This window comes from Streptomyces sp. KLMMK, from assembly GCF_036961605.1.
Taxonomy (GTDB): Bacteria; Actinomycetota; Actinomycetes; order Streptomycetales; family Streptomycetaceae; genus Streptomyces; species Streptomyces telluris.
Genome location: NZ_JBAMDC010000013.1, coordinates 1 through 57,671, shown reverse-complemented (window position 1 = coordinate 57,671; position 57,671 = coordinate 1). Strand labels below are relative to the sequence as shown.

The following is a 57,671-nucleotide window of genomic DNA, read 5'->3' as shown; positions in this document are numbered from 1 at the left end:
CCACATCTACGTGGGCATGCCGACCGGCCCGCACACGCAGGGCGCGGCGTACGCGGTGCCCTGGCAGAACGTCGTCTCGCACGACGCTTCCGGCACCGACCAGCCGGTGACGGTGTACCAGCCGGGCAAGGACGGCATCCCGTCCGGCGGCAAGGCGTTCGGAGCGACGATCCGGTAGGCGACGCCTCGGACCACGCAAAGCAGTGGGTCCCGTCCTCCACAGGGAGGGCGGGACCCCTATCCGCATGTTGGCCAGCCTCCGCCTCTACTTCTCGGCCGTGCCGCGCTCCTCGCGGATGGACTCCTGACAGATGTCCGCGTTGGTGCGCGAGTCCTTGAGCAGGTCGTCGCAGAAGGCAGCGACATCGTTGCCGATGAGTTTCAGGACTCCCTTGCCGGCCGCCACGCCCTCCTCGAAGAAATCGACGATCCCTGAGAGCAGCTGCCCATCAGGCAAGTCGACCGGTCCGACCTTGAAGAGGTACCTCTGTATCTCCTTGTAGACGATCTGGTAGTCGGGCGGCAGCGCCTGGACCCGCGCCATGTGCGCCCGCCACTGCTTCTTGCCCCGGATGATGTCCTGGACGCCCACGTCAGCCTCCTAGCCGGCCCAGTTTCTTTGCAACGTTCCTGTTCAACTGCTCGCGCCACCGGTCGCGATAGCTCCGGGCACCTTCGCCGCCGGTCAGCGCCACGCAGAAGCCATCGATGTCGTCGCCGAGCACCTCGTGAACACTCTGCCCATCCGCCGCTGTTTCTTCGAACAGCCCCAGGACGCCATCAAGAATCGGCATCAGGTTGCGACCCGTGAAGCCCGCGCTGGGGTAGAGGTGAACCGTGATCTGTTCCCACGCTGCCCGGTAGTCGGCCGGCAATGCCTCGGCCCGGGCTTCGAACGCCTTCCATTCCCTCGTGAGGTCGCTGCCCGTCATGGTCTCCCAGAAGTTCATCGCCCGCCCTCCTTGAGCATGTCGATTCGTGATGAGAGGAACTCCCATTTCGCCCAGAACGTCGCGAGTTCTTCACGCCCTGCGTCGTTGAGCGCAAAGAACTTGCGCGGCGGGCCCAGTCCGGATGGTCGTTTCGTCACCCGGACCAGCCCGTTCCTCTCCAGTCTCACCAAGATGGTGTAGACCGTCCCCTCGACGACGTCGGCGAAGCCGAGTTCGTTCAGCCGACGCGTGATGGCGTACCCGTAGGTCTCCTCGCTGCCGATAATTTGAAGCACGCAGCCCTCAAGCGTGCCCTTGAGCATCTCCGTCAGATCGTCCATCGCGGATCCTCTTCGACTTCCCTCGGTACTGCGTAGCACCAGGTACCACTACACAGTAACACCGACTAGTGGACCAGCGCCTGGCGCGCAGGGGTTCATGCCCTCACCTACCGGGGAGCGACCTCCATGACCGCACAGTGGTTCGACATCCGGGAGCGCGAAGCGCTGGTTCGGTTCGCAGAACTCGTCTCGTCCAAAGGCGTACCCGAAGGAGGCAGGCACTCCTTCAGGGTGTGGCTGTCACCGGCCGGGGCCGAACCGCGGCCCCGACCGCGAAGTGCACGAACTCGTGGACGAGATGGAAGCCGGCCTTCGCCGCCAGGCGGCGGCTGGGGTGGTTGTCGCGGGAGCAGGTCCAGGACGGGATGCGGCCGCGGGCGGTGACATCCGCGCAGAGCACCTGGACGCAAGCCGAGGCCAGGCCTCGTCCGCGTTCTTCCGGGAGGGTGGCGACGGCGATGTCCTCGTACCGGCTGCCGACGAAGAAGGTGCAGGCGAGGGAGAGAAGGAATCCGTCACGGAAGACACCCCAGCAGCGGCCGGAAGCCGCGAGCCCGGTGGGGCCGCCCCAGCCGGCGCTGATCCATGCCATGTCCTGGCCGAGAGTTCGGAGAGCGTGGGCGTCGCGTGGCAGGAGACGACGGACGGTCATCTCAGGGCCGAGGAGAACGGCCGGAGGCAGGTCGCGGTGGACCCAGATCATGCGCTCCCAGGGAACGACGCGGTGGAAGGCGGCGCCGAGGACGGGCAGGAACCTGTCCGGCGCGGCCACGTAGTGACCGGCCAGGGGCGCCAGGTCCCCAGGGTCGGCCGACCGTGGGTCCCCGGCCAGAATGGCGTGTCCTGCGCAGGAGACGGCGGCTGCGCGGGGCCCGGACGGGTCGTCGGCCCACCAGGTCCCGTGACCGGTGAGGGCAACATGCTCGGGGAGGGCTCCCAGCCCCGGGCGGCCGGCGGGGAACCAGGGGGCCCCTGGCCCGGCCGGGAGGGCGGCGCCGTGCAGACGTTCGACCAGCATCACCATCGCTCCGGGATACATGCGAAAGCGGGCGGTACGGCACCGATGCCGGTGTCGCACCGCCCGCCCCGGCCTGCCGTCAGCTGCAGGCCTTGCTGCCGTGGTTGGCGCTCTTCTTGCGACGGGCTCGCTTCTTGCGGGCGCGCTTGGACATGGCTGCGATCCTTCTTTCGCTTGCTGTGGCGGTGGGATTCAGACGGACTTGACGGCGACCAGCTGCTCGGCGAGCTTGCACAGCCGGCGCACCGTGCGGTCCTCCATCGCCACGGGGGCGGCCGGGGCGGGGGCCGTACGGTCGTAGTAGGCGCCGGGGACGAGCTCGGTGGCGGGGTCGCACAGCCGTACGACGCGCTCGGCGCCCTCCAGCGCCGTGTCACCCTCGTGGGCGTACAGCGGCAGCAGGCCGGTGTCGCACACTCCGGGGTGCACGCTGACCGACGTCCACGGCGCCTGCTCCCGGGCGAAGATGGTCAGCGCGAGCTGGGACTGGGCGTAGGCGGCGAGGCGGGAGTAGCGCTTGGCGCGGTGCGGGTCGTTCCAGGCGATGGACGCCGTGCGGTGCATGGAGGACGAGACGTTGACGACGCGGCTGCCGGGGCGGGCGCCGAGCGGACCGGAGAGCTCGTGGGTGAGGAGGTAGGCGGCCAGGAAGTTGACCTGGAGGGAGAGTTCGTTGCCGTCGGCGGTCATGGTGCGCCGCTCGGGCGCGGCAAGGGCCGCGTTGTTGACCAGGACGTCGAGGACGGGGTGCTCCTCGGTGATGCGGGCGGCCATAGCCCGTACCTCGTCCAGGCGGGAGAAGTCGGCGACGACCAGACGCAGTCGCAGGGTGTCGGCACCGGCCGCCACCAGGCGGGCGACGGCGTCGTCCCCGGATGTCTGGTCGGGGGCGTGAAGGATGACCGTGTCGCCCCGCGCGGCGAGCAGCCGCGCGGTCTCCCAGCCGATACCGGAGGTGGCACCGGTGACCAGCGCGGTCCTGGAGGCGGGCGAGACAGCAGAAGACATGGAAATCCACTCCGGGAAGGGCAGAGCAGCAGCGATCCGCGGTCCGGCGGAGCTGCTGTGCGAGCGTGAAGAGGCATCAGCGACGGGGCCGGCGGAGGCCGGGATGCGCTGTGCCAGGTGATGCCGACCGGGGCGCATCGAGCGCGGCCGGGGCGTCAGTGATGAGGGGTGCGCTCAGCGCACCCTGTGCGAACAGCGCGCGGAACCGGACAGCGCCGTATGAGGCGGCCGGTCGTCGTGGCGCAGGTGGCTGTTCACGAGCACCATCCAAGGAAGCCCCGCACCCGGACGCAAGTGACACGTCACATCCCTGACGCCGCCCTGACGCACGTCGGCGCGTCGCTGCTGGGGGACTACGGCATGACTCGGCATCTCCCGACCCGCGCGACGCAGGCCTGACGGGCTGTTGGCGGTGACGGCGCTCGCACTCCGCCGACTGCACACGAGCATGAGGCGGGCCGGGCGTTCGAGCAGCGTCAAGAAGCAGGGGGTCGTCTTCCCCATCTCCGCGTCACTTGTTCTACTAGTGTGCAAACAAATGGAGGTGCTGTCATGCCGCAGTCACGAACCGCGTCCGTCCGCCGAACGGCTGTTTCCGCCTTGCCGCCCTTGATCGCCGCTGCCGCCGTCCTGTCAGTGTTCCTGTCCGCACGTGACCGGCTTCCCGACCGGATAGCCACCCACTTCGGAGCCGGCGGGGGTGCCGACGACTTCTCGAGTCAATCCGCCTTTCTCGCCACGGCGTTGGGACTGCTCCTGGCCGACGGCGTCCTCTTCGGTGGACTCACCTACTGGACACGGCCGAACCCCGGCGTCCAGCGCGTGCTGGCCGTCATCGGCGGTGCCGTCGCGGTGCTCACCGGATGGCTGGTCGTCGCGGTGCTGGTCGCCAACACCGATGCCGACGACACCTCATCCGTCACCCTGCCCGGGACACAGGCCGCACTCGCCTTCGGGGCAGCGGCACTCTATGCAGCGGTGGCCTGGCTGATCTGCGGCAAGGCCGAGGAGCCCGAGACCGTTTCCGGGCCGTCCACCGAAGCCTCACGTCTTCCGCTCGGCGACTCCGAGACCGCCGGCTGGACGCGCATTGCCGGCTCCCAGGTCCTGCCCGTCACCGGCGCCCTGGTCCTGACCGCCGGACTGGTCGTCGGCTTCACCACCGGATGGGTGCCCGCCCTGCCGCTCCTGGTCACGGGAGCACTCATGGCCCTGCTGACGGGCGCCCGGGTCACGGCCGACCGGCGGGGGATCACCGTTACGCCCTCGATCGCCCCCTGGCCGCGCCTCAACGTGCCCCTGCAGCGCATCGCCGAGGTCACGCACCGCCCCATCCACCCGCTGCGCGACTTCGGCGGCTGGGGATACCGGGCCCGGCCGGGAGCCAGCGGCATCGTGCTGCGGTCCGGGGACGCCATCGCCGCCCGGCTGACGACCGGCAGCGAGTTCGTCGTCACCGTGGACGACGCCGCCACCGCGGCCGCGCTGCTCAACACCCTCGCCGAACGCGAGCGCCGTACCTCCACCGGGGGGTGACCGTGCTCTTCCGCGTCGACCCGTCCTCGCCGCTCCCCCTCAGCGACCAGATCACCGCCTGCGTCCGCGGCGCCATCGCCGACGGCACCGTGGGCACCGGCGAACGCCTGCCCTCCGCACGCGACCTCGCCGCGTCTCTCGGCGTCAATATGCACACCGTCCTCCGCGGCTACCAACGGCTGCGCGAGGAGGGTCTGCTGGAGTTGCGCCGCGGTCGCGGTGCCGTCGTCACCGGAGGACCGGCTGCCGAGCGGGCCCGCCTCATGGCCCAGGCGCATCGCCTCGTGGCCGACGCCCGTGCCCTCGGGCTGAGCAACGAGGAGGTACTCGCCCTCGTCCGGAAGTCCCTCACCGGTGGAGCCTGAACTTCCGTATTAAGCATGGGATTCCGGACGTCAAGATCACATAAGGAACCCTCGTGGGCCGGTGACCTGACCGGCCGGTAATGGAAACGTTCCCTCCCGAAGATCACGCGTCCCGCGGCAGGCGTCCTCCGGTCCCTGCCGCGGGACCACCATGCCCATATCCGAGGGGGAACCCGCATGAAGACCACCCGGCGCACCGCCGGCATCATCGCCGGCCTGACCGCAGCCGTTGTCTGCGTCACCGGCGCCACGGCCGCCGCGGCGCCCAGCGCGGCCTCGCACACGCAGACCGTGAAGGCCGCCCCGGCCAAGCCGGCCCCGAACGCGGCCAAGGACGGCAAGGCCGTCTTCCAGGGCCTGTTCTTCGGGCAGGGCAAGGTCGGTGCCGAGCTCGCCAAGAGCCCGATGTTCAGCGAGATGCGCAAGGAGCTCGCCAAGGCCGACGCCAAGGACTCCGCACGCGTCGCCCGGATCGTCACCGACGCCGTCGACGCCAAGTACCCCGACTTCTTCGCGGCGTTCGGCAAGAAGGTACGCAGCGGCGACCCGCGCAAGGTTGAGGCCGCCGTCAACGACGCGCAGGCCAAGCTGCTGTCCATCGCCAAGAAGTCGGACGCCAAGGACACCGCGCAGCCGGTCCAGAACGGCCAGATGTGCGGCACCCTCGTCGCCGTCGCCGGCGCCGTCGTCCACGTCGCCGCCGCCGTGACGGCCGCGGCCGCCGCGGTCACCGTGACCGTCGCGGTCGGTGCCAACTTCGTCAAGGCCAAGAACTGGTTCTGGAGCGTGGCGCCCCAGGGCGACGACACCGCCCTCGGCCACGACGAGGCCGTCGCCACCGTAACGAAGATCCTCAAGGCCGCCTGACCCGGGCGCGCCTGAGCGAACAACCTTTCCGTGGGCCGGGCGACGCCGGCCGCCCGGCCCACACCCAGACCGCCACGCCACGACCGGGATGACGACGTGAAACGCCCTCAAGGGACCGCACGGGTCCGCCACTTCCTCCGCAAGGCCACGGACGGGCCGGCTCCACGCCGCGTACAAGTGTCCGGCCGCTCGTTCCTGGCCGTCGCGGCCCTCTGGAGCGTGGCCGTCCTCTACGTGGCCGAGGTCCACGTACCCAAGAATGTGCTCTCCCTGCCCGGCCAGAAGCAGGTCCGCTCCACGGTCACCAACGTCGCGCCACAAGGGTGGGCGTTCTTCACCAAGTCCCCCAGGGATGTGGAGGTCCTGCCCTACCGGCGGACCGCCGAGGGCACCTGGACCTCGCTGGCGCTCACCCCGCACTCCAGTCCCCGCAATGCCTTCGGCCTCGACCGCGCCTCCCGATCGCAGGGCATCGAGATCGCCCTCCTGCTCAACCTGGCCGAGAAGAAGGACTGGAAGGAGTGCGAGGAGGACCTCGCCGACTGCCTGGCCGACGCCCGGCCCACCCGCACGGTGAAGAACCCCTCGCCCGAGCCGACCGTCTGCGGCCGCGTCGCACTCGTCCAGGAGAAACCCGTGCCGTGGGCCTGGCGCGACCTCGTCGACCAGCGCACCACCCCCGAGCGCTACCTCGCCATGGATGTCACATGCTGACCACGCCGACCCGCCGCACCCACGGCATCCCCCTGCCCTGGGGCAACGCCTACGGCCTCGCCCGGACCCTGCTCGCCCTCGGCACCGCCGGCACCCTGGCCTTCAGCAGTACGGCCACCCTCTTCCGGCCTGTCGTCACCCTCGGCGAGTACCCGCTGTGCAAGGGCATGGCATCAGGTGGCGCCTTCTGTCTCGTCCCGCGCGGGCAGTTCGACCTGCTCCGCTGGCTGTGCGTCGCCGTCCTGCTGCTCGTCGCGTCCGGCTGGCGACCCCGGATCACAGCCCTGCCGCACGCCTACATCAGCTTCAGCGTCTTTTCCGGCATCGCCATCGGCGACGGCGGCGACCAGATCACCTGGATCCTCTCCCTGCTCCTGGCCCTCGTCGCACTCGGCGACAACCGCCGCTGGCACTGGCGGACACCCGCGCCCCGTACGGACGACGAGCCCACGTCCCGCGCCACGCGCTTCCGGGCCCTCCTCGGCGCGAGTGCGTGGACCGTCGCCCGCCTCCAGATGGCGATCCTCTACTTCCAGGCGGGCGCGGCCAAACTGCCGCACACCGAGTGGGCCGACGGCAGCGCCATGTACTACTGGGCCAACAACTCCTCCTTCGGCTTCCCCGAATGGCTTCGCCCCCTCACCGACCTCGTCGTCTACTCCCCCGTCGGCATGGCGGCCCTGACCTGGCTGCCCATCGCCCTCGAACTCGCCCTGGCAGCCTCACCGGTGATGTCCCAGCGGGCACGGTGGGTGCTCCTGCCGCTCGGCATCGCCTTCCACCTGGGCATCGCCCTGCTGATGGGCCTGTGGAGCTTCGCCCTCGCCATGGCGGCCGGCCTCCTTCTCCTGCTCAGCCCCGTCGGTCATCACTTCCCATTCCTCTCACCCGACCGTTCGCGAAAGAGGCAGACTCCGTCATGCGCACCCGCATCACCCGGCGACGCCTCCCCCGCGACCCCGGAACCGGCGGCCGCCGGCCTCACGTCCCTGACCAGGCTGGAGGCGCCCTCAATCTGATAGGGATGACGCCGAGCGCACGTCACCTGGCCCCTGCGGACCTCGACGGCGCCGGCTTCCTGCCCGACCAGGTCACCATCTCCGTGCCGGCCACCGCCTACCGGCCGGCCTCGGTGACCACGAGCGGGCGCACGGGCCTGCTGACCGACGGATCGTAGGCATACCCGCCCGGCGCCCTGCCTTCCCCTCAGCACGGGGGAGGCAGGGAGATCAGTCGGTGTCGAGGCCGTCGATCAGGCGGTTGAGGAACCGGGTGAAGGTGGCTTCAGGAGTAAGGGGGCGTCCGGGGGCGGAGAGCGCTTCGGCGAGTTCCGGGTGATGACCCTCTGCGGCAACAGTGGCGAGATAGCGGGCTTCGGCTGCAGCCCGGTCGGGGGACTGCGAGGCCGTGGCCTGCGCGATCTCGTGGGCGACGTGCCCGGCCACGAATGCTGTGAGCTGGGCGAAAATTTCCAGCTTCGCCCTACCGTCGAGTCCGGTGGGCCGCAGGGCAGTGAGCACATGCTCCAGGAAGGCCAGGGTGTTGGGTCCGGGGACGCGGCGGGTGGACAGGGCGGCGGGCAGCCAGGGATGCCGCAGCATGTGGGCACGCTGAAGGCGGGCGATGGCTTTGAGGTCGGCGCGCCAGTCGCCGGTGAGCGTGTCCGTGGGCAGCAGTTCGCCGCTGACGTGGTCGACCATCAGGTGCAGCAGCGTCTCCTTGTCGGGGGCGTAGCTGTAGAGCGACATGACGCCGGCTCCGACCTGTGCGGCAACTTTCCGCATGGTGACCGCGTCAAGCCCCTCGGCGTCCGCCAGGGCGACGGCTGCCGCCGTAATCGCCTCTCGGCTGTAGGCAGGCTTGCGGCCTCTGCGGGGCTGGCCAGGGGTCAGCCAGAGCTGTTGGGGGTCGACACCCGGGGCGCCGCCCCTTCCGTCGCGGGGCACGGTCCACGCTCCTCTCCTTGATCAGCGGCCCTTGCGGGGCACAGTCAAGCATGCCCTATTCTCGTACACTGTACGGAAATCAAGGAGGGGAACGATGCCGTCACCCACGCACAGCCCTGCGCCGAGGCCGACCTGGGCACCGCCTGCCGGGAAACCGCCACTTGCCTCACGGATGATGAGGGCGACGTGGCGCCGCCTCCCGGCCGGACTTCACGACGTCGGATGGGAGCCGGGACTGGTGGTGCCGGCCGCCGACGGCAGCCCCCTGATCACGGACCACTACTTCCCGCGCGCCGAAGGCGACTTCCCCACCCTCCTGGTGCGCTCGCCGTACGGCAGAGGCTTCCCGTGGTCCCCCATGTACGGCCTGCTCTTCGCCGAACAGGGCTTTCACGTGGTCCTGCAGAGCTGCCGCGGGACCGGCGGCTCGGGGGGCGCGTTCGACCTGTGGCGCAACGAGGCCGCCGACGGCCGCGCCACGGTGTCCTGGCTTCGCGAGCAACCCTGGTTCAACGGAACACTGGGGACCGTCGGCCCCAGCTACCTCGGCTACACGCAATGGGCCCTTGCCGCGGACCCGCCACCAGAACTGAAGGCAATGGTGGTACAGGTGGGCCTGCACGACCCCTACGCCCTGTTCCACACGGACGGTGCGCTGCACCTGGAAACAGCCCTCGCCGTCGGCGTGGGCATGACCTACCAGCACCAAGGCATCGCACCCTTCCTGAAGGCGACACTGCGCCTGCAGCGCCGACTACGTGCTGTCACCACAGCGCGGCCACTGCGCGGGGCGCACGTCTCGGCCCTCGGCGGCGAGGTGCCCTGGCTGGACGAGGTGATGACGCACCCTGACGCCAAGGACGCCTACTGGCACGGCGCTTCGTTGGCGGAGTCGGCGGAGCGGCTCAGCGTGCCCACGAGTCTGATCACCGGATGGCACGACGCACTGGCCGACCAGACCTTCGAGCAGTACGACCGGCTGCGTCAGGCCGGATGCGAGACCGCCCTGCTCGTCGGCCCCTGGACCCATACCTCCGCCCTGCAGCAGGGATGGCCCGAGGTGTTCGCCGAGAGCCTCGCCTGGCTGCGTGCCCACCTGTACGCCGATCCCTCCGGCCTCCGTCCCACAGGGGTGCGCGTGCACATCGGCGGCGAAGACGCCTGGCGGAACTTCGACGACTGGCCGCCGCCCGCGTCCGTCAGCCCGTGGTTTCCCATCGCGCAGGGGCATCTCACCGACCAGGCACCCACGGACTCCGCACCACTGATGTCCTTCCGCTACGACCCCGCAGACCCCACTCCGTCCCTGGGCGGCCCTCTCCTCTCCCGCACCGCCGGTCCTCGCGACAACAGCAGCCTGGAGGCCCGGGAGGACGTACTGACGTTCACCGGTCCCCCACTGACCGAGCCCCTGGACATTCTCGGGCCGGTCTCCGCGCGGCTGAGCATCTCCACGGACACCGGTCACGCCGACGTCTTCACCCGTCTGTGCGACGTCGACGCACAAGGCCGCTCCGTCAACGTCTGTGACGGGCTGGGCCAGCTGCGGACGGACGGACAGGAGCCGTCGCAGATCACCGTGCCGATGAGTTCCACCGCCCACCGCTTCGCCATCGGCCACCGCATACGCTGGCAGATCAGCGGAGGCGCCCATCCACGCTACGCCCGCAATCCCGGCAACGGGGACTCTCCGGTGAACGCCACCACCTTCACACCGGTGCGCATCACGCTCCACACGGACTCGGCTTTGCTGCTTGCCACGCATGCCCAGGGTTCCGGCCCCGGCCCCACGGGGAACGGCTGACCAGCCGGACCCGACGCCCCGCCTCGCTCCTCGGCACCGTCTTCGTCGCCCAGCGCGTCACACCAGGTCACTCAGGACGCGTCCCTTCAGTCCCTGTACGCGGGGCGGACACGGTTGTGTGGGGAGAAGCGTCCGGGGGTCGTTCGGCGTGTGAGGCGCTTGCTGCGAGGCACGGCCGCGCACAGTGAGGCCGGGGCCGCCCCGGCCCCGCTTCCGAAGGAACGGAGACGCCGGTGACGGTGACGGCCGAGACCACGGGCGGGGAACTCGCCGAGAGCCTGCTGCAGAACGTGGGCAACGAGCAGGTGTGCGCCGCGACACGCCTGTTCGGCGCCCACCGCAACGGATACTGGCTGCGCCTGGTGGTGTACGCGACTTACGACGTCGTTTCGACGTGAGATGGGGAGTCGCACGCTCGCACGAATAGTGCCTGGACGATTCTGGTGGCCAGGTCTCTGAGCCAGGTGTGGGCGCGGTCGTTGTCGTAGCGCTGGTGCCACAGCAGGTACAGGGGGACGTCGGGTAGGGGAAGTGGTGGCGGCAGCGTGGCCAGCCCGAGTTGTTTCCGAGCCGTGCGGGTGACCGCGTCGGGGAGGGTGACGACCAGGTCGGTGTCGAGGGCGAGTTGCAGGGCGAAGGCGGCGGTGGGCCCGGCGGCGACGACGCGTCGTTCGAGGCCACGTGTGGTCAGGGCGTCGTCGATCGGGTCGCGCAGGCTTCCGCGCCGCGAGACGGTGAGGTGTTCGGCGGCTGCGTAGCGCTCGAGGCTCAGCGGGCCTTCGGTGAGCGGGTGGCCTGGGCGGACGGCAACGACCAGCCGGTCCCTGCCGACGAGGCGGTGGCGGATGTCGGGGAGCGTCGGAGCGCTGGAGCTTGATTCGAGGTCGACCTCACCCCGGCGCAGCTCGGCGTCATCCGTCCCGGGTTCGGCGGACAGGCGCAGGCGGACACCGGGGGCCTGATGGTGGACGGCCGTGGTCAAGGCGGTGCCGCAAGCGGTGGTCAGGGCGTCGTGCCAGCGCACGGTGAACACCCGGTCCAGAGCCGCCAGGTCGAGTTCCTGCTGCGCGGAGAGAAGTTGCTGGGCCTGCTGCACAAGGGCGTGGACCTGGGCTCGCATGGCCAGCGCGCGGGTGGTGGGGACCATGCTGCGGCCGGTGCGGACCAGGATCTGGTCACCGGTGGCCTTGCGGATGCGGCCCAGGGAGCGGCTCATCGCCGGTGCGGTGACATGGAGACGCGCTGCCGCGCCGGCGACGCTGCCTTCTTCCAGCAGGGCGTCCAGGGCGGTGAGCAGGTTCAGATCCAGTTGCATGAGAGTAACTCTACAAGTGACAAGCATGCACTGGTTGTTAATGGCTAGGCGGCCTACCTTCGAAGTGCGGGGCGAGACAACCGCCCCGCTTCGACCGATCCCAGGGAGCCCACCATGAGCACAGCCATGCCTTTCGACGCCGACGCGACGATCCTGTCCGACGTGACCGCTGCGGTGAAGGCCGCTGGCGTCACGCTGCGCGACCGCTACACCTCGCACGCCCGGGGCGTGAGTCTGGACGAGGTCGTCGCCGAGATCCACGCCAACGACGACGCGGTGCTGGACGTGCTGCGGGAACCGCTGCTGCGGGCCCGGCGAGGGTCGCAGTGGGCCGAGGACGAGCTGGCCGGCGGCGCGCTCCCGCCCGGGGAGTGGTGGGTCGTCGACCCCGCCGAGGGCAACATCAACCACGTCCACGGCATGGAGGACTGGGCCGTCACCGCCACCCTGGTCCGCGACAACCAGCCGGTACTCACCGTCGTCCACCTGCCGCTGACCGGCGACACCTACACCGCCGTCGCCGGCGGCGGTGCCCGCCTCAACGACCGGCCCCTGAAGGTGTCCGCCAAGACCGACCTGGGCGCCGCGCTCGTCGGCACCGGCCAGGCCAGGCCCGGCGAGGACGAGCGCACCTTCCAGCGGATCGGTGACTCCGTCACCGCCATGCTCATCAACGGCCTGGTCGTGCGCGTGTCCGTTCCCGCCACGATGCAGCTCATCCACGTCGCCGCCGGACGCATGGACGCGTTCTGGCAGTTCTCCGACGTCCGCTCCGGCCTGGTCGCCGGCGCCCTGCTGGTCTCCGAAGCCGGAGGCACCGTCACCGACCTGACGGGCGAGCCCTGGCACACCGGCAGCCGCGACTTCCTGGCCGCCGCCCCCGGCATCCACGGCGCCGCCCTCAAGGCCCTCTCGCTGATTGCCTGACCGGACGTCTCCGCTCTTCCCACCCCGATACCGCAAGGAGCATCACCTCATGACCAGCATCGGCATCCTGGGCGCCGGCCGCGTCGGCACCAACCTCGCCTGCAAGCTCTCCGCAGCCGGGCACCATGTCACCCTCGGTGGCCGGAGCCCCGAAGGCACTGCCGCCCGCACCATTGGGCTCGTCCCGCGGATCGCCTTCGCCGACCAGCGCACCACCGCCCGCACCACGGACATCGTGATCAACGCGACGCCCGGCGACAGCTCCCGGGAGCGCCTGGCCGACCTGCGCACCGAGCTCTCCGGCAAGATCCTCATCGACGTCTCCAACGCCACCCACGACGCCGCTGACGGCCTGCCCGGAGACCTGTGCTATCCCGGCAGCAGCCTTGCCGAGAAGCTCCAGGCCGCGCTCCCCGACACCCATGTGGTCAAGTCCCTCAACACCATGCTGTTCATGGTCATGACCGCTCCCGAGACGCTGGCCACCCCACCGACCGTCTACCTCTCGGGCAACAGCGAACACGCGAAGAGGACCGTTACCGGCCTGCTCGGCGACCTGGGCTGGCAGCCCGAACAGATCGAGGACCTCGGCGACATCACCACAGCCCGCGCCACCGAGGCCATGATCCTGGTCGTGCCCCACATCCTGCGCCGACACGGCTTCAAGCCCTTCGCCGTCTCCCTCGCCCGCTGACTCGCCAAGACCGGGTTCAGACCAGAACCAGGTGGCGGGCTCGTGCGGGGGCAGCTGGGTGCTGGGTGCGGATCCTGCGGGCCATGCAGGAGGCCGCGTACGGCGACACGCGCTGAATCCGCGTGCCGCGTGCAGGAGACAGGCTGCCTCCTGCACGAAGAGCCGGTGCTGTCGCGGGCAGCCGCAGGCAGCCGACGGGGCCGCATTCCGTGGCGAAGGTCAGCCGTTGCCGGACCGGTCGGCTGACCGGTCAGCACCAGCGTGGGCAGTGTGCTCCCCGCTCGCGCTGCAGCCGGAGCATGGCGGTCTGGCACCCCCTGCACAGACGGAGCGCCATATCGTCGGTCGGCTCGACCAGCACCTCGGCGGCGCGATGCCCCCAGGTCAGGCCCGCCCGGCGGCGGTTCTCGCTCTCGTGCTGGACGCCGCCGCGCGCAGCGGTGAGCCGGCGGGGCAGTGCATCGCACACCTGGCCGCGGACAACCCGGCGGTGCGCACCGAGCGGCGTCCCCAGCACGGAGCAGGCGACGGCGCCGGCGGGGGCACATGGGTCGAGACGTCGGCATCGACGCGGGCCGCGCCGGAGCGCCGGCTGCCGGTGCGGGCGGACCTCGTCGCGCGGGCTCGCGGGGCCTCGCGGCTGTGGGTCTCGTTCTGGATGAACCACGACGGTGTCCACGACGGGAACACCGTCATGCGGCCGGCCAGGATGCCCCTGGAGGAGAACCGGCTGGTCACCTCCTGCAGAACTGGATGTCTGCGGTACCGCGGGACTTGGGAGCTGCTGCCGCTGAAGCTGGAGCAGCTGCGCCGTCGCCGAACAGCAGGACAACGCCGCATAGTTGTCTCTTCTCCAGCTGCCTGACCTGGTCGTTCTCGCCGGGACCGGTGCACCGCAGGGCTTGTTATCGGTTGGGAGGTCCGACGAACCTGCCTGTGGATCCCCGCGCGAATGTCCCGCGAGGATCCACAGTGAAGGTGCAGCATCTACTGCTACTGCTGCTTGCTGGGATCTCTCACTCTTGCTGTGCGGCCGTGCGGCGGAGCGCCCACCACTGGCGCGCTCGTGCCACAAGCCAATTGGTGCAGTAGATCGCCGGAATGGCTGCGTAGCAGGCTGGTTCGAGGCCCGCCAGGGAGTAGAGCCCGTAGAGGGCGCCCCCGAGCAGGAGGCCCGCGAGTGTGCCGGACAGCATGTTGGAGGCAGCGACGCGGTCGACGCCGCGGGCAAGGCGTCCCACCAAGACCCGGACCACCCCTGGCTCCTCCACGGCGGGTGCCGGCCGAAGGATCATGCGAAGCCTCAGGGCGGCCCACACGTTACTGAAGGCGTGAGCGAGCCTTATGGCCGGGTTCCTGATCTGTTCCAGCTCTGCGGTCCACTGCGCCCAGTAATCCATACCGTGCTCAGGCCCGATCAGGGCCGCAGCCATGTTGGTCAGGTGCTTGATCGTGCCCGACATCCGCCGTGCTCGCCGCTCGTCGCGACGGGCGCGGCGCTGCTGTCGACGCGAGGCCGTGGTGAGCGCCGCATCTCCGCTTGCTGCTTCTTCCTGCTGGATGCGGAGCAGCCTCGTGACGTGGCGAGCCTGCCGCCGTATGCGGCAAGCGATGAAGTAGGTGAACAGCACTCCGCGGGGAGCCTCCGTGATCTCTTCGTCCCACCCGCTGAGGAGTTCCTCCGTTCCCTCCACGCCTTCGATCTGCTTCTTCGCGTTGCGGATGATCCGGTTCACACGCCACTCGGTGACTGAAGCGACCTGCCTGACCAGTCACCCGATGAAGAGCAGCAACAGCTGGAGAACCCAGAAGGCGGGGTCGGTGAAGTATCCGTCCACTGTGCTGTCCTCACGCTCCGAAGCCGATGGACGGACCGGCGGCTCCGGGGCGGCCGGGGGCGGCCGTCCGGCGGGATGCCGCGCGCTGGAGTGCCGACTGGGCCCGCTGCAGCCCGTTCGGGGTGAGCCGGTAGAAGCGACGCCGGGGCCCTCGCGAGTCGGGCTCTTCGCCGGATTCCCATTCGCTGGTCACCCAGCCTGCCTGCTCCAGGCGGGCCAGAATCGGATAGATCGTGCCTGTCAGGACGCCTGTGGCCTGAGCGATCTTCAGGCCGTAGAGCTCCTGATCCTGTGTCACCAGCACTGACAGCACGTCCAGTGTGGTGCGGGTCATCTTTGGCTCTGCCATACCACCAACTCTACCTAGCTCGAACACTATCTATCTAGAGTTAGAGCCCTGCGAGATGGCAGCGCGGTGGTCTCTGGTGGAACGTTGCAGGTCAGTCCCGCTATGCGCGGGGCTTTCCCACGACGGGTCAGCTGCACTGTTCCACGGCGGCGCGCAGCAGGGCGGCGGTGGCGGCCGCCGTCTCGCGGGCCGGTGCCGGAGCCGGCTCGCGGCCTCGTCCTGTGGGTCCGGGCCCGGGACGGCGAGGCCCTTCGAGCTGAAGGTTCCCGGGGGATGCCGGTGGCGCAGCGGGAAAGGAAGGCATGAACCGCTTGCCCACTCCTCATGTCCCCTGCTCGCTCTGACTGGACAGCTGCGCGCATGCGTCTCACACACACCCGGAGCCGCACTCTGACACAACATTCACAGCAGCATGTGTAATGGATATGTCACGCAGAGGGCCGCAAAGGCGCCGGGGGAATCATTCGCCAACACCGAACACCAGCCACCTGAGAAATACCTGAACGCACATCTTGCGGCGTGCGTTCAAGCCAATCTACCAACGGCCACTTGCACGGCGGCCATGCCGGGCCGATAGTAGACACTTCATTCTTGAGCGGCACGTCGAAGGAGTGGTCCAGAATGCCGGGCGTTGGCGAACCCGTGGAATACCCACTCCTCAATGGCACCGCTGATCCGCAGTTCGTCACCGTCGGACCGGATGGATACCTTTGGGTGACGACCGAGTGGACTGGGCTCGTCCAGGTGAATCCGACCAGCCTTGCCAACCAACTCGCGGTCACCGACGAAGTTCCCACGCCCTGCATCGGAATCATTCCGGACCCCCGCCCGACGCGAACGGACGGGAGGAAGGCCGTATGGTTCACCTGCGTCTCCGATTGGGCCGGAGACTCGGTCGTCCAATACGACATCGTGAACCAGAGGCGACTCTCCGGGATCAAACTTGCCTACGAATCCTGGGTTCAGGCCCTCACGTGGCTGCTGATCGACAAGGGTGCCGCCGGGACACCCGTGTATTCCTATTGGATCATGTTCGTCGAGCCCTTGCATACTGTAGCCGGATATTATGACGCGGAAGACGAGTCCGGCACTCCCGGCACATATCCGTTTCCGGACGCCCAGCAGAACCCCGTCTACGACACCTGGCTCTGGTCCGTGGCCGTCACCGCTCCGGCGAGCGCGAAATCACCCGGCGATTGCACCTATTGGATGACGGGTCAGGCCAGCGCGGGAGACTATCCGCGGAAGACGAACAGCCTTTACAGGTATACCCCCGCCAAGGACGAGCAGCCTGAGCCCGTTCCGCTCCCCGGGGGAAGCAGCCAGAAGCCGGTTCACGTCGTCGCCGGCCCCAATGGGGACGCGATATGGGTGGGCACCGAAAATCCAAGCCAGATCTGTCGGTACGACACAGCCCTCCGCAGCTGGACGCAGCGGTTCATCTCCGGATTCGGCGCGCCTCGACAGATGATGCTGGGCACGGACGGGAATCTCTGGGTAGCGACCAGCAAGGGGATCTCACGCTTCCGTACGGACAAGAACATTACCGAGCTCCCGGGCCCGTCCCTGCCGAACGGCGGCGACGCCATGGGGCTGTGCGTGGACAAGCACGGCAAATGGGTCTGGTACACCAACCCGACCAACAAGTCGATCGGGCAGTACCCGATTCCCGATGACCCCGAAAGTCCGTGCGGGAAAACCCAGTTCGTGTCCCAACTGGTGACGGAGACAGCCCCGGGGCAGCGCACCGGGATGTCGGGCGTGGTTCAGTACATCAGCAACGGCCTGCCCATCCCCGGCGTGCCGCTCACCTGCCGCGTGGTCTCCGACGGAGGCACGACATTCAGCGACGGAACGACAGAGACCCTCCTGACCACGGACGTCCGGGGCCGGGCCGCGCTCCCCGCGCTCCAGGCCGGCCGCGAGGAGGACCGGGTGGTGCTGAAGGTCGGCCACGGGGACTCGGAGCCCCCCACCACGATCTCCCTCTGCGTGCGGTCCGATCCGGGCAAGGGTGCCGAAGCAAACGAATCGTGACCTCTCCGGAGGGGGTGCGCCCAGTGGCGCCATCGCTGCCGGGCCCGGTTCGTCAAGCAACGGCTGGAGGGGCTGACCGTCGAGCCCCAGAGCTCGGATCCCCAGCTGACGCGTGATGCTGTCCTACACCCCGTAGCAAGCAGGCGCGGGAGTGCAGATGTCAGAGGGTCAGGCAAGTGCGGTGGGCGCGAGGCGGATGGTGTGCGGCTGCTGCTGGGCCCGGATGCGGATCGGCCTGGGCATGACGGCGGCATCGGGCCGTTCGACGGGGGCGGGGGCCAGTGCGCGGACGCCCCCGCCCTGCGCGCCGCCCGCATAAAGGGCGGCGGCGCCCCGTACAACATCGGAGCGGGCGACGGCGACCCCTCCGCCTTCCAACGCATCAACAGCAAACAGTTCCAAGCCGCCACCGTCCCCGAACCCCTCACCCAGCAAGGCTGGCAAATCGTCGACACGGCCCCCACAACCGCCTCCCCGAAGGCCATCGATCGCCCCGCACCCCTCCCTCCTCCCCCACCTCCGCCACGCCGAGCTGCCCCCAACACCGTTCCCGGCCACGGGAAACGCCGATCCGGAAGGTGGCGGCGGGGGCCGTAAGACGTACTGCCCGGGCCGACGCCACGTGAAGATCGCGTCGATGGCAGCGGCGCCTCCTCGCCCCCACGGGGCAACCGATTCCCCTGCCTCCGGCTCTTCGGAGGCATAGAAGCTGACCGACGACCGCAGGCTCAACCACCGCTACGAGCGGAAACCGGGAGGACCCATGGGGAAGCAGCAGACCGATGATGACGACGTATTAACCGTGGAGGACACACTCGGTGCCGAGGAAGTGGCCGTCTACCGCTGGCTGGCCCTGCACGGTCAGCTCGACCTGGTCCGGATGGCCGAAGAGACGGGGGTCTGCGAGAAGGCGGTGAGCAGTGCAGTGGACTACCTCGTCCGGATCGGCCTGGTGCAAAGAGGCGAGGAGGGAGACGGCCGGCTGTGGGCCGTCGACCCGCACCTCGTCGCCGCCGTGGCCACCGCGCCGGTGGAGCGTGCCATCGCGGAACAGCAGACGCGGCTGCGCGTCTTCCGCGACCAGTTCGCCCGGCTGGCGTCCGACTACAAGAAGGGGAGGCACGGTGCCTTCACGGACTTGGAGACCATCCCCGGACTCACCCAGGTGCGGGCCGCGCTGAACCGGGCGGCCGAGCAGTGCCAGGAGGAGACGGTCACCGTGCAGCCCGGCGGCACCCGCCCGCCCGAAGTGCTCCAGGACGCCTTGGTCCGGGACAGGCAGATGCTCGCCCGGGGGGTGCGGATGCGCACCCTTTACCACCACACCGCCCGGTTCAACAGTCCCAGCCAGGCGTACGTGGCCACGATGAGCGCGCTGGGCGGCGAGTACCGGACCGCCCACCAGCTCGCCGGCCGTGTGATCATCTTCGACCGGGAACTGGCGTTCATGACCAACCGCAACGACCGGCTGGGCGCGGTGGTGGTCCGGGAGCCGTCGGTGGTGCACTTCCTGTACGAGCTGTTCGAGCAGATGTGGTCGCAGGCCCAGCCGTTCTCCAACGCAGCCACCGACGGCCTGGAGACGGTCGCCAAGGATCTGGACCGCACCATCCTGCGGCTGCTGGCGGCGGGACTGAAGGACGAGACCATCGCGCGGCGGCTGGGCATGTCTCTGCGCACGACCCGCAAGCACATCGCGGACATGATGCAGGTGCTCGGCGTCCAGAGCCGTTTCCAGGCCGGCGTCGCGGTGTCCGCGAGGGGGCTGCTGAATGACGAGGGAGAGCGGGACGCGGAACCCACGACAGCACCGGCCTGATCCGGCAGCCGTCCTCCGGAGGCGCACACCGTCAGTCCGGGCACTCCAGGTGGAGTTCGAGCAGTGTGGTCGGCGCGTAGATCTCCGACAGCCGGTAGGTGTGGCCCCGGGGCACGAAGAGGGTGCCACCGGAACGCAGCCGCATGCCCAGCGGGTGCGAGGGGCGAGGTGCCGGGTCCTGCGCCGGGTCCTCACCGATACGCGACAGGACGCAGCGGCAGGCTCCTTCCAGGACCGTGACCGTGGACTCGGCACCCCTCGGTGCGCCCTCCGTGACGGGGGAACCGGCCGACAGGAAGCGGTAGAAGGAGCGCACCGGAAGTTGCAGCCTGCGGCCCAGCTCCGCCGCCAGTTCCTCCGTTCCCGGTCCGCCCGGCACGGAGGAACCGGCACCCGCTTCCGGGCGGGCCGGCCGGGACAACCCGAGCAGGGCCGGCAAGGTCGTCGGATCCTCGGACCACAGCAGGGCAGGCCCCTTGGCACCGTTGGCCGCCACGCACAGGACCAGCTCTTCGACGAAGCACTGCACCGGCTGACTGAGACCTCTCTGTCCGGGCACGGTTCTCCGATCTCGCCGCAAGTCCGGGCGATGCGGGGTGGATGAGGTGTATCAGGGCTCCCGGACACACCGAGGAAAGGGAGGGGCTACGTGAGCGCCTGCAACCGTAGCGAGAATTCTGCCGCTCGGGCGCCGGTCCCGACAGCCGCATGCCCGGCCTGCCCACCGGGCCGGGCACGGCGGACGGCCGGCCCCACCGGGCCGGGCACGGTCACGGATCCGGGCGCCTTACCCGTACGTCCCCGTTCCCCTCCCGCTCTTCCAGGGTGATGGGCGCCCGTCCCGGAATCCACCGACGGAACCACTCACCAAGTTCTCCGGCACCAAAGCGGGGGGCGGATGAAACACCCAAAGGGTCTCAGTAGCTGACGATGCGGCAGATATAGCTGTCCGACGCCTTCAGCCGTCACGGCTCACCGAAGGCTCTTGAAACGATTCCCGGAGCTTCGCCCGGTCGATCTTTCCGTTCCGCGTCGACGGGAGTACGTCCAGCTCAGTGAAGTGTCTGGGGACCATGAACCGGGGCAGACGGGAGGCACACGCACTGAGCAGGTCGTCCGGGTCGACCTCCGCACCGGTCACGAGGGTGTAGAACGCCGCCAGTTGCGTGGAGGCGGCCACCTTGACCCCGACGACCGCGGCTCGACGGACACCGGCGACCCCGCTGATCACGGATTCCACCTCACCCGGCTCGACTCGGTAGCCGTTCACCTTGAGCTGGTCGTCGAGCCTGGAGACGAAGTGGAACTCGACACCGTCGAACGTGACCAGGTCTCCGCTGAAATAGCAGCGCCGCATGCCACCGTCTTGATGTTCGACCTCCCGGAATCGCTTCGCGGTGAGCTCGTCGTCAGCGGCGTACCCGATCCCGACGCAATTCCCGGCGATGACCAGCTCTCGGGTCTCTCCGGGCGCGAACGGGCGCAGCCGTCCTTCCACATGGCACAGCAGCTCCGCGTCGACGACCGCAGTGCCGATGGGCGGCCGGTCGGGCCAGTTGGCGACGTCGCCCGTCAGCCGGTACTGAGTGACCACATGGGTTTCGCTCGGCCCGTACTGATTCACCAGCGTGAGGTCACCGTCGGCACAGAACTGCCGCACTTCGTCGTTGATCACCAACTGTTCGCCTGCCACCGAGATCTCCCGCAGACTCGGTGTCCTCTCGCCCGCGGCACACGCGGCGGCGGCCAGTCCGTGCAACCCGACCACCGGCTGGAAGAGACGGGCGGCGTCGTGCTCGCGAATGATGTCGATCAATGTGAAGGGGTCCAGCCGGTCCTGGTCGTTCACCACGATCAGGGTCGCGCCGGCCAGCCAGGTCGCCACCGTGTCCTCGTACACCATGTCGAAGCCGATGGACGACATGTGCAGGGTGTTCGGAGGCCGGTCGTGGCTCCACCGCTGGACGTGCCAGTTCCCCAGGTCCGCCAGGACCACCGGCGGTACCGCGACGGCCTTGGGTTCGCCCGTGGACCCGGAGGTGGGGATGACGTAGCAGACCGGACCGGTCGCGACCTCGTCCCGCCTCGTTCCCCGGATCGACCGGAAGGTGTGTTCCGGGACCCCCGATGCGATCGGTGCGCACTCATCGGCCCGCAGGATCATGGCGCAGTCGGCGCTGCTCACCAGTTTGCCGGTCCAGGTGGGCGGCATGGCCGGGTCGATGGACAGCACGCCGGCTCCAACGCGCCACACACCCAGCACCGCCGCGCAACGGAACCACGAACGAGTCGCGTGCACGTCGACCACGTCACCGGGACCGATGCCCTGTTCGGCGAGGCCGCCGGCGATCTCGGCCGACACGTCGTCGAGTTCGGCGTAGGTATGGGCGATGCCGTTGTCGACAACCGCCACCGCATCCCGGTGCCGGGCGATGGCGTCGACCAGCGTCCGGATCAGTGAACCGTCGAGGTCGCTCATGCGATCAGCCCCCCGTCGACGAGTTCCAGCGGCCGGTAGTCACGCGATGCCACGAACTCCGGGCGTGGATTGGGCACTTCGCGCAATTCGTTGTCGACACTGTTGTAGCTGACGAAGGCCATGGTCCGGTCGGTCGGTGACATGTTCGCACCGGAGCCGTGCGCGATGCAGGGGTGGAAGAACAGCAGGCTTCCGGCACGTCCGACGATGGACCGGATCTCCGACTCCGTGGTCACCCTGGCCATCTGTTCGGCGTCCAGGGCGAACTCCAGCTTCGCCGACAGGTCGGCCTCCCACTGCGACGCGCCCTCGGACTCAGGACGCCACGGGGCTATCGCGTCGTTTCGATGCGAACCGGGTACGACCAGCAGCGGGCCGTTGTGCTCGGTCGCGTCGTCCAGGAACAACGCGGCATTGACCGCCCGCGGCTCCGGCATACCGTCCTTGTTCCCCCAGACGCTGTAGTCCTGATGCCATTGCCACACGTCCCCGCGAAGCGCCTGCTTCGCGTTGACTTTGCACTGGAACACATACACCTTGCTTTCCAGCAGTTCCTCCGCCGCGGAAAGCAGCTCGGGCAGCCGCACCAGCCTGGAGAACAGCGCTCCCGTGGTGTGGCAGCCGTGGATGCCCCGCACCGTGGTGCCGTCCTCCTCGAAGATCCGCCCAGGGTGCTCGGTCGCGTAGAGATCGGCCACCTCACGCCGCAGAGCGGCGATGTCGTCGGCTTCGAAAACGTCCTCGAGGAGCAGGAACCCTTCGGAATGGTATTCCGATATCTGGCTTTCTGTGAGCATAACTCGATGGCCTCTCTGCCTTGTTCTGTGGGGCGATGAAAAGCGTTACGTAGGCGTGGGAACCACAGCCTCCGCTGGGCGTAGGACATGGGGGGACACGGGCCACTCCTCAGGAGGCAGAGCCGGATGCGGCGGAATGGGTGGGAGCGATCCGACCTGGAGGGTCCGCCGGATCTCCTGGGTGGAGAAGTGGCCGCCGCCGAGCACGTCGCGCCGGTACGGGCCGGAGGTCGAGCCGCTCCACCGGGAACCGACGTCGGCGCTGATCAGTGGATCGCCGGCACCGGAGAACACCTGCAGCGGCACGCTCACCTTGGCGCCGGCTTGGACGAAGGTGTCCCGAACACCGAAGCCGGCCCGCATCAGCTCCAGCGTCAGCTCGGTCAGGCCTCGTTCATCGTGGCCGCCAGGCTGGCGGGGCGCATGTCCGTCCAGTTCTCCTCGACGTAATCCAGACACGCGGTCCGCGTTCCCGCTCCGAACACGGTGGACCATCCGGCGGGCACGTCGATTTTCGCGGGCCACAAGGAATGCTGTCGCTCCGCATTGGCCAGCACGACATAGGAGCCATTCTCGTCATCGAACGGGTTGTTCACGGAACTGTCCTTTTCAAGGTGATCAGGCCGGATCATGGAGATCGGCCGAGGATGCGACATGGCGTCGGGGTCGGGCGCGGCCGGCCTGTTCGACGGTCAGAGCCAGCCGAGCCGAGCGGCTTTGACCCCGGCCTCGAAACGGCTGCGAGCGCCGAGGCGCTCCATCAGCGCTGCCATCATGCGTCGAGCGGTCCGGGGCGAAATATGCAGCCGGCCTGCGGCGGCAGCATCGGTGCACCCCTTGGCGGCCAGCCTGAGCAGTGCCAGTTCCGTGCCGCTCAGGGCGTCGCCCCCCGCGGGCCGCTCGCCATCCAGCGGTGTGGCCGACGACCAGATCTGTTCGAACAGGACGACCATGGGGGCGACGAGGCCGGGATCGGTCACATAGAGCGCGCCCGCCGCTGAGTTCTCCGGGTCGACGGGTACCAGTGCGACCGAGCCGTCGACCAGGATCATTCTCGGCAGCGGGGCCTCGGAGCCGCGGAACTGGCCCCCGCTGCTGGTCAGCCAGTGCACGTGCGCCAACGTCGCGGCGTCGTAGGAGTCGGTGTCCGTGCCGACGGTCCGGATCGACACCGAGCGGCTCAGCAACGCCGCGTCGTTCCGGCGCGACGCCATGAGTTCCGGCGTCGACTGCGCGCCGCCGGGCCGGAAGGTCAGCACCTCGCGGGTGGCTTCCCTCGCCAGGCGGTCCACCCGGCACTGCACCTCCTCCATCCCCAGGAGCCGCTCGACCTGTTCGACCCTGCCCGACGGGCCGGAGGCGCCGGACATGAGCAGGCAGACGACTTCGGCATGGGTTTGGGCGGGCCGCCGCTGCCGGCGCATCGACTCCTCGTGCCGGCCGGCCGGCGACTGCTGCCAGCTCAAGATCGGATCCACTGCGGCGAATCCGTCCGGTCCCCCGAAGGAGGGACGTACCAGGCCGAGTTCGAGCAGTCGGTCGAGGCAAGCACGTACCAGGTCCGGCGCGACGGCCAGCCGGTCGGCGATCGTCTCGGCGCCCGGCGAGGGTGCTGCGCGCATCTCCCGGTACACCGCTTCTTCCATCAGTTCCAGTCCGAACATGGTGAGCATGAGGTCCGTCTCCCAGGTGTGTCGGTGAACGCCCCGCTGTCAGCGGGAAGTGGCCGGCCGCAGCGCCGGGCGGGCGGGCCGGGCCTTCACCAGGTATGCGGCGACCCCGGCGACGGTCGGGGACCGGAAGAGTTCGCGGACCGGCAGTTCCAGCCCCAGGGTCGTGCGCACCCGGGAGATCAGCTGGGTTGCCAGCAGCGAATGCCCGCCCAGGGCGAAGAAGTTGTCGTCGATGCCGACCGAGTCCAGGCCGAGCACCGTGGCGAACAGCTCGCCGAGCACCTCCTCGTGCCCCGTACGCGGGCCGGTGGTGGCCGGCGCCGCGTCCCGCGACGGAGCCGGGCATGCGGTGACGTCACGGGACCGCCGGTCCTGGACGGGTGGTACGTCGAGGTCGGCGACCAGCCGTTCCGGGTTCTCGGCGACCTGTGTGAGCAACCGGCGCAGACCGTCCGCGAGCCCCTCACCCGTCGAGGCGCCGAACAGCGCGGTCGAGTACGTCAGGGCGCCGACCAGCCCGGCCGGCGCTCCGTCCTGGTCGAGCCGCTCCTCCACGTCGATGACCAGGTCGAATTTCGCGGTGGTCGACGGGACCGGCCGCTCGGTCGCCCGCAGACCGGGGAACTCGGGGCCGGCGGTCGCGTGCTGGAGCTGGACCATGACTTGGAAGAGCGGGTGACGACTGGGCGAGCGTGGTGGATTCACCGCTTCGACCAGCCGCTCGAACGGGACGTCCTGGTGCTCGTAGGCCGCAAGGTCGGTGGCCCGGACGCGACGGAGCAGCTCCGCGAAGCTCGGGGTCCCCGAGACGTCGGTCCGCAGGACCACCGTGTTGACGAAGAACCCGACCAGATCGTCGAGCGCGCTGTCCGAGCGGCCCGCCACCGGGGTGCCGATCGGAATGTCCTCCCCCGCGCCCAGCCTGCTGAGCAGGGCGGCACATCCGGCTTGGAGCACCATGAACAACGTGCAGTCGTGCTCCTTGGCAACCGCGAGCAGGCTTCGATGGAGTTCGGGGCCCCACTCGACGTTCGCCGATCCCCCTGCGCAGTCGCCGGTCTCGGGCCGGGGCCGATCCGTCGGCAGGGCCAGTTCCACCGGCAGGTCGGCCAGTTGGGCGCGCCAGTAGCTCAGCTGGCGCGACAGCACACTGTCCTGGTCGTTCTCGCTGCCGAGCAGATCCCGTTGCCACAGCGCGTAGTCGGCGTACTGCACCGGCAGTGCGTCCCACTGGGGTGCCTCGCGCCGCGTGCGGGCGGCGTAGGCGGCGGAGAGGTCGCGCAGGAGCGGTCCGAGCGACCAGCCGTCGCAGATGATGTGGTGGAACACCAGCAGCAGGAGGTGATCCTCCTGGCCCGTCGTGAGCAGGTGGGCGATCATGGGAGGCTGTGCGGCCAGCTCGAACCGGTGGTCCGCGGCCGCGCGAATGGCCGCCTCGAGCTCGGCCTCGGACACCTCTCGGTGCACCAGTCCCGGCCGGACCTCTCCCGGTGCGAGCACCGACTGCACCGGCCGGTCGTCCCGTTCGACGAAGACCGTCCGCAGACTCTCGTGGCGATCCGTGACATCGGACAACGCCTGTTCGAGAGCTTGCCGGTCCAGCGGCCCCGACAGGTGGAGAGCGACGGGAAGGTTGTAGGTGGAGCCCGTCTCCTCCCACTGGCTCAGGAACCACAGCCGCTGCTGGGCGTAGGACAGCGGCAGCACGTCCGGGCGTTCCCCCGCCCGCAGCGTCGGCCCGGCGGGGAGCATGTCGTCAAGGCTCTCCGCCAGCCCGGCCACGGTCGGGGTGCTGAACAGCAGACGGGCCGGCAGTTCCACGCCGAGAACGGAGCGCGCCTTGCTGCTCAGCCGCACAGCCAGCAGGGAGTGGCCGCCGAGGTCGAAGAAGCCGTCATCGATCCCTACCGCGTCGCGGCCGAGCACGTCCGCGAACAGCCCGCACAGGAGTTCCTCGCGGAGATTGCGCGGCGCGCGCCGGGTGCCGGTGGGGTACGCCGGTTTCGGCAGCGCGGCACTGTCCACCTTCCCGTTCGGTGTCAACGGCAGTTCGTCGATCACCACGATCGCGGCGGGCACCATGTAGTCCGGCAGGTTCTGCCGTGCGAACTCGCGCAGTCGTCGCACGTCGAGTTCCGTGTTCCGCGCGAGCACGTATCCGACGAGACGTTTGTCCCCGGGGTGGTCCTCGCGCAGGACCGCCACCGCGTGCGCGACGCCCTCGTGGCGGGCCAGTGCCGCCTCGACTTCGCCGAGTTCGACCCGGAAGCCGCGGATCTTCACCTGGTCGTCGGCCCGGCCGAGGAATTCCAGCGCGCCGTCGCCGGTCCACCGGACCAGGTCGCCCGTGCGGTACATGCGCCGGCCCGGACTGAACGGGTTCGCCACGAACCGTTCCGCGGTCAGGCCGGGACGGTTCACGTAACCTCGCGCCAACTGGGCGCCTGCGACGTACAGTTCGCCGATCACCCGCGGTGGAACGGGCCGCAGTCCCGGGTCGAGCACGAACACGTCCACCCCGGCGATCGGACGGCCGATCAGGGGTCGGTCACTCTCGTCCGATGCCCAGAAGAGAGTGTCCACCGTGGTCTCGGTCTGTCCGTAGATGTTGTAGACGGTGATCCCCTCGGTTTCCCGGATCCGTGCCCACAGCTTCTCGCCCACCGTTTCCGCGCCGGTCATCACCACCGCCGGCGGCCTTCCGGCCGGATCGAGCATCCCCTGCCGGATCAGCTCTTCGGCGTAGCTGGGCATCACGTCGAGGGCGTCGATGCCGCACCGGTCCATGTACCGGGCCATGGCGGCGGGGTCGCGGCGGGTGTCGTCGCCGATCAGGTGGAGCTCGTGGCCAACTGCCTGCCACAGCAGACCGACGACCGAGGTGTCGAAGGAAAGGGACGCCGTCAGCGCCATCCGGCAGCGGCGCGAGCCACGGATCCGCTCGGCGGTGGCGATGACCTCCGCGCGGTAGAAGGCCAGCAGGTTGGCCAGCCCGCCGTGGGTCACCATCACGCCCTTGGGCCGACCGGTCGACCCCGACGTGTACACGACGTATGCCGGATGGTCCGCGGCGACAGCGACCTCGAGTTCTTCCGACGGCTCGTCGTCGAGCACGGGGGCGTCGATGAGCACGGGTTCGCATGCGGGCAGCGACGTGGCGGATTCGCTGTCGGTGACGACCAGCGCGGCGGCGGAGTCCTTGAGCAGGTAGGCGATCCGCCGGGCCGGGTACGCCGTGTCGACGAACAGGAATGCGGCGCCCGACTTCAGTACGGCCAGGAGCGCGACCACCAGTTCGGTGGAGCGGGGCAGGGCCACCGCCACCACTTGGTCCGGGCCCGCACCCCGGCTCACGAGGCGGCGAGCGAGCCGGGTGGCACGTGCGTCGAGTTCGGCGTAGGTCATCGCGGTGTCCTCGAAGACCAGCGCCGTCACGTCCGGCGTGCGGGCGACCTGCTCCTGGAACGCGTCGGGCAGGAACACGGTCTGCGGCGCGGGCGCGGGACGCTCGGGGAGGAGGCGTCGCCGTTCCCCGTCCGAGAGCACGTCGACAGCGCTGATCGGTCGTTGCGGGGCGGCGAGCACCTGTTCCAGCAGCCGTCGCAGGCGCATCACGAGCTGTTCGGCGGTGGTCCGGTCGAACAGCTCCTCGGCGTACTCGAGGTAGCCGGTCAGCCCGGCCGGTGCGCCCTGGGCATCGCGTTCGTCCACCAGTTCAAGACTGAGGTCGAACTTCGCGACGTCCCAGGTCACCTGGGCCCGTTCGCCCTCGAGTCCGGCGAAGTCCGGGGTGGTGGTCTCGGCGTGCTGCACCTGGATCATGACCTGGAACAGAGGGTTCCGGGACAGCGACCGCTCGGGCTGCAAGTCCTCGACTAGACGCTCGAACGGGACGTCCTGGTGGGCGAACGCCTCCAGGTCGGTGTCCCGGACCCGCCGCAGCAGCTCGGCGAACCCGGGGTCGCCCGCAGTGTCGGTACGCAGCACCAGGGTGTTGACGAAGAACCCGACCAGATCGTCGAGCGCGCTGTCCGACCGGCCCGCCACCGGGGTGCCGAAGGGGATGTCGGTGCCCGCGCCCATACGGGTCAGGAGCGCCGCGAAGCCCGCCTGCACCACCATGAACAGGGTGCAGCCGGCGGACCTGGCGAGTTCGAGCAGCCTGCTGTGCAGCTCCGGCTCCCAGTGGACAGCCACGATCCCACCGGACTGTGCCGCCACCGGGGAGCGCGGCCGGTCCACCGGCAACGTCAGCTCCGCGGGCAGCCCGGCCAGTTGCGTGCGCCAGTAATCCAGCTGACGGCTCATCAGGCTCGCCGGGTCCTCGGCGCCGCCGAGCAGCTCTCGCTGCCACAGTGTGTAGTCGGCGTAGCGCACCGGCTGCGGCGGCCAGTCCGGTGCGGTCCCCTCGCATCGGGCGGTGTAAGCCAGGCCGAGGTCCCTCAGCAGCGGGCGCAGCGACCATCCGTCGGCCGCGATGTGCTGGATGACCAGCAGCAGTACCTGCTGCTCAGGACCGAGCAGGAACAACGTGGCCCGGAGGGGTGCGTCCTCGGTGAGGTCGAACCGGTGACGAACCCGCTCCGCCATGGCGCCGGCGAGGTCGGGCGGCGCCACCTCGACGACCTCGATCCCGGGGACCGAGTCCAGAACCACCGGGTGCGGCTCACCGGCGTCCTCGGGAAAGACCGTGCGCAGGCTCTCGTGCCGTTCTGCCACGTCGGCGAGCGCCCGTGCCAGAGCGTCCCCGTCCACCGTCCCGGTGAGACGGACCGCGACGGGCACGTTGTACGTCCCTGCGCCGCGTTCCATCCGGTTCAGGAACCACAGCCGACGCTGGGCGAACGACAGCGGCACGGGATCCGCCCCTGCCCGGGCGGTCAACGCCGGACGCGCGGCGCCGGTCAGCCGGGCCAGTCCGGCCACCGTGGGTTCGGCGAACAGGTCCCGGATCTCGAATCCCTCTCCCAGGACCGACCGGATCCGGGAGAGCAACCGGAGCGCGAGGAGGGAGTGCCCTCCCAGGTCGAAGAAGTGATCGTCGATCCCCACGCGGGGCACTCCGAGCACTTCCGCGAAGAGTTCGCACAGGATCTCCTCGCGCGGGCTCCGAGGCTCCCGCACGGCGTGCGCGGTCCGGTCCGGCTCCGGCAGCGCGGCACGGTCGAGTTTCCCGTTCACCGTCGTCGGCATGGTCTCGATCAGGACCACGGCGGCGGGGACCATGTAGTCGGGCAGGCTGTCCGACACATACCGGCGAAGCTCCTGGTCCGTGAGGCCGCGGGACCGGGCCACGACATACGCGACCAAGCGCTGGTCACCCGGCCGGTCCTCCCGGAGGACGACCGCGGCCTGGGTCACCTCGGGGTGGCCGGCCAGCACGGCTTCGACCTCGCCGAGCTCCACACGGAAGCCCCGGATCTTCACCTGCGCGTCCGCGCGGCCGACGAACTCCAGCTCCCCGTCGGCGGTCCACCGGACCAGGTCACCGGACCGGTACATCCGCTCCCCCGCCGAGAACGGGCAGGCCACGAACCTCTCGGCGGTCAGCGCGGGACGCCCGGTGTAGCCCCTGGCGAGCTGGATCCCGCTCAGGTAGAGCTCGCCCACCACCCCCGGCGGCACCGGCCGCAGGGCACCGTCCAGCACGAACGCCGACACATTGGCCAGCGGCCGGCCGATCGGCACCGACCTTCCCTCGTCGCCACGGCGACACTGCCAGTAGGTCGCGTCGACAGCGGCTTCGGTCGGCCCGTAGAGGTTGTGCAGCTCGGTGGAGCCGAGTGTGGCGAACAGTTCGCGTTGCGTTTCCGCGGGCAAGGCCTCGCCGCTGCAGATGATCCGGCGCAGGCCCGTGCAGTCGGCCGCACCGGGCTCCCGGAGGAACGCTTGCAGCATCGAGGGCACGAAGTGCGTGACGGTCACCGATTCACGCCGGATCAGCTCGGCGAGATAGCCGGGGTCGCGGTGTCCGCCGGGCTTCGCCAGCACCAGGGTCGCGCCGGAGATCAGCGGCCAGAAGAACTCCCAGACCGACACGTCGAATCCGGCCGGGGTCTTCTGCAGCACCCTGTCGGCATCAGTGAGCCGATACTGCCCCTGCATCCACAGCAGACGGTTGACGATGGCCGCGTGCGGGACCATGACGCCCTTGGGCCGTCCGGTGGATCCGGAGGTGAAGATGACATAGGCGGAGTGCGCCGGACGCAGCCGTACCGGCCGGGCGGAAACGGGCTCGACCGGCTCGTCGAGCAGCAGCCTCGGTGGGGAGCCGGGAAGGGCGCCGGCGTTCTTCGAGTCGGTCAGCACGAGGACCGGCCCGGCGTCCGCGAGCATCGCGGCGATCCGCCCTGCGGGGTGGTCCAGGTCCACCGGAAGGTAGGCCGCGCCCGCTTTGACCACCGCGAGGATCGCGACCACGAGATCCACCGAACGGGGCAGTGCCACGGCCACGACCCGGTCCGGGCCCGCACCTCTGTGAGCGAGCTGCGCCGCCAGCCGGTCCACTCGTTCGTCCAGCTCGGCGTAGCTCAGTCGCTCGTCGGGCCCCACCAGGGCCGTCGCTTGTGGCGTGCGCCGGACCTGCTCCGACCACAGCTCGGCAAGCGTCACCTCGGGCAGCTCGACCGCGGTGTCGTTCCACTCCCGTACGACCCGGTCGCGCTGATCGGGCGACAGCACGGTCAGCGCGGAGAGCGGCCGGTCCGGATCCGCGGCCACCTGTTCCAGCAGCAGCCTCAGCCGTTCGGCGAGTTCGGCCGCCTCGGCAGCGGTGAACAGGTCCGGACGGTAGTGCAGACGCAGGGCGAGCCGCTCGCCCGGTTCGACGGCGAGGGTCAGCGGGTAGTGCGCGCTGTCACGGAACGTGACGCCCACCTCGAGTTCGCCGTCGGGCGAGTCGACCTTGTAGTCATGCATCGGGAAGTTGTCGAAGACCACGTTGGTGTCGAAGAGCGCGGTGGGACAACCGGTGAGGCGCTGGATCTCCGTCAGGCCGAGGTGATCGTGGTCGAGGGATGCGGCGCGTCCCGACTGGATCTGCTCGAACAGCGCGCTCACCGAAGCCGCCCGGTCCAGCCGCACCCGCACCGGGACCGTGTTGATGAGCATCCCGATCAGCGAGTCCGCGCCGGCAAGCTCCGCCGGACGGCCGCTGACCGTCGAGCCGAACACGACATCGTCGCGCCCGGTGAGCGAGCCGACCAGGATGGCCCATACCCCTTGGCACACCGTGTTGAGCAGGACGTGGTTCTGCCGGGCGTGCGCGGTCAGCAGCGCCGTCGTCTCCGCCGGCAGCAGCACCGCCACCTCCTCGGGCGGCGGACCGGTCCGGGAATCGGCGGACGCGACGAGGGTGGGCTCGACGACCCCCTCCAGGGCCGCTGCCCAGTGCCGCTCCGCGCCGGCCCGGTCCTGTGCCGCCAGCCACGCCAGGTAGTCCCGGTACGGACGCACCGGCGCCAGGCCGGCGGTGCCGCCTCCCCGGGAGTACACGGCGAACAGCTCCTGGAACAGCAGGGCGAAGGACCATCCGTCCAGCAGGAGATGGTGGGCGGTGACGAGAAGCCGGTGGCGGCGGTCGGTGTGCCCGATGAGTGTGAACCGGATCAACGACGATCCGCCGACGTCGATGCCTCGTGCCCAGTCCTGCTCGGTGAGTTCGGCGAACCGCTCCTGCGCGCCCCCTTCCGGCCCCAGTTCGATCTCCCGCCAATCCAGTGGGACATCGCGGCGGACCACCCGTATCGGTTCACCTGATTTCCGGTACCGGAATCCGGACCGCAACGTGGCGTGGCGCCGTATCACGGTCTCCGCGGCCGCCCTCAGGAGCGCGGTATCCACCGGTCCGTCGAGGTCCACCGCGAATTGTGCGAGGTAGGGGCTGTGCGTTCCCCGGTCAAACAGCGCGTGAAAGAGGAGCCCTTCCTGAAGGGGCGACAGCGGAAGGACGTCCTCGACTACTGATCGGCTCATCTTCAGTGTCAACTTCCTCGGATAGCCCGCAGTTCGGATTCGATCTCTTCGAGTTCGTCCTGGCTGAGCGAGTTCAGGGTCAGGTCGGAGGGGGTGAGTCCGCCCGCTCCGGGTTCGCGGGCGTGCGTGACCAGGGTCCGGAGCATCCGGAACCACGTTTCCGCCAGCTCGCGTGTGTCCGCTTCGGACACGACGCTGCCGGCCCAGGTCCAGGTGGCACGCAGCACCGGACCGTCCGCCTGGTCCACCGTGGCCACGTTGACCTCGATGCTGTGGGCCATGGGCATGCCTGGCCCCGTGTCGTCCAAGCCGGTCCCGTGCTCCGGTACGACCGACCAGTCGGTGTCGTCCGAGGCCTCGAAGCGGCCCAGGTAGTTGAAGACGAACTCCGGCTGGGCCGCCTGCTCCAGCAGCGCACCGGTTTCCGGGTTCAGATAGCGAAGGAGGCCGTACCGGACCCCCTTGTCGGGAATGCCGCGCACTTGCTCCTTGATCCGTTTCACCGCGGTCCCCACCGCAGGCCCGGCGGCGTCCACATCCGCCCAGTCCAGCTCCCCCAGTTCGAGCCTGACCGGGAACATGCTGGTGAACCAGCCCACGGTCCGGGAGAGGTCCACGTCCGCGAGCGCGCCTTCCCTGCCGTGGCCTTCCAGGTGCAGCAGCGCGGTGCCGTCGCCCGCCGTGCCGCGTCCGCGATGCCAGTCGCCCATCGCCAGCGCGAGACCGGCGAGGAGAACGTCGTTGATGCCGGCGTTGAACAACGACGGCACCGCGGTCAGCAGCTCCTCCGTGAACTCGGCAGGCAGGGACTCGGTGAAGCACCGGTCCCGGCTTTCCTGGTCATGTCCGTGCACCCTCGCCCGGTCTCCGAACCGGGCGGCGCCGGGACGCAACCGTTCGAGCCAGCCGGGGAGTTCCGCGACGGCGGCCTGCGCATGCGCCTGCTCGCTGAGCACTTCGGACCAGCGGCGGAACGAGCTCGGCACCGGATCGAGGGCGATCGCGGCGTTCTCTTCGACCCCTCGCCAGGCCGTCGCGAGGTCGGCAGCCAGGATGCGCCAGGAAATGGAGTCGATGGCCAGGTGATGGGCGACCAACGCGAGCTTGCCCCGGCGATCCGGTCCGGCATCGAACCACACGGCCTGGAGGACGTTGCCCTCCCGCGGGCGAAGCCTGTCGCGCGCCGCATCCGACTCCTGCCGGACCAGCGCGGCCCAGGCACCCTCGGGACGCCCTGCCACGTCGATCCGCCGGACGGCCGAGGCGGCGTCGACCGCGCCCACCGGCAGGGTTTCGAGCACCCAGTCCTCCTCGCCGCCGAGCACGGACAGCCGCAGGCGCAGGACGTCGTGGTGGTCGAGCAAAGCCTGCACCATCGAGATCAGGTGCGTTTCCGTCAGTCCTGAAGGTGTACGCAGGACCGCGAACTGGTTGTAGGTGTCCACCCCACCACCGCGCTCCCGGAACCAGTGCATGATGGGAGTGGTGACGACCGGTCCCACCCCGCTGTCCGCGACGGGCGTCGGCTCCTGGCCGACCGTGGTGGCCGCCTCCGCCAGTGCTTCCATGTTCCGGTGCCTCAGCACATCACCGACGGTGATCCGCAGACCGGCTTTCCGCGCCTGGCTGACGAGTTGCATGGCGATGATGCTGTCTCCGCCGAGCGCCACGAAGCCGTCGTCGAGCCCCACGTCGCTCACCCGGAGCACGTCGGCGACCAGTCCGCAGAGGACGCGCTGGCGCCGGGTGACCGGATTTCGCCCGGCCACACTCGAATTCGGTTCATCGAAAGGGCTGGTCACGTATTCCCTCATTCCGAGTCCGGTCTGGAATCGAGAACGAAGCTATCGAGCGGCGGTCGCCGCCGGCGGCAGTCGCAGCGGCAATCCGAGGGAGGACCACAAAGGAGGGCATGTGAATTGCCGGTGCGATTGCCGCCGGACGCGACGGCGCACGCCGACACTGACAGGCGCGACGTTCGCACGGAATCACATCGAGAAGAGGCTCAACGGTGACAATCCAGCAACCGGCCCGGCCGGCGGTCGACCTTGCGATGTTCGGCGGCGAACGAGCCGTACCCAGGGAACTCCGGATCAGGCCCTGGCCGATGGTGACCGAGCAGGACGAGCAGGCGGCCCACCGGGTACTGCGGTCCGGCCGGTTCACCTCCGCCTCGTCAGGAGAGCAGGAGATCGCGGGGCTGGAGCGGGAGTGGGCGCAGCACGTCGGCACGGAGCACTGTGTGGCGGTGAGCAACGGAACCGCGGCGCTGTCGGTCGCGCTGAGCGCCGTGGGCGTGGGGGCCGGCGACGAGGTCATCGTGCCGGCCTTGAGCTTCATCGGCAGCGCCACCGCTCCGCTTCACCTCATGGCCGTGCCGGTTTTCGTGGACATCGACCCCGCCACGTTCAATCTGGACCCCGCGGCGCTCGAAGCCGCGATCACCCGCCGCACCAAGGCGATCGTCGTGGTCCACCTGCACGGTCTGCCCGCCGACCTGGACCGGATCACCGCGATCGCCGCCCGGCACGGGGTCGCCGTGGTCGAGGACGCCGCGCAGGCGCACGGCGCCCGGTACCAGGGCCGGGCCGTGGGTTCGATCGGTGCAGTGAACACGTTCAGTCTCAACGTCAGCAAGAATCTCGCCACTTGTGGGGAGGGCGGTCTGATCACGACCGATGACGCGGATGTGGCGACGAGGGCGATCATGCTGCGGCAGTTCGGTGAACTCATTCCAGCCGACGGCGAACGCAGCTACGTCGCGCATCTGCTGGGCTGGAACTGCAAACCGAACGCGATACAGGCGGCCTTCACCCGTAGCCGTCTCACGCGGTTCCCCGCCGAAGCGGCCGCCCGCGAGGAGAATGTCCGCCGGCTGCTGGGACGGCTGGCCGCGTACCCCGGATTCCTGGTGCCCGAGGTCCCCCGGGATCGCACCCATGCCTGGCACATCCTGCGCTTCCGGGTGAACCCCGCCGCCTTCGGGCTGGCCGACGAGTTCGCGGGCCCGCTGCGCGCTGTCGTACAGCGAGCCCTGCGTGCCGAAGGGGTGCCCGCCGCGCCCTACCAGCTCCAGCCGCTGCCCGCGCAGCGGGTGTTCACCGAACAGCGTGGGTTCGGCGCCTATCCCTGGGCGTTGCCCGGCGTCGTGGCCCGCCCCTACCGCGCCGAGGACTTCCCGGCCACCCTGCGGGTCCTCGACGATTCCTTCACCCTTCAGAAAGCGCACCTGCACCCGGAGTCAGGACCATTGCTCGACAGGTACGCCGACGCGTTCGAGAAGGTCTGGCAGCACCGCGACGCACTGGCCGCCGTCGCCGCGACGGCGCCCTACAAGCCGCACTGGGAACGCGCCTCGGAGATCGCCGACGCCGAATGGTCCACGGCGTTCCGTGATCGGTGACCTCGACGGCTGCGGTTCAAGCCAGCAGCCGTCGCACCTGCTCCGTCACCGTCGCGCCGGAGATCCCGTTGCGCGCCAATAGATGACGGTGTCCTCCGGTACCGGCGGCGAACCGGTCGGCCACCGCCACCCGCCGTACCGGACAGGCGACATCCAGGCCGGCCACGACCTCGGCCACGGCGGAACCGAGGCCCCCGGCCGCCCAGTGTTCTTCGATGGTGACGATTCCGCGCGTGCAGGTGGCGGCCGTGACGATCGCCTCGTGATCGAGTGGTTTGACCGTGTGCATGTTGAGCACGGCCACGTCGATCCCGGCACCGGCCAGTTCGTCGGCGGTCTCGACCGCGGTGAGCACGGGATACGGTCCGGTGGCGATCAGCGTCACGTCGGTTCCCCGGCGCAGGCGCTGCGCGACCCCGATCCGCACCGGCTCCCGCGATGCCAGGGTCGGCGTCGCGCCGCGCCCGAGGCGCAGGTACACCGGTCCCGGCAGCTCCGCGCCGGCTCGGACCAGGCTCTCGGTGGCGGGGCCGTCCGCGGGTACCAGCACCGTCATGTTCGGCAGCATCCGCATGATGGCGAGGTCTTCCAGTGAATGGTGGGTGGAACCGAGATGGCCGGCGGAGAGCCCGCCGTGGGTGGCGACGATCCGCACCGGCAGGTCGTTCCAGGCGATGTCGAGTTTCACCGCTTCCAGCGCGCGGGTGGCGGCGAAGGTCGCCATGGTGTTGACGAAGGGAATCCGGCCGGATCTGGCCAGTCCCGCCGCCACACCCATCAGGTTCTGTTCCGCGATACCGAGGTTGAGGTACCGCCGCGCGGCCTCGCCCCATGAGGTGGCGGAGAACAGACCGGTGTCGCTGTCCAGGCACACATAGCGTTCGTCCTCGCCGACCAACTCGACCAGTACGTCCCGGTAGATCTCCCGGGCCGCGCGGGCCTGGTCCGACGCGGTGGGTTCGGCTGTCACGACGGACATGTCGTCTCCGTTCAGGGTCGTTCGCCGCGCAGCACCGCCGCACGGGCACGCCGGTGCCCGCGTTCGGTGAGCCGGACGTAGTGGCTGCGGGCCTGGCCTTCGATGTAGGGCAATCCTTTGCCTTTGACCGTGCGGGCCAGCACGACGGTCGGTTTGCCCGGGGTGTGCGGGATACCCGACAGGGCCGTCCGCAACTGGTCCGTGTCGTGCCCGTCGACCTCACGCACCGTCCACCCGAAGCCGCGCCAGCGGTCCCCCAGCGGTTCGAGGCCCACGGTTTCCTCCGTGTCACCGCTGATCTGCAGCCCGTTGCGGTCCACGATCGCCACCAGCCGGTCCAGTCGCTGGGCACCGGCAGCCATCGCGGCCTCCCAGACCGAGCCCTCCTGCAGTTCGCCGTCGCCGAGCACGACGAAGCAACGCCGGTCGCTCCCGTCCAGCCGTGCGGCGAGCGCGAAGCCGACGCCGAGGGGCAGTCCGTGCCCGAGCGACCCGGTCGGCATCTCGACCCCGGGAACGGCCGGGTTCGGGTGTGCGGTGAACATGCTGTCCGGAGCGCCGTAGCTCGCCAGCCGCTCCTCCGGGAAGAAGCCTCGCTCCGCCAGGACGGCGTACAGGCCGATCGCGCCGTGTCCTTTGCTCAGCAGGAGGATGTCCCGGTCCGGCGCCTGCGGCAGCCGCGGGTCGATCCGCAACACGTGATGGTAGAGCGTGACCAGGATCTCGACCAGGGACATCGACCCGCCGAGGTGGCCGCCTTCCGGGTTGGCGCACATACGCACGATGAGTTCCCGTGCCTTGCGCGCGTGGTCGTCGCTCATCGGCCCTCTCCGGTGAGATGCCCGTCCAGTTCGGCCAGTGCCCGGGTCAGCACCCGGATACCGAACAGATACTCGGACAGTTTGATGTGTTCCCGGTCGGAATGGTCCAGGCTGCTGTCCCCTGGTCCGTAGGTGGCCATCGGCGTCGTCCACTTCTCCGCAAGTGTGTTCATGTCGGAGGTGCCGGTCTTCACCTTCGCCCTCGGGCTGCCGCCCTGCGCACGGATCGCGACCGAGAGGGCCCGCACCACGGGATCGTTGCGGCCGACACGGCAGGCACGCACCGTGTTGACGACCTGGAGCGTGCCCGGGGCCGACCGCTCGGACAGCGCGGTCACCAGGCTCTCACCGTCGAAGCCCGGGGGAATGCGGATACTGAACTCCGCGGTGGCGGACGTCAGTCCGCCGTTGATCGACGTCAGGGTCGGGCCGGGAGAGTCGAACCGGGCATGGCTCGCCTCCGGGCCGAGCAGCTCCAGGAGTTCCGTCCACGCCCGCGTCGCCAGCTCGGACGCTTTGGGCACGACGTTGCTGGGGTGGGTCGCCTCGCACCGCACGTGGTAGCGGAGGTCGATTTTTCCCTTGTACCCCAGGACGACCGTGTCGCAGCCGCTGGGCTCGCCGATGATCAGCGCGTCCGGTGGCTCGTGCGTACGGCGGATCTCCACCGCACCCCGGGACATCGTGGTCTCCTCCTCCACCGCACCCACGACCACGATCCGGCCGCGGAATCCGGTACTGCCGGCGGCCGCGCAGATCATCGTGGCGAGCGGCCCCTTGGCGTCGACCGAACCCCTGCCGTACAAGCGATCGCCGACCACCCGCACCGGGACGTCCCCCGGCACGGTGTCCATGTGCCCGAGCAACATCACCGTCGGGCCCGGGCCACGCCGGATCTCCCCGACCGCGTTGCCCGCCCCGTCGATCCGCGCGGTGAGACCGGCTCCGCGCATGGCATCCACCACGTAACCGGCCAGCTCCGACTCCGCGAAGGACGGTGAGGGAATCCTCAGCATGCCGTGGAGCAGTTCGACCGCGGCCGGGTCGGAGAACCCTGTCACTCTTCCTCCAGGAGCACTTCGGTGCACGAGCCCGCCAGGGCCTCCTGGACCGGATGCGGTCGACGGCCGTCCGCGATCAGGACGCGGTGCGCACCGGCCAGCAGTGCCTCGCGAGCCGCGACCAGCTTGATCCCCATTCCTCCAGTGGTCACCGGAGGCGTTCCCTGACGGGGAACCCGGCAGACGGGGAGCACCGACCGTTCGTCGTACCGGTCGGCCAGCACCCCCCTCGCCCCGGTGAGCAGCACAAGGGTGCTCGCCCGGACGGCGCCCGCGATGGCCGCGGCGGCACGGTCCGCGTCCGTGTTGACCACACGGCCGTCCTGGGCCAGGGCCGGTGGCGACACCACGGGCAGCAGCCCCGCCTCGAGCACCGTGGACAGCAAGTCGCCGTTCACTTCGACGATCCGTCCACTGTGGTCGTCCCTGACCACGACCCGGCGTCCGCCGATGAGTGCGCGGTGCGCCGGCTTGCGGGCGGCCACGAGAAGTCCGGCGTCCAGGCCGGTCAGCCCGACCGCGTTCACTCCGCACGCGCGCAGGGTGGCCAGCAGACGGGGTTTGACCGAGCCGGCCAGCGCCAGCTGCACCACTTCGAGAGTCCGGTCGTCGGTGTACCGGGTCGACACCCCGTCCGGGGCGACGAGCCGGCGGGAAGGCACTCCGAGGCGTTCGGCAAGGCTGTCGATGTCGGCCGAACCGCCGTGGGCGAGGATCACCGGCCTGCCACCGCGGTGCACGGCGGCGACGTCCGCGCAGATCGCCTCCGACCGCACAGCGGCGTTCCCACCGCATTTGACCACGAGTATGTCCCGCATTCGCTCCATCAGCCTCACGTCAGTTCGGGTGCAGTCCGGGGAATTCCAGCCCCGTCCGCTCCGGCCAGCCGAAGCGGACGTTCATGCATTGCACCGCGCCGCCCGCGCCGCCCTTGACCAGGTTGTCCAAGGCTCCGACCAGGACCACGGTGCCGTCGTCCGCGGAAACCGCGAACCCGACGTCGCAGAAGTTGGATCCCGTCAGGATCTTCGGCTCCGGCAGCCGGTACAGGCCGTGACGCTGGGCGATGACCCGGACGAACGGCTCGTTCTTGTACGCCGCGCGGAACGCGGACCGGACATCTCTTTCCGACACGCCGGGCGCCAGCTTCGCGTGACACAACACCTGCACGCCGCGGACCGCCTCGACGCCGGTGGCGGTCATCCGCACGGTGCGATCCGTGGCCTGGGCGATCTCGGCCTCGTGCCGATGCCGGGAGGGAGCGAACACCCTGAGGGCACCGCTGCGTTCGGCGTGGGCGCCGGCGGGTCCGCTGGAAGCCCCCGATCCGCTGGAACCGGTTCTGGCGTCCACCTGGACCGTGCCCTCGATCAAGCCTGCCTGGGCCATCGGCCGGACCGCGAGAATGCCGGCGGTGGCCATGCAACCGGGAATCGAGATCCGGTCGCTCGAGGCCAGTTGGGCGCGATGCCATTCAGGCAGCCCGGTGGTGAAATCGGGGATCAGATGCGGCGCGGTGTGCGCGACTCCGTAGTAGGACGCATAGACTTCGGGGTCTCGTAGGCGGAAATCTCCGGACAGGTCGATGACGGTCTCGGCCAGATTCAGGAAACCGGCCATCTGTCCCATCGTTTCCCGATGAGGAGCGGCCAGGAAGAGCACCTCGAAATCGGCGCTCTCCAATGCGTCGTGGCCGACGAAGCACATGTCCGTGTGGCCGCGCAGATTGGGATGGGGACCGTCGACCCGGCGTCCGGCGAAGCGGTCGGACGTAGCGGCCACGACTGTGACCCGTGGATGACCGTGCAGCAGGCGAAGCAACTCGCCGCCGATGTAACCGGATGCCCCGACGATCGCTACTCGGAGCATGAGCGTGACTTCGTCAGGAGGTGGTCGACGATCCGGTCGGCGACGGAAACCGTGTCACCGACGGCCTGCTGCAGACCGGAGAACTCGACACCGTGGTTGACCTCCAGGACAAGGATCTCTCCCGTCTCGTCCTCGATCAGGTCGACACCGGCGATCTCGGCCTCCACGGCCTGCGCGGCCATGACCGCGAGTTTCGCAATGTCCGGTGTCAAGGTACACAGTTCGCTCACGGCACCCCGCGCCACGTTGGTCCGCCAATTCTCACTGCGCCGGTAGGTCGCAGCGAGCGCTTCGCCGCCCACCACGACGACCCGGATGTCCCGTCCCGGTTTGGCTATCCACTCCTGCAGGTAGACGATCCGGGCCTGTGGTGAGGGCAACGCGGCGACGTACTCCAATACGGTTTCCGCGGTCTGCCGATCCGGCAACGCGGCGACCAGCCGTCCCCACGAACCCTGCAAAGGCTTCACCACAGCCGGATAGCCGATGGTCTCCAAAGCCGTCAGCGCCGCTTCCGGGGTCAGCCCGAGGGCCGTTCGCGGCGTCGGGAGTCCGGCTTCGACCAGCGCCGCGGACGTGCGCCACTTGTCCCCGCACAGCTCGGTCGCCCGCGCCGAGTTGACCACCGTCGCCCCCGCCGACTCCAGCGCGTTGGCCGCGTACGTCGCCCTGGCGAGCCCGATCTCCCTGTTCAGCACGATCGGGCGGGGGCCGCGGTCACCGAGCCGGTGCCACCACTCACGGCTGTCGATGTGCCGAGGGGCGATCCCTCTGCGGCCGAAGGCTTCGAAGATGCTTTTCTCGCTGGCCCGCACACGGGAAGCAAGTACGGCGAAAGGCACGGCGCGGTTCACTCGCCCCAGTCCTCTTCGATCTCCGGCGCGAGTGCGGCCCGTATCGGATCCAGCGTGAGGATCTCCAGTTCGCTGGCGCATTCACCGCATTCCACGATTTCGCCGATCACCGGCGTTCCGGCGGGAACCACCGAGTTCTCGCATTCCGGGCAGGTGACCATTCCAGTTCCTTTCATTGACCGCCACGTGATACGGGTAAACGTAATGGCCGTTCCGGGTTCCGATAGGCAGAAGCAGCGGCAGTCTCGGCGGCCCGGCTCGCCCCCGTCGGGGCGCGGTCCTGGCCGGGGTGCGGTCCTACACGTACAGGAGCCGCACCAGCTGCAGCACCGTGAACTGCTCCGGCAGGTGGGCGCCTGCCGGCCGCACAAGGCCGTGGATCAGCAGCGCGTGCAAGGCGGCGGCCGGATCCGGGACGAGGTGATCGATGTCCGCGACGGTCCAGTGCGGACGGTCCGCCACCTCGGCCAGAACGTGGCGGTAGCGCTCGGCCACGACGCCGACGCTGCGCGCCAGGGAACGCAGCAGGTTCTGGCAGGCGCAGCCCGTCGGCGAGGAGAAGAGATGCAAGTCACGACCGGCTCGGGCCAGCAGGAGCTCCGGCGAGTACACCAGGCACCAGCCTGCCGCGTATTCAAGCGCCCTGGGTACGCCGTCGAGCCAGCGGCACAACCGCACCACCGCGTGTGCGTTGTCCTCCCGCAGCCGGAACCCCGGCCGTGACCGGCGCATGTGGGACAGGAACAGCGCCACGGACGCGACCTCGCTCAAACGGGCGTAGTCGTAGTCCCGTGCCTCCTCCGGCACGGCCATCGCGGTGAGCGGCAGTACGCGCTCGCCCGGCAGGTAGCGCGGCGCCAGCCCGGTCACCACGATGCGCAGACCCGGGCAACGCCGGAGCAGTTCACCGACGTCCACCCTGCCGGGCCCCGGAGCGTCGTCGCCGTCGATCACCAGCAGCTCGTGTCTCTCGCCGATCGCCCCGGCGAGGTCGTCGGTCAGGTCGGTGGTGCGCGCCGGCGGCTCGCCGGAACCGGAGCCGGCCGCCGGGATCACACCGCAGCACAGTGGATCCCCGGCCGAGGAGTGCCACCTCACCTGCCAGCCCCTGGCACGCAGCACCTTGGCCGCCTCAAGCACCAGATGCGTCTTGCCGATGCCGCTGATTCCGACCACGCTCACCAGGCGGTGGCCGTGCACGGTCACCTGATCGAGCAGAACCTGCAGCTCCGCTTCCCGGCCCACCAGCGCGCCGGGCGGAGCGGGCGGCGTGGGCAGTTCGAACAGCGACACCCGATGGTCCGCCGGGCTTCCCCCGGCGGCGTGAAGTTGCAGGCGCTCCGGGTCGCCCAGCCGCAACGCGTCGGCGAGCAGCCCCACACTCTCCCGCCGGGGCCGTCGCACCCTGCCGCTCTCCAGGTCCCGGATCGCTCGGACGCTCAACGTGGCGAAGTCCGCCAGTTGCTGCTGGGTCAGTCCGGACCGGTCCCGGTGGCTCTTCAGAAGCTCGGCGAAGGGGACTGCTCCGGCATTCCCCTCCGACGGCGCCGGCACCGGCACCGGCTGCTCTCGTCGGCCACGGGCTGCGCGGTCGCGCAGCGAAGATCTGGGTGCCGGCTCCTTTCCGACGGTATACGGACTGCCGTTCATGCGCCGGTCCGTCTCCCCATAGGCGTCCCCGCGCGCGACGTGTCCGAGCGCTTCGCCTTCCCGGTCACCAATTTCGCGAACTGCTTCCCGTAGTTTATTACTCACGGACTCGGGCGCCCTTTCTCTGGATGGTTCCTGCGTCTGGAAAAGTCCCGGCCGATGCCGTCCGTCCGTTTCCCTTCCGCCCTTCCAGGATGGTTGGCGCCCGTCCCGGAATCCACCGACAGAGCCATTCACCAAGTTCTCTGACACCAAAGCGAGGGGTGAATATAACGCCCACATGGTGTCAGTCGATGGCAATACGGACAGATGTGACTGTCCGGAGTGCCGTCCACAGGCCACCCGACGCCTCGGCCCGCGACAAGCACGGCGGGATGCGTCCCGGGGCGTCAAGGTCAGTGGTGATCTACGGAGAGGGCTGTGCCATGGGCAGGCGCTGGACGGCGACCATCGCCGCATCGTCGCCGAGGAAGCCGCCCGCGTACGCCAGCAGGTCGCCGCACAGGTACCGCAGCAGGGCCTCCGGGCCGTCGCCCGACCAGGCGGCCATCCGTTCGGCCAGGGGGTAGAACGTCCCGGAGCCGTCGCGCGCCTCGGTGACTCCATCGGTGTAGAGGAGCACGACGTCGTCGGCCTCGAAAGGGAAGGACTCCACGGTGAATTCAGGGCGGGCGATGTCGGTGAGGCCCAGCGGGAGCGCGGGGCGGGTCACCTCCATCGGGGCGGCCCGCCCGTCGCGCAGCAGCAGGGGCGGCGGGTGCCCGCAACTGACGAGGTGCAGGACGTGCTCGGTGTCGGGGACGTCCAGCACGGCCGCGGTGACGAAGGACTCCTCTTCCTCCTGCACGCCGGGACCGTTCGGATCGGAGGAGACGGCCCCTTCGAGGTGGGCGACGAGCGCGGGCAGCGCCGCCTGCCGGTGAGCGGCGGCCCGGAAGGCGCCGAGGACGAGCGCCGCATCGCTGATGGCCTCCAGACCCTTGCCACGGACGTCGCCGATGACGAGCCTGGTTGCGCCGGCCGTCCGCGCGACCGCGTAGAGGTCGCCGCCGATCTCCGCCTCGGCCTCGGCCGCGAGATAGACCGAGGCGATGCGCAGCGGGCCGACCTGCCGGGGAAGCGGCCGGAGCAGCACTCCCTGGGTCGCCCGGGCCACCGATCTGAGCCGTGTCATCTGCTGTTCGTGCCGCTCACGGTGGAGTGCGAACAAGGTCACGATCGCCGAGATCAGGATCAGGGCGGAGATCTGCAGGGTGTGGTTGAGGTCGGTGAGGCTGGTGCGGGCCACGGCGACGACCGCCTGGGCCACGATGGCGACGAATCCGACGAGCCCCGTCAGCCACGGGCCGCCGAACGACGCGGTGACAGCGGGTGCGGCCACCAGGAAGGGTCCGAGATGCACCTCAGGCGGGGCCAGGATGTCGACGACGGTGACGACCAGGATCAGAAGGAACGGCACCGCCACCAGTGCCCGGCTACGCTCCCGTCGCCACCGCCGAAGTCCCATGGCTCCTGCTTACACCACGCCCCGCGGGTATCCCCGCCGCCTTGCCCGCGGCCGGCGGCGCGTCACACGGATTCCGGCATCACGCGCATTCCGGGGGATGGCCTGGGTGCAGAGGTGGGCACGATGACCCGTCCCAGCCCGGCCCGCTTGCCCGGGGGGCAGGTGAGCAGGCGGGGCGGCTACTTGGCCAAGTAGCCGCCGTCGATCACATGGTCGCTACCGGTCAGGTACGAGGCGTCGTCGGACACGAGGAAGGCGACGAGCGCGGCGATCTCGGACGGCCGGGCGATGCGCCGCAGGGGGACGGAGGCGAGGAGGTCGCCGGTCGCGCCGGGCGGGAGAGCGGCGGCCATGGGGGTGTCGACGAGGCCCGGTGACACCGACAGGACCCGTATGCTCTGTCCGGCGTACTCGCGGGCCGCGGTTCGGGTCAGGGCGAGGACGCCCTGCTTGGCGGCGGCGTAGGCGGCATGGCCGCGGAAGCCCGAATGTGCCGCTATGGAAGCGATGTTGACGATGGCGCCACCGGTCGCCGCCATCGCGGGAAGCTGGCAGCGCATCGCGTGGAAGACGCCGTACAGGTTCACCCTCATCACGGTGTCGAAGTCGCCGGGCGAGAGCCGGGTGAGCGGGACGAGGGGGCCGTTGATCCCGGCGCTGTTGACCGCGATCCGCAGGCCGCCGTCCAGGCCGGCCGCCTCCGAGACGACGCGGGCGACGCTCTCCGGGTCGGTCACGTCGATCCGGCGGGCCAGGGCGGTTCCGCCCGCCTCGGTGATCTCCTCGGCCACCCGGGCCGCACCGTCCTCGTCCAGGTCGGCGACCACCACCACGGCGCCTTCCTCCGCCAGCCGTCCCGCACACACCGCGCCGATGCCGGAGGCGCCGCCGGTCACCAGGGCGACCCGCTCGCGCAGCCGGCCCGGCCGGGCTCCGCTGTCCGGCGTCTGTGCGAGTACTGACATGGAGGCTCCTGGCGCGGTGGAAGGGGTGGGAAGGGTGGGAAGGGAAGCGGGTGCGGAGTCACGACGGGCGGCGGGGGTGGCCGGTGAGGAGGAGGCGGTCCGGGCGGAGGACGGTGCCGACCAGGGGCCGTACGGGCGCGGCGCCGGCCGGTGCGATGCGCCGGTGGGCGGTGAAGGCGGCCAGCGCAAGGGTCAGTTCGGCCCAGGCGAATTCCTCTCCGATGCACAGCCGGCTGCCCGCGCCGAAGGGGAGGTAGAGGTGCCGCGGTGTCTTGACGACGCTCTCGCGCGGCCAGCGATCGGGGTCGAAGCGCTCGGGGTCCTCGTACAGGTGCGGATCACGGTGCAGGGCGTACGGGCTGAAGAAGACCTCCTCGCCCGGCGAGAGGTGTACGCCGCCGAGCCGGACCGGACGTACCGCGCGGCGCATCAGCAGCCACGAGGGCGGGTGCAGCCGCAGCGTCTCGGTCAGGATCTGCCGGGTGCAGGTCAGGGCGGGCAGGTCCTCGAAGCCGGGGGGCCGTCCGGCGAGGACGGTGTCGAGTTCGCCGTGGAGGTGTCGCTGGACCTCGGGGCGGCGGGAGATCTCGTACAGGGCCCAGGCCAGAGCGGCGCTGACGGTGCCGGTGCCCGCGAGGAAGAGGGTGATCAGCTCGTCGGTCACCTCGGCGTCGGTGAGGGCGCCGTCCGGTCCTTCGGCGAGCAGCAGCATCGAGAGCAGGTCACCGCGGTCCCGGCCGTCGGCGCGGCAGGTCTCGACGATCCGCCGCAGGACGGCCACCAGGCGGCGCAGCGGGCCGGGGTCCGGGGGGCGCCAGCCCGGCAGCAGCGGGACGCGTTCCGCCCAGGCGTGCAGCGGGGAGAGCGCGAGGCGCATCGAGTGGTACTTGACGGCCAGCCAGTCCTTGACCGCGGGGCGCAGGCCGGGGTCCTGGGGGTGCGCGAAGAGGGTGCCGAGCAGGACGTCGAGCGTCAGGCGGTGGATGTCCGGCATCAGATCGCGTGTGGTGCCCGGCTCCCAGGCGGCGGAGCGGGCCCGGGAGCATGCGGTCATGACGCGGGTGTAGCGGGCGATCCGTTCGTGGTGAAAGGCGGGCTGCATCATCCGGCGGTGGCGAAGGTGTCGGTCGCCTGCGGCGGTGATCAGTCCGTCGCCGAGCGGCACCCGCAGGGCGTCGAACATCGCGCCTTTGTCGAAGGACCGGGCGCGCACGGTCAGCAGTTCCCGGGTCGCTTCGGCGGAGTTCAGGACGTGGACGGGGCGCGGGCCGATGTAGATCTTCGTCACGGGGCCGTGCCGGCGCAGTTCGCGGACGAAGCGCAGCGCGTCGCGGTGGAGCCATGGGGCGTGACCGGCCAGGGGCAGTCGGCCGGGGGCGGTGGGAACTTCGGCAGCGGAACGTTTCGGCGCAACGCTCGTCCGCATGTCAGACCACCTTGTGCGCGGCCGCGGCGTCGCCCCCGGAGGCCCCGGAGGCCCCGGAGGCCCCGGAGGCCCCGGAGGCCCCGGTGGCCCAGGCGGCCCGGAGGCGACGCTGTCCGGCGAAGAGCCCGTCGGCGGCGAACGCGTGGGTGTGGGTGGGGAAGTGGGTCAGCAGCGGCCGCGGTCCGTACATGAGCGGTTCGCCCGGCCAGGTGCCGTCCCCTCGCTGGGTTTCCAGGAGGTAGCCGAGCCCCGGTGCCCAGCACGTCTCGTCGTGTTCCGCGCCGACGAGGCCGCCGCGCTCCAGGGCGGCGAGCGCGAGGCCGGTGGCGGCCGGGGTGCTCGGGCCGCCTGCCTCGACGGGCCAGCCGCCGTCGGGATTGCGGGTCGCGGCCAGAGCGCGGGCGGCGGGGTGGCCGGGCGGGTGTGGCGTGGCGCCGCCGGAATGTGCCGCCGCTGCGTTCTGGTGACGCCCCGTCGCACCCTTGTTGTGAGGTGCCATGACGCCCCTGTTGTGATGTGCTGTGGCGCCCTCGTCGTGATGTGCCGTGGCGGCCTCGTCGTGATGTGCCGTGGTGACCAGGGCGGGCAGGACCTCGGCGGTGGCGTACGGCAGGCCGCGGTACCAGCCGGCCTGCCAGCGCCCCCGCTCGCCGAACCGTTCGGTGAGCCAGGTGCGGGCCGCGGCCGACGATATGTGGTGGTGGCCGCGGTGGCGGTCGAGCGCGGTGACGACATGGGCGACGACATCGTCCACCGGAGGGTCTCCGGCGGACTGCCAGGTCCGCCAGAGCCCGTCGGACGTCTGCTGCCGGGCCAGATGGCGCAGCCCGGCCCGCACCGTGCCGGCCGTCGTGCCGGCCGTCGTGCCGTCATCCGCTCCGGCCAGTGCGATCAGGGCGGCCGCGGTGGTGTCGTTGTCGGATTCGACTCCCCGGCGGTACGGCCAGCCACCGTCCGGGTTCTGTGCCGCGACCAGGAACGCGACGGCGGCGGGCAGCCCGTGGCGGTCGAATGCCGGGTGGCCGCGAAAGGAACGTACGGTCAGCGCGGTGTCCCAGACGTCGCTGGTGGAGAAGCGCCAGGTCCCGTCGGGCAGCTGGCCGGCGATCAGGTGCTCCGTGGCACGGTGGGCGGCGGCGCTGCCGGGCGCGGCGGCCTGGAGGGCGAGGGCCGCGAGGGCGGTGGCGACCGGGCTGCCGGAGAAGTCGCCCGCCGGCGACTGCTCCTCGGCGATCGCGAGGGCGGCCTGCCGGGCGGCGTTCCGGTCGCCGAAGTGGAGTTCCACCAGGGCGTGGGCGGAGCGGAGTTCCACGCGAGTCCAGCGTTTGAGCCGGCCGCGGGCCGCGACCGCGGCGGCCAGTTCCTTGCGCAGCGTCTCGGGGGCGGCGCCGCCGCGAGCCGTACGTCCCCTGTGCAGGGCGATGGCCTGGACCATACGGGCGCGGGTGGCCGGCGCCTCGTCGGTGAAGGCGGGGTGGCTGACGTCGACGGGGCCACCGGTGTCCAGGGCCAGGGACAGGAGCGCGGACTCCACGGCGTACGCCACCGGGTGGTGGTTCTGGGGAGCGACGCCGCCGGTGAGCCAGGTCAGGCCCCGCTCGGCGGCCCGCTCGGCTCCCGGATGCTGCGAGCGGGAGAGAGCCAGCGTGCCGAGCGCGGTCTCGGTGATGCGGGGAGAGGGGGTGGCGACCCAAGAGCCGTTGTCCGACTGGGTGGCGAGGGCGTGCCGGGTGGCGAGGGTGAGGGAACGATTCACCTGTGCCGCGAGCACAGGCGATGAGCACGCGTGCGGTGCGTGGGATATCGCACGTCCTGTTGTCATCTGTCCTCTGCTTCTCGTACCGCTGCTACTCCTATTGCCTCTGGTGCTCCAGACGCTGCCAGGGGCATGGATGACGGGCCCGGCGGGTCCGCACGGGAGCCGGGGGTGCCGGATCACGTGGGAGGCCCCGAAGTAGCCTGACGGCGTGGACACTTCACTACCGGTCGGCCACTCCCCACGGGAGATCGTCTCCATAGCGGACACATGCTCCGTCGCATTGCAGAACATGCCGCGGCTCGAAAACTGGCTCAAAGAGCTCGCACTCCCCGTGGACCCCGTACTCGTTCCCCTGATGTGTCTTCAGACGGCCTTCTCCACACCGTGGCTGCCCTCGGAAAGCTGCTATCAGGTGTCCCGGCTCATGCTCTGGCTGATGGCGATCGACAACGTGCTGGACGCGCCGGGCTCGGCAGGCGGAACCGAGGCCCGCGTGCGTGGCTGGCGACGGGTCCTCGACGGGCGTGCGGGAGGGGAGGGCGACCCCGTGGCGCTCGCTCTGGCGGAGATCGCGGAGGCCCTGCGGCGTGACGGCCGCCCCGAGCTCACCGCCGTCTGGCGGGAGAGCATGCATCAGACGCTCACCGGCATGACCCTCGAGAACGCGGCGGCCCGGACGGCGGCCGCCGGGGGCGGCCTGCCCGACCTGACCGACTACCTGCTGCACGGCGCCTGGAGCATAGGCGTCGAGCAGCAGGTCACCGCCCTGTGGGCGCTCATGGGCGAGCCGGGGCTGTCCCTCCGGCTGCCCGTGCTGCGCGGCGCACTCCGCCAGGCAGCGACCGCGATCCGGCTGCTGAACGACCTCCGCGGGCACCACCGGGAACGGTCCGAAGGCAAGGTCGACGCCCTGACCATCGGCCTGGGCGAACAAGAGGCGCACCGGCGCGCGGAGGCTGAGATCGAGGGCTGCCGACGGGCCCTGGCCCCCCTGGCGGGAGCCGGGTACGGTTCAGCGGTGGCACTGGAGCGGGTGGTGCTCTGGCATGCACGGATGTACCGCCGCTTCGACCCCGTACGCCCCGGACGGGCGGCTGCCCGTCCCCTGCCCGGCGGCGGCCCGGACGCCACCGGGCCCATGCACGACGCTCCGTTCGTTCACCGGCCGAGGGAGGCTCCGCCCATGGGTATCGAACAGGAAGTCCCGAGCGAGCAGCAGGTCCAGGAAGTCCTGGAGGCCATCGCCTCCGGAGCGGAGTACGACCGCGCCGGGCTGGTGGACCTCTTCGACCGCCTGGAACCGGTCGGCATAGGCCTTCTCATCGGCACCTGGCGGGGCGGCGCGTTCGAGACCGGCAGTGAGAACGCCGAGCAGCTGGCGAAGATGCGGTGGTACGGCAAGCGGTTCGTCGACGCCGATCATGTGGAGCCGCTGCTGTGCCGGGACGAGAACGGAGAGGTCCACTCGTACGAGGAGATGGGCCTGGCGACACTGCGGGAGGTCGTCCACCGCGGTAAGCAGTCCACGGCGATGGTCTACGACCAGCTGCCCATCATCGACCACTTCCGTCGGCTCACCGACGATGTCCTGCTGGGCGTGATGGACAAGAAGGGCGACCCGGTGGACTTCTACTTCCACCTCACCCGGGTGCCGGCACCCACACGGTCGGCTGATGGGCTGCCCGAAACGCCGTGACCCTGAGCTCGTGCCCCCGGGGCGGCGTGGCCGGGGGCACGTGGCCGGGGGCACGTGGCCGGGGGCACTCGGAGCACGCCGGGTCGTGTCCGGCCGGCCGTCAGCAGTGCACGATGACCCGGTGCTCACCTCATGGTGACGGAACGAATGCCGAATTCGCGTCCAGATGGAGTGACCACGCCCCGCAGGTCATCCGACTTCGCCTCTGCTGAAAGTAGGCTGCCTGTACCGACCATTCGTCGTGAAGGGACCGGCTGTGGCCTCTCGACTCAACCCGTACATCAGCTTCGCCGGTGAAGCGAAAAATGCCATGGAGTTCTACAAGGAGGTCTTCGGCGGAAGTCTGGACGTCAACACCTACGGCGACTTCGGCTCCGAGACGCCTCCCGGATACGCCGACAAGATCATGCACAGCATGCTCGAAACCGCCAGTGGATTCACACTGATGGGCGCGGACCATCCGCCCGGGACGGAACTCGACCCCGGGAACAGAATGGCGGTGAGCCTGAGCGGTGACGACGCGGACGAACTGCGCGGCTACTGGGACAAGCTGTCCGACGGCGGCACGGTGTCCGTCCCCCTGGAGAAGCAAATGTGGGGCGATGTGTTCGGCATGTGCACAGATAAATTCGGCATCACATGGATGGTCAATATCAGCGAACAGCAGACCTGATTCGTCGGCCCCGGTCCGCAGCCGCGTGAGCAGCAGCGCCCCGCCATGCCCTTGCGGCCCGGCGACCCGCCGGGCGCCGGACGTCCTTGCCCGGTGCCGCATCCCACCGCATGCTTGCTCCGACTTACTCCGGCTTTCTCCGGCATTCTCCGACTTTCGCCGAACTGATGCTGCGGAGGTAGCGCGACCATGGCCTTTCCAGGAGAGTCGGCTGCGTATCGCGCGGCGCGTGACCGGCTGCTGCAGCAGGAGATCGAGCTGCGCCGCGCGACCGAAGCGGTGGCCGCGGCACGGCGTGAGCTGCCGCCCGGGGGATCGGTCCCGGAGGACTACGTCTTCCGGGGAAGCGGCGCTGACGGCGCCCCGGCGGACATCAGGCTGTCGGAGCTGTTCGCCCCCGGCAGGGACTCGCTGGTCATCTACAGCTACATGTTCCCGCGCCATCCCGGAGACAAGCGGCCCGGACCCGAAGGCGGCCGCACGGCGCAATTGAAGCTCGAAGAGGGGCCGTGTCCTTCCTGTACGGCGTTGCTCGACCAGCTGGACGGTGCGGTCGAACACGTCACCCAGCACATCAACTTCGCGGTAGTGGCGAGGGCGCCGCTGCCGCGACTCCTCACCTTCGCCGAAGAGCGTGGCTGGCGACGGCTGCGCTTGCTCTCCTCGGACGGCAACACGTACGGCCGCGACTACCGCGCCGAGACGGAGGACGGTTCGGCCATGCCCATGCTGAACGTGTTCCGACGCTCGGGCCGGGAGATCCGCCACTTCTGGGGTTCGGAGATGCTCTACGCGCCCACCGACCCCGGCCAGGATCCCCGTCACGTAGGCACCCTCGAACCTCTCTGGAACATGTTCGACCTCACCCCGGAGGGACGCGGAACCGACTGGAACGAGCAGCTGAGCTACTCGTGACAGGTGCAGGGCGTGCAGCAAATCTGCCCTTGGTTGCTGTCTTCCAGGTGGTGGGCGCCCATGAAGTCCTTGGGTGAACGGCTCTCGATACGGGCCGACGTCTCCGGCCCGGTCAGTTCCCGGTGGCCGCCTTCCACGCGTCGACGTAGGAGGGAAGGTTCTTGTCGATGTCCGCCCAGTCCGGGCGGAACACCTCGACGCCCTTCATCAAGGCGGCGAGCGAGCCGGCGTTGCGGTCGGTCGCTGTCACGTCCGTACGGGCCGCGAAGCCGCCGCCGACGGCCGAGACGGAGCGCTGGGCCTCCGGGGTGAGCAGGTAGTCGAGGAACTTCTTGGCGTTCTCGGCGTGCGGGGCGTCCTTGACGAGTCCGGCCGCGTACGGGAGGGCGAACGTGGTGGGCTTCCCGTCGTCCCCGGCGGGGAAGAAGATGCCCTGGCCGGGCATGGACTTCATGTTGGCGAAGTTCATCTGGACATCGCCGTTGGCCACCAGGAGTTCGCCCTTGTCGACCTTGGGGGCGAGCTGGCCGGTGGACTTGGACGGGCCGACGTTGTTCTTCTGGAGGTCCTTGAGGTAGGCCATGGCGGGGTCCTTGCCGCCGAGGTCGTGCATGGCCTTGATCAGTACGGCCGTGCCGTCACCGGCGACGCCCGGGGTGGAGTACTGGAGCTTGCCCTTGAACTTCGGGTCGAGGAGGTCCTTCCAGGTCCTGGGCGGGGTCTTCTTGAGCTCCTTGGTGTTGTAGATGAAGCAGAAGTAGTTGTTGGCGATCGAGGTCCACTTGCCGGAGAGGTCCTTGTCGTTCTCGGCCACCTTCTCGGAGCCCTGGGGCCGGTACGCCTCCAGCAGACCCTTGCCGTCGGCCTGCTGGATGAAGGGCGGCAGAGTGACGACCACGTCGGCCTTGGTGTTGGACTTCTCCCGGGCCAGGCGCTGCACCATCTCGCCGGATCCGCCCTCCACGTACTTGACCTTGATGCCGGTGCGGTCCTCGAAGCCCTTGAAGACCTTGTCGTAGAAGCCGGAACCGTCCTCGGCCTTGAGGCCGTCGGCGCTGTAGACGGTGATTTCCTTGGCTGAGCCGGCGCCGGCGGTGCCGCCGCAGCCGGTGAGGACGGTGGTGAGGCACAGGGCGCCGAGGGCGGCGGCGAGCGGGACCGGGAGCGGGAGCGGCTTGAGGGAGCGGAGCATAACGTTTCGGAACTCCTTCGGAAGGGGGCGGCGGGGACCGCCGGCCCGGGGGATCTAGCGGTAGGCGGCTCTCGTACGGATCCGGGAGACGCAGGTCAGCACGAGGAGCGTCGTGGCCGTCAGCACGACGGCGAGGGCGGCTCCGGAGAAGAGCGCGCCGCGGTCGGTGGCCGCGAAGACCTTGATGGGCAGGGGCAGCCAGTCCGGCGGGTAGAGCATCATCGTGGCGCTCAGCTCGCCCATGGACAGCGCGAAGCAGAGCCCGGCTGCGGCTGTCAGGGACGGCAGCAGCAGCGGCAGCCTGACCCGCCACAGCACGCGCGCCGGGCTCGCGCCCAGGCTCGCGGCGGCCTGCGCGTACGCCGGGTCGAGGTGCGCGGCGGCAGCCGTCACGGACTGGTAGGCGAAGGCGGTCACCAGGATGGTGTGCGCCAGGATCACGATGGTGGGTGTGCCGTTGAGCAGCAGCGGAGGCTTGGAGAAGGCGACCAGCAGTGCCAGCCCGACGACCACGGACGGCACGGCGACCGGCAGCATGAACAGGACGTCCAGGGCGCGGGCGAGGAGGCCCGAGCGCCGGGTGCGCCCGCGCAGGGCGTGCGCCGCCAGTGCCGCCCAGGTCCCCGTGACGAGGGCCAGGACGCCGGCGGCGAGGGCCGTCAGCAGGCTGGTGACCAGGGCGTCCAGGGCATCGCCGCGGGCGATCTCGCGGTAGTGCTCCAGGGTCGCGCCGGAGGGCAGCGCGCCGCTCCAGCCGGTGGCGAAGGAGGCGGCCAGGATCACGAGGAAGGGCAGGGCGAAGACGGGGAGGAAGGCCGCTGCGAACGCGGCCTGGACGGCCAGTCGGCCGCTGCGGCTATGCACGAGCACGTCGGGCTCCGTCCGTGGAGGAGAGGAGGCGGTAAAGGCCGTACAGCGCCGTGGAGAGGGCGATGTTGACGACGGCGACGACGCAGGCTCCGGTGTAGTCGCCGTCGAGGATCGCTTTGCTGTAGATGAGCGTGGGAAGGGTGGTGACGCCCTTGGCGCCGGTGAAGAGCACGATCCCGAACTCGTTGAGGCACATCACCAGCACCAGCGAGCCGCCCGCGGCGAGCGACGGCAGCGCCTCGGGGAGGATCACCCGGCGGACGATCCGCGGCCCCTTGGCGCCGAGCGAGGAGGCGACTTCGAGCTGTGCGGTCTCCACTTGCGAGAAGGCCGCGAGGAGGGGGCGCATCACGAAGGGCGTGAAGTACGTGATCTCCGCGAGCAGTACGCCCCAGGGTGTGTGCAGGAAGTCGAAGGGACCGCTCGCCGCGCCGGTCACCCCGGTCCACAGGCCGTTTGCGAGACCGGCGGAGCCGTAGACGAAGAGGAGGGCGAGGGTGATGAGGAAGGAGGGGAAGGAGAGGAAGACGTCGATGAACCGGCTCAGTGCCCTGCCGCCCGGGAAGGGCACGAAGGCGATCACCAGGGCGAGGGCGAAGCCGAGGATCAGCGAGCCGGCGGTGGCTCCGACGGCGATCAGGACGGTGTTGGTGAGGGCGTCGCGGAAGGCTCTCTGTGCGAAGGCCTCGCCGTAGGCGGCGAAGGAGAGACCGCCGCCGTCCGGCGCGAGGGACTCCTGGACGACGAGGGCGAGGGGGTAGAGGAAGACGAGACCGAGGACGGCCACGGGCGGTACGGCCAGGAGCCAGGCGTAGCCGCGCGGGCCCCGGCGGTTCACCACCGCCGGTCCGCCGCGGCGGAGGGACTTCCACCGGCCCCGCCCGGTGCCGCTGCCGGTGGCGTCGGGGGACGTGCGGGCCGGATGCCGAAGGCCGGGCATGGGCCGGGCGCTAGACATGGACCGCACCCGGCACGGCCCCATCCGGGCCCGGGCCCGGGCGCGTCGCGCCCGCGGGTAGCAGGACGGCGTCGTCCGGGGCGAAGTGGACGGTGATCGCGGTGCCCGCGCGGGGCGCCTCCCGCAGCTCGCGGACGTCCACCGTGACGCGCTCGCCGCCCACGTCGACGTACAGCCGGTGTGTGGCACCACGCCACAGGACCTCCGCAACGGTGCCGCGCAGTGCGTTCGGGCCGTCTCCGAGGCCGACCAGGTGCGGGCGTACGCACAGGGTGGCCGAGGCGCCCGGCGCGGCGGAACCGGGCCGGACCTCCAGGTGCGTGCCGGCGAAGTCGGCGCCGTTCCCGGTCACTGTCACCGGCAGGAGGTTGGCCTGGCCGACGAAGGAGGCGGTGAACTCCGTGCGCGGGTTGCGGTAGAGCTCCCGTGGGGTGGCGCAGTCCTGGAGGCGGGCGCGGTCCATGACCGCGATCCGGTCGGCGAGCGTGAGCGCCTCGGACTGGTCGTGAGTGACGTACAGCATCGACATGCCGGGCAGTTCGCGGTGCAGCCGGGCGAGTTCGGCGAGCATGCCGGAGCGCAGCTGGGCGTCCAGCGCGGACAGCGGCTCGTCGAGGAGGAGTACGCCGGGCCGGGTGGCCAGGGCGCGGGCGATGGCGACGCGCTGCTGCTGGCCTCCGGACAGCTCGCGGGGGTAGCGCCTGGCGTACGCGGCCATGCCGGTCATCTCCAGGGTCTCGGCGACGCGTGCCGCGATCTCCGCGCGGGGCGCCCTGCGGGCTTTGAGGCCGAAGGCGACGTTGGCGTCGACCCGCATGTGCGGGAAGAGGGCGTACTGCTGCACCACCATGCCGACGCCGCGCCGGTGCGGTGCGAGACCGGTGACGTTCCGGCCGCCGATGAGGACCCGGCCGGCCGACGGCTGGACGAAACCGGCGACGGCCCGCAGGGCGGTGGTCTTGCCTGAGCCGGAGGGGCCCAGCAGGGCCATGACCTCGCCGGGTTCGACGGTGAGGTCGAGTCCGTCGAGGACGACGTTCCTGCCGTAGGTGACTGTGACGTTCTCGAACCTCACGCCGGTATCGTTCTCGCTCCGCCCGGTGGACGTTCCTGCCGGCGTTCTCGTTGTTCCCGGTGTTCTCGTTGTTCCCGGTGTTCCCGGTGTTCCCGGTGTCCCCATCGTTCCTGGCGTTCCCGGCGTCATGACGCGGCCTCCGCGCGGGCGAGCAGATCCGGAAGTTCGGCGACCGAGCCGAGGACGTGGGTGGCGCCGGAGGCGCGCAGCGCCTTCTCGTCGTGAGCGCCGGTGAGGACTCCTGCGACCACCGAGGCTCCGGCGCGGCGGCCCGAGAGCATGTCGTACGAGGTGTCGCCGGCCACCGCGATCCGGTCGACCGCGTCGGCGGCCCCGGTGCGCACCAGCGCGGTGAGGACCATGTCCGGGTACGGGCGTCCCCGGCCGCCCGCGTCGGCGGGGCAGAGGGAGAGGTCGGCCAGCTCGGTCCAGCCGAGTGCGACGAGGATGGCGTTCTGGGTGACGCGGGAGAAACCCGTGGTCAGCACCACGGCCCGGCCCTCGGCACGCAGCCGCTCGACGGCCTCCCGGGCACCGGGTACGGGTGCGCAGTGGCCCGCGGCCACCAGCCGGCCGTAGGCGGCCTCGAACTCGGTGTTGGCCCGCCGGGCGGCCGCCTCGTCACCGGCGAAGAGGTGACGGAAGACAGAGATCTTGGACTCGCCCATCGTGGCGCGGACGTAGGCGAGTTGCTCCTCGTACGCCGCCGTGCCGGGCTCCACGCCGAGCCGGCCGACGGCCGCACCGAAGGCCCGCTCCACGAGACCGTCGTCGACGACGGTCGTGCCGGCCATGTCGAGGACGACGAGGGAGTGTGTGAGCTGCTTGTTCTGCTCGGTCTGCGTGTTGTGGTTCTCGGTCAACGCTCTCACCAGCCCAGTTCGTCAGCGGTCGTCTCGGCGATGGCCGGGGAACATGTCATGCCGCGCCCGCCCGGACCGGTCACCAGCCACGTGCCCTCGCGGACCTGCTCGCGGTGGACGACCCGCGAGGTGTCCAGGCACTGGGCGTAGACCCCGGCCCAGCGCCGCCGGATCCTCGGCAGCGGCCGGCCGAGCAGGGTCTCGGCGACCCCGGTCAGGTGCGCGTAGGGGTCCTCGTCGACGTCGAAGGCGAAGGGTGCCTCGTACTCGTGGGTGTCACCAATGGTCAGGCCGCCGTCCGCGCGCTGGACCATGAGCAGCTGCATCTTGTGCTCGGCGGCAATCGCGGGCTGAGCCTGGGCGGCGGCCAGGGCGTCGAGATCCGGGCCCGCGTAGGCGGGGTAGTAGCGGAAGCTGTCCGCATCGGCGACGGAGGTGGTGAGCCGCTCCCCCAGCGGCGCGGTCTGCATCATCTGCAACCGCACCCGGCGCACGGGCAAGGCGGGGGCGAGCTCGCGCACGAGGCCGCCCAGCCAGGCACCGGTGCACAGCACGACGGCGTCGCCGGTGTGCACGTCGCCGTGGTCGTCGCGGACCGCGCGGTCACCGGTGATCTCGCGGACCTCGCGCCCGGCGAGGAAGGCGTAACGCCCGGACTCCAGCAGCGCGGCGCGCAGCGCCCGCTGTGCGGTGCGCGGCTCG

General features: G+C 70.1%; 52 protein-coding genes and 2 pseudogenes (1 of these 54 running past the window's edge). 20 read left to right on the top strand and 34 right to left on the bottom strand.

Annotated elements, in window-relative coordinates; genetic code table 11:
* Window positions 1-178, top strand: the 3' portion of a protein-coding gene (locus tag V7793_RS04415) for an FG-GAP and VCBS repeat-containing protein (RefSeq protein WP_335581564.1). Its footprint begins 1,562 nt before the window's first position; 178 of the gene's 1,740 nt are visible here — the last part of the coding sequence; the start codon falls outside the window, past its left edge; the stop codon is at window positions 176-178.
* A gap of 87 nt (window positions 179-265) precedes the next feature.
* Here the strand turns inward: V7793_RS04415 and V7793_RS04410 are convergent, their stop codons facing one another.
* From V7793_RS04410 to V7793_RS04390, 5 genes are all read right to left on the bottom strand, one after another.
* A complete protein-coding gene (locus V7793_RS04410) occupies window positions 266-592 on the bottom strand; it encodes a DUF1048 domain-containing protein (protein ID WP_335581563.1) in 327 nt (108 codons plus the stop codon).
* Window position 593: 1 nt separating this feature from the next.
* Entirely contained in the window at window positions 594-950 is a 357-nt protein-coding gene (locus tag V7793_RS04405) for a DUF1048 domain-containing protein (protein WP_335581562.1), read from the bottom strand.
* Complete coding sequence (locus V7793_RS04400; protein ID WP_335581561.1) at window positions 947-1,273, bottom strand: PadR family transcriptional regulator; 327 nt, start codon at window positions 1,271-1,273, stop codon at window positions 947-949. The genes V7793_RS04405 and V7793_RS04400 overlap by 4 nt, the downstream gene beginning before the upstream one ends.
* A gap of 226 nt (window positions 1,274-1,499) precedes the next feature.
* Complete coding sequence (locus V7793_RS04395; RefSeq protein WP_335581560.1) at window positions 1,500-2,297, bottom strand: GNAT family N-acetyltransferase; 798 nt, start codon at window positions 2,295-2,297, stop codon at window positions 1,500-1,502.
* Between the two features lie 186 nt (window positions 2,298-2,483).
* Entirely contained in the window at window positions 2,484-3,299 is an 816-nt protein-coding gene (locus tag V7793_RS04390) for an SDR family NAD(P)-dependent oxidoreductase (RefSeq protein ID WP_335581559.1), read from the bottom strand.
* Between the two features lie 552 nt (window positions 3,300-3,851).
* Between V7793_RS04390 and V7793_RS38090 the strand changes: the two are divergent.
* The 7 genes and pseudogenes from V7793_RS38090 to V7793_RS04360 all read left to right on the top strand — a co-directional run.
* A pseudogene (locus V7793_RS38090) lies at window positions 3,852-4,031 on the top strand (DUF1648 domain-containing protein); the annotation flags it as partial.
* Between the two features lie 12 nt (window positions 4,032-4,043).
* A complete protein-coding gene (locus V7793_RS04385; protein WP_335581558.1) occupies window positions 4,044-4,835 on the top strand; it encodes a hypothetical protein in 792 nt (263 codons plus the stop codon).
* A gap of 2 nt (window positions 4,836-4,837) precedes the next feature.
* Window positions 4,838-5,200 (top strand): GntR family transcriptional regulator, encoded by a 363-nt coding sequence (locus V7793_RS04380; protein ID WP_335581569.1) that lies wholly within the window; start codon window positions 4,838-4,840, stop codon window positions 5,198-5,200.
* Between the two features lie 177 nt (window positions 5,201-5,377).
* Window positions 5,378-6,067, top strand: a complete 690-nt coding sequence (locus V7793_RS04375) for a sporulation delaying protein family toxin (protein WP_335581557.1) — start codon at window positions 5,378-5,380, stop codon at window positions 6,065-6,067.
* A 96-nt stretch (window positions 6,068-6,163) separates the two neighbouring features.
* A complete protein-coding gene (locus V7793_RS04370; protein ID WP_335581556.1) occupies window positions 6,164-6,781 on the top strand; it encodes an SdpA family antimicrobial peptide system protein in 618 nt (205 codons plus the stop codon).
* Window positions 6,775-7,800, top strand: a complete 1,026-nt coding sequence (locus tag V7793_RS04365; RefSeq protein ID WP_335581555.1) for a sporulation-delaying protein SdpB family protein — start codon at window positions 6,775-6,777, stop codon at window positions 7,798-7,800. The genes V7793_RS04370 and V7793_RS04365 overlap by 7 nt, the downstream gene beginning before the upstream one ends.
* 5 nt (window positions 7,801-7,805) lie before the next feature.
* Entirely contained in the window at window positions 7,806-7,958 is a 153-nt protein-coding gene (locus tag V7793_RS04360) for a hypothetical protein (protein ID WP_335581554.1), read from the top strand.
* 52 nt (window positions 7,959-8,010) lie between these two features.
* On the opposite strand, the gene V7793_RS04355 is transcribed toward V7793_RS04360, so the two are convergent.
* The gene (locus V7793_RS04355; RefSeq protein ID WP_335581553.1) at window positions 8,011-8,727 is read right to left on the bottom strand and encodes a TetR/AcrR family transcriptional regulator C-terminal domain-containing protein; all 717 of its coding nucleotides are present in this window, start codon (window positions 8,725-8,727) and stop codon (window positions 8,011-8,013) included.
* 94 nt (window positions 8,728-8,821) lie between these two features.
* Between V7793_RS04355 and V7793_RS04350 the strand changes: the two genes are divergently transcribed.
* Both V7793_RS04350 and V7793_RS04345 read left to right on the top strand, forming a co-directional pair.
* On the top strand, window positions 8,822-10,531 hold the full coding sequence (locus V7793_RS04350) for a CocE/NonD family hydrolase (RefSeq protein ID WP_443057836.1): 1,710 nt from the start codon (window positions 8,822-8,824) through the stop codon (window positions 10,529-10,531).
* A 233-nt stretch (window positions 10,532-10,764) separates the two neighbouring features.
* Entirely contained in the window at window positions 10,765-10,929 is a 165-nt protein-coding gene (locus V7793_RS04345) for a hypothetical protein (RefSeq protein WP_335581552.1), read from the top strand.
* On the opposite strand, the gene V7793_RS04340 is transcribed toward V7793_RS04345, so the two are convergent.
* Window positions 10,908-11,846: a LysR family transcriptional regulator gene (locus V7793_RS04340; RefSeq protein ID WP_335581551.1), complete on the bottom strand. Its 939-nt coding sequence runs from the start codon at window positions 11,844-11,846 to the stop codon at window positions 10,908-10,910. The two genes, V7793_RS04345 and V7793_RS04340, sit on opposite strands and share 22 nt — an antisense overlap.
* 114 nt (window positions 11,847-11,960) lie before the next feature.
* Between V7793_RS04340 and V7793_RS04335 the strand changes: the two genes are divergently transcribed.
* From V7793_RS04335 to V7793_RS04325, 3 genes are all read left to right on the top strand, one after another.
* Window positions 11,961-12,773, top strand: a complete 813-nt coding sequence (locus tag V7793_RS04335; protein ID WP_335581550.1) for an inositol monophosphatase family protein — start codon at window positions 11,961-11,963, stop codon at window positions 12,771-12,773.
* 49 nt (window positions 12,774-12,822) lie between these two features.
* Entirely contained in the window at window positions 12,823-13,467 is a 645-nt protein-coding gene (locus tag V7793_RS04330; protein ID WP_335581549.1) for an NADPH-dependent F420 reductase, read from the top strand.
* A gap of 373 nt (window positions 13,468-13,840) precedes the next feature.
* Entirely contained in the window at window positions 13,841-14,332 is a 492-nt protein-coding gene (locus V7793_RS04325) for a hypothetical protein (RefSeq protein WP_335581548.1), read from the top strand.
* A 151-nt stretch (window positions 14,333-14,483) separates the two neighbouring features.
* Here V7793_RS04325 and V7793_RS04320 read toward each other — a convergent pair whose 3' ends face one another.
* Complete coding sequence (locus V7793_RS04320) at window positions 14,484-15,203, bottom strand: hypothetical protein (protein ID WP_335581547.1); 720 nt, start codon at window positions 15,201-15,203, stop codon at window positions 14,484-14,486.
* 112 nt (window positions 15,204-15,315) lie between these two features.
* On the bottom strand, window positions 15,316-15,654 hold the full coding sequence (locus V7793_RS04315; RefSeq protein ID WP_335581546.1) for a PadR family transcriptional regulator: 339 nt from the start codon (window positions 15,652-15,654) through the stop codon (window positions 15,316-15,318).
* 591 nt (window positions 15,655-16,245) lie between these two features.
* Here V7793_RS04315 and V7793_RS04310 point away from each other — a divergent pair.
* The 3 genes and pseudogenes from V7793_RS04310 to V7793_RS04300 all read left to right on the top strand — a co-directional run bounded on the left by V7793_RS04310 (window position 16,246) and on the right by V7793_RS04300 (window position 19,510).
* Complete coding sequence (locus V7793_RS04310; protein ID WP_335581545.1) at window positions 16,246-17,691, top strand: hypothetical protein; 1,446 nt, start codon at window positions 16,246-16,248, stop codon at window positions 17,689-17,691.
* 291 nt (window positions 17,692-17,982) lie between these two features.
* Window positions 17,983-18,144, top strand: a pseudogene (locus tag V7793_RS04305) (substrate-binding domain-containing protein); the annotation flags it as partial.
* A gap of 310 nt (window positions 18,145-18,454) precedes the next feature.
* Window positions 18,455-19,510 (top strand): helix-turn-helix transcriptional regulator, encoded by a 1,056-nt coding sequence (locus tag V7793_RS04300; RefSeq protein WP_335581544.1) that lies wholly within the window; start codon window positions 18,455-18,457, stop codon window positions 19,508-19,510.
* Between the two features lie 31 nt (window positions 19,511-19,541).
* Here the strand turns inward: V7793_RS04300 and V7793_RS04295 are convergent, their stop codons facing one another.
* The 7 genes from V7793_RS04295 to V7793_RS04265 form a co-directional block, all read right to left on the bottom strand.
* Window positions 19,542-20,039 carry a hypothetical protein gene (locus V7793_RS04295; RefSeq protein ID WP_335581543.1) on the bottom strand — a complete coding sequence of 166 codons (498 nt, stop codon included), beginning with the start codon at window positions 20,037-20,039 and terminating at the stop codon, window positions 19,542-19,544.
* Window positions 20,040-20,468: 429 nt separating this feature from the next.
* Window positions 20,469-21,989 (bottom strand): AMP-binding protein, encoded by a 1,521-nt coding sequence (locus V7793_RS04290; protein ID WP_335581542.1) that lies wholly within the window; start codon window positions 21,987-21,989, stop codon window positions 20,469-20,471.
* Window positions 21,986-22,786: a phytanoyl-CoA dioxygenase family protein gene (locus V7793_RS04285; protein ID WP_335581541.1), complete on the bottom strand. Its 801-nt coding sequence runs from the start codon at window positions 22,784-22,786 to the stop codon at window positions 21,986-21,988. The genes V7793_RS04290 and V7793_RS04285 overlap by 4 nt, the downstream gene beginning before the upstream one ends.
* 383 nt (window positions 22,787-23,169) lie before the next feature.
* Entirely contained in the window at window positions 23,170-23,382 is a 213-nt protein-coding gene (locus V7793_RS04280) for an MbtH family protein (protein ID WP_335581540.1), read from the bottom strand.
* A 96-nt stretch (window positions 23,383-23,478) separates the two neighbouring features.
* Window positions 23,479-24,459 carry a helix-turn-helix transcriptional regulator gene (locus V7793_RS04275; RefSeq protein ID WP_335581539.1) on the bottom strand — a complete coding sequence of 327 codons (981 nt, stop codon included), beginning with the start codon at window positions 24,457-24,459 and terminating at the stop codon, window positions 23,479-23,481.
* 39 nt (window positions 24,460-24,498) lie between these two features.
* Window positions 24,499-32,433 carry an amino acid adenylation domain-containing protein gene (locus V7793_RS04270; protein ID WP_335581538.1) on the bottom strand — a complete coding sequence of 2,645 codons (7,935 nt, stop codon included), beginning with the start codon at window positions 32,431-32,433 and terminating at the stop codon, window positions 24,499-24,501.
* Between the two features lie 8 nt (window positions 32,434-32,441).
* The gene (locus tag V7793_RS04265; protein ID WP_335581537.1) at window positions 32,442-34,235 is read right to left on the bottom strand and encodes a condensation domain-containing protein; all 1,794 of its coding nucleotides are present in this window, start codon (window positions 34,233-34,235) and stop codon (window positions 32,442-32,444) included.
* 209 nt (window positions 34,236-34,444) lie between these two features.
* Between V7793_RS04265 and V7793_RS04260 the strand changes: the two genes are divergently transcribed.
* Window positions 34,445-35,836 carry a DegT/DnrJ/EryC1/StrS family aminotransferase gene (locus V7793_RS04260; RefSeq protein ID WP_335581536.1) on the top strand — a complete coding sequence of 464 codons (1,392 nt, stop codon included), beginning with the start codon at window positions 34,445-34,447 and terminating at the stop codon, window positions 35,834-35,836.
* A gap of 16 nt (window positions 35,837-35,852) precedes the next feature.
* Here the strand turns inward: V7793_RS04260 and V7793_RS04255 are convergent, their stop codons facing one another.
* The 12 genes from V7793_RS04255 to V7793_RS04200 form a co-directional block, all read right to left on the bottom strand.
* Window positions 35,853-36,815, bottom strand: coding sequence for a transketolase family protein (locus V7793_RS04255; protein WP_335581535.1), 963 nt, complete (start codon window positions 36,813-36,815; stop codon window positions 35,853-35,855).
* A gap of 11 nt (window positions 36,816-36,826) precedes the next feature.
* Window positions 36,827-37,636 carry a transketolase gene (locus V7793_RS04250; protein WP_335581534.1) on the bottom strand — a complete coding sequence of 270 codons (810 nt, stop codon included), beginning with the start codon at window positions 37,634-37,636 and terminating at the stop codon, window positions 36,827-36,829.
* Window positions 37,633-38,697, bottom strand: coding sequence for a M20/M25/M40 family metallo-hydrolase (locus V7793_RS04245; protein WP_335581533.1), 1,065 nt, complete (start codon window positions 38,695-38,697; stop codon window positions 37,633-37,635). Before V7793_RS04245 ends, V7793_RS04250 begins: the two co-directional genes overlap by 4 nt.
* Window positions 38,694-39,515: a [LysW]-aminoadipate kinase gene (locus tag V7793_RS04240; protein ID WP_335581532.1), complete on the bottom strand. Its 822-nt coding sequence runs from the start codon at window positions 39,513-39,515 to the stop codon at window positions 38,694-38,696. Before V7793_RS04240 ends, V7793_RS04245 begins: the two co-directional genes overlap by 4 nt.
* Window positions 39,516-39,534: 19 nt before the next feature.
* Window positions 39,535-40,566: an N-acetyl-gamma-glutamyl-phosphate reductase gene (gene argC / locus V7793_RS04235; protein WP_335581531.1), complete on the bottom strand. Its 1,032-nt coding sequence runs from the start codon at window positions 40,564-40,566 to the stop codon at window positions 39,535-39,537.
* Window positions 40,554-41,420 carry a RimK family alpha-L-glutamate ligase gene (locus V7793_RS04230; protein ID WP_335581530.1) on the bottom strand — a complete coding sequence of 289 codons (867 nt, stop codon included), beginning with the start codon at window positions 41,418-41,420 and terminating at the stop codon, window positions 40,554-40,556. Before V7793_RS04230 ends, argC begins: the two co-directional genes overlap by 13 nt.
* A complete protein-coding gene (locus tag V7793_RS04225; protein WP_073720752.1) occupies window positions 41,417-41,581 on the bottom strand; it encodes a lysine biosynthesis protein LysW in 165 nt (54 codons plus the stop codon). The genes V7793_RS04230 and V7793_RS04225 overlap by 4 nt, the downstream gene beginning before the upstream one ends.
* A gap of 136 nt (window positions 41,582-41,717) precedes the next feature.
* Complete coding sequence (locus V7793_RS04220; RefSeq protein ID WP_335581529.1) at window positions 41,718-43,322, bottom strand: helix-turn-helix domain-containing protein; 1,605 nt, start codon at window positions 43,320-43,322, stop codon at window positions 41,718-41,720.
* 154 nt (window positions 43,323-43,476) lie between these two features.
* Window positions 43,477-44,577 carry a PP2C family protein-serine/threonine phosphatase gene (locus V7793_RS04215; protein WP_443057835.1) on the bottom strand — a complete coding sequence of 367 codons (1,101 nt, stop codon included), beginning with the start codon at window positions 44,575-44,577 and terminating at the stop codon, window positions 43,477-43,479.
* A gap of 179 nt (window positions 44,578-44,756) precedes the next feature.
* On the bottom strand, window positions 44,757-45,473 hold the full coding sequence (locus V7793_RS04210) for an SDR family NAD(P)-dependent oxidoreductase (RefSeq protein WP_443057837.1): 717 nt from the start codon (window positions 45,471-45,473) through the stop codon (window positions 44,757-44,759).
* A gap of 127 nt (window positions 45,474-45,600) precedes the next feature.
* Window positions 45,601-46,968, bottom strand: a complete 1,368-nt coding sequence (locus V7793_RS04205) for a cytochrome P450 (RefSeq protein WP_335581526.1) — start codon at window positions 46,966-46,968, stop codon at window positions 45,601-45,603.
* 1 nt (window position 46,969) lies between these two features.
* Window positions 46,970-48,724: a prenyltransferase/squalene oxidase repeat-containing protein gene (locus V7793_RS04200; RefSeq protein WP_335581525.1), complete on the bottom strand. Its 1,755-nt coding sequence runs from the start codon at window positions 48,722-48,724 to the stop codon at window positions 46,970-46,972.
* A 292-nt stretch (window positions 48,725-49,016) separates the two neighbouring features.
* Here V7793_RS04200 and V7793_RS04195 point away from each other — a divergent pair, with 292 nt between their 5' ends.
* The 3 genes from V7793_RS04195 (at window position 49,017) to V7793_RS04185 (ending at window position 52,011) form a co-directional block, all read left to right on the top strand.
* Window positions 49,017-50,423 (top strand): DUF4334 domain-containing protein, encoded by a 1,407-nt coding sequence (locus tag V7793_RS04195; protein WP_335581567.1) that lies wholly within the window; start codon window positions 49,017-49,019, stop codon window positions 50,421-50,423.
* 256 nt (window positions 50,424-50,679) lie between these two features.
* Window positions 50,680-51,096, top strand: a complete 417-nt coding sequence (locus tag V7793_RS04190; RefSeq protein ID WP_335581524.1) for a VOC family protein — start codon at window positions 50,680-50,682, stop codon at window positions 51,094-51,096.
* A 189-nt stretch (window positions 51,097-51,285) separates the two neighbouring features.
* Window positions 51,286-52,011, top strand: a complete 726-nt coding sequence (locus tag V7793_RS04185; RefSeq protein WP_335581523.1) for a DUF899 family protein — start codon at window positions 51,286-51,288, stop codon at window positions 52,009-52,011.
* Between the two features lie 112 nt (window positions 52,012-52,123).
* Here the strand turns inward: V7793_RS04185 and V7793_RS04180 are convergent, their stop codons facing one another.
* From V7793_RS04180 to V7793_RS04155, 6 genes are all read right to left on the bottom strand, one after another.
* Complete coding sequence (locus tag V7793_RS04180; protein WP_335581522.1) at window positions 52,124-53,203, bottom strand: 2-aminoethylphosphonate ABC transporter substrate-binding protein; 1,080 nt, start codon at window positions 53,201-53,203, stop codon at window positions 52,124-52,126.
* A gap of 54 nt (window positions 53,204-53,257) precedes the next feature.
* Window positions 53,258-54,073, bottom strand: coding sequence for an ABC transporter permease (locus tag V7793_RS04175; RefSeq protein WP_335581521.1), 816 nt, complete (start codon window positions 54,071-54,073; stop codon window positions 53,258-53,260).
* Window positions 54,060-55,013: a 2-aminoethylphosphonate ABC transporter permease subunit gene (locus V7793_RS04170; RefSeq protein WP_335581520.1), complete on the bottom strand. Its 954-nt coding sequence runs from the start codon at window positions 55,011-55,013 to the stop codon at window positions 54,060-54,062. The genes V7793_RS04175 and V7793_RS04170 overlap by 14 nt, the downstream gene beginning before the upstream one ends.
* A gap of 10 nt (window positions 55,014-55,023) precedes the next feature.
* Complete coding sequence (locus tag V7793_RS04165; RefSeq protein WP_335581519.1) at window positions 55,024-56,106, bottom strand: ABC transporter ATP-binding protein; 1,083 nt, start codon at window positions 56,104-56,106, stop codon at window positions 55,024-55,026.
* A 125-nt stretch (window positions 56,107-56,231) separates the two neighbouring features.
* A complete protein-coding gene (locus V7793_RS04160; RefSeq protein WP_335581518.1) occupies window positions 56,232-56,969 on the bottom strand; it encodes a phosphonatase-like hydrolase in 738 nt (245 codons plus the stop codon).
* 5 nt (window positions 56,970-56,974) lie between these two features.
* Window positions 56,975-57,671, bottom strand: a 697-nt coding sequence (locus V7793_RS04155) for an FAD-dependent oxidoreductase (protein ID WP_335581517.1), incomplete at its 5' end; no start/stop codon positions are given.

Coding starts and splice junctions, on each gene's coding strand:
- V7793_RS04330 (WP_335581549.1), top strand. CDS start 12,823: ATGACCAGCATCGGCATCCTGGGCGCCGGCCGCGTCGGCACCAACCTC.
- V7793_RS04240 (WP_335581532.1), bottom strand. CDS start 39,515: ATGCGGGACATACTCGTGGTCAAATGCGGTGGGAACGCCGCTGTGCGG.
- V7793_RS04340 (WP_335581551.1), bottom strand. CDS start 11,846: ATGCAACTGGATCTGAACCTGCTCACCGCCCTGGACGCCCTGCTGGAA.
- V7793_RS04180 (WP_335581522.1), bottom strand. CDS start 53,203: ATGCTCCGCTCCCTCAAGCCGCTCCCGCTCCCGGTCCCGCTCGCCGCC.
- V7793_RS04360 (WP_335581554.1), top strand. CDS start 7,806: ATGACGCCGAGCGCACGTCACCTGGCCCCTGCGGACCTCGACGGCGCC.
- V7793_RS04405 (WP_335581562.1), bottom strand. CDS start 950: ATGAACTTCTGGGAGACCATGACGGGCAGCGACCTCACGAGGGAATGG.
- V7793_RS04315 (WP_335581546.1), bottom strand. CDS start 15,654: ATGGCAGAGCCAAAGATGACCCGCACCACACTGGACGTGCTGTCAGTG.
- V7793_RS04270 (WP_335581538.1), bottom strand. CDS start 32,433: ATGAGCCGATCAGTAGTCGAGGACGTCCTTCCGCTGTCGCCCCTTCAG.
- V7793_RS04170 (WP_335581520.1), bottom strand. CDS start 55,013: ATGCCCGGCCTTCGGCATCCGGCCCGCACGTCCCCCGACGCCACCGGC.
- V7793_RS04350 (WP_443057836.1), top strand. CDS start 8,822: ATGCCGTCACCCACGCACAGCCCTGCGCCGAGGCCGACCTGGGCACCG.
- V7793_RS04375 (WP_335581557.1), top strand. CDS start 5,378: ATGAAGACCACCCGGCGCACCGCCGGCATCATCGCCGGCCTGACCGCA.
- V7793_RS04390 (WP_335581559.1), bottom strand. CDS start 3,299: ATGTCTTCTGCTGTCTCGCCCGCCTCCAGGACCGCGCTGGTCACCGGT.
- V7793_RS04185 (WP_335581523.1), top strand. CDS start 51,286: ATGGCCTTTCCAGGAGAGTCGGCTGCGTATCGCGCGGCGCGTGACCGG.
- V7793_RS04250 (WP_335581534.1), bottom strand. CDS start 37,636: ATGAGCGACGACCACGCGCGCAAGGCACGGGAACTCATCGTGCGTATG.
- V7793_RS04215 (WP_443057835.1), bottom strand. CDS start 44,577: ATGGGACTTCGGCGGTGGCGACGGGAGCGTAGCCGGGCACTGGTGGCG.
- V7793_RS04275 (WP_335581539.1), bottom strand. CDS start 24,459: ATGCTCACCATGTTCGGACTGGAACTGATGGAAGAAGCGGTGTACCGG.
- V7793_RS04335 (WP_335581550.1), top strand. CDS start 11,961: ATGAGCACAGCCATGCCTTTCGACGCCGACGCGACGATCCTGTCCGAC.
- V7793_RS04195 (WP_335581567.1), top strand. CDS start 49,017: ATGCCGCGGCTCGAAAACTGGCTCAAAGAGCTCGCACTCCCCGTGGAC.
- V7793_RS04395 (WP_335581560.1), bottom strand. CDS start 2,297: ATGGTGATGCTGGTCGAACGTCTGCACGGCGCCGCCCTCCCGGCCGGG.
- V7793_RS04255 (WP_335581535.1), bottom strand. CDS start 36,815: ATGTCCGTCGTGACAGCCGAACCCACCGCGTCGGACCAGGCCCGCGCG.
- V7793_RS04205 (WP_335581526.1), bottom strand. CDS start 46,968: ATGCGGACGAGCGTTGCGCCGAAACGTTCCGCTGCCGAAGTTCCCACC.
- V7793_RS04290 (WP_335581542.1), bottom strand. CDS start 21,989: ATGAGCGACCTCGACGGTTCACTGATCCGGACGCTGGTCGACGCCATC.
- V7793_RS04300 (WP_335581544.1), top strand. CDS start 18,455: ATGGGGAAGCAGCAGACCGATGATGACGACGTATTAACCGTGGAGGAC.
- V7793_RS04325 (WP_335581548.1), top strand. CDS start 13,841: ATGCCCCCAGGTCAGGCCCGCCCGGCGGCGGTTCTCGCTCTCGTGCTG.
- V7793_RS04365 (WP_335581555.1), top strand. CDS start 6,775: ATGCTGACCACGCCGACCCGCCGCACCCACGGCATCCCCCTGCCCTGG.
- V7793_RS04400 (WP_335581561.1), bottom strand. CDS start 1,273: ATGGACGATCTGACGGAGATGCTCAAGGGCACGCTTGAGGGCTGCGTG.
- V7793_RS04225 (WP_073720752.1), bottom strand. CDS start 41,581: ATGGTCACCTGCCCGGAATGCGAGAACTCGGTGGTTCCCGCCGGAACG.
- argC (WP_335581531.1), bottom strand. CDS start 40,566: ATGCTCCGAGTAGCGATCGTCGGGGCATCCGGTTACATCGGCGGCGAG.
- V7793_RS04285 (WP_335581541.1), bottom strand. CDS start 22,786: ATGCTCACAGAAAGCCAGATATCGGAATACCATTCCGAAGGGTTCCTG.